The 57671-nt window shown below is 42.1% G+C and carries 57 protein-coding genes and 2 pseudogenes (1 of these 59 running past the window's edge); 16 read left to right on the forward strand and 43 right to left on the reverse strand.

From position 1 onward, the window contains the following. Positions 1–268: pseudogene (locus tag AUR67_RS18570) on the reverse strand (acetyl-CoA C-acyltransferase); the annotation flags it as partial. A gap of 336 nt (positions 269–604) precedes the next feature. On the opposite strand from AUR67_RS18570, the gene AUR67_RS18575 reads away from it, so the two are divergent. From AUR67_RS18575 to AUR67_RS18610, 8 genes and pseudogenes are all read left to right on the forward strand, one after another. Beyond that, complete coding sequence (locus AUR67_RS18575) at positions 605–1561, forward strand: AAA family ATPase (RefSeq protein WP_054553219.1); 957 nt, start codon at positions 605–607, stop codon at positions 1559–1561. A 3-nt stretch (positions 1562–1564) separates the two neighbouring features. Beyond that, positions 1565–2509, forward strand: coding sequence for a DUF58 domain-containing protein (locus tag AUR67_RS18580; RefSeq protein WP_058586362.1), 945 nt, complete (start codon positions 1565–1567; stop codon positions 2507–2509). A 2-nt stretch (positions 2510–2511) separates the two neighbouring features. Further along, positions 2512–2952, forward strand: coding sequence for a DUF4381 domain-containing protein (locus AUR67_RS18585; RefSeq protein ID WP_058586363.1), 441 nt, complete (start codon positions 2512–2514; stop codon positions 2950–2952). After that, positions 2945–3931, forward strand: coding sequence for a vWA domain-containing protein (locus AUR67_RS18590; protein ID WP_058586364.1), 987 nt, complete (start codon positions 2945–2947; stop codon positions 3929–3931). The genes AUR67_RS18585 and AUR67_RS18590 overlap by 8 nt, the downstream gene beginning before the upstream one ends. Position 3932: 1 nt before the next feature. Further along, entirely contained in the window at positions 3933–5810 is a 1878-nt protein-coding gene (locus tag AUR67_RS18595) for a vWA domain-containing protein (RefSeq protein WP_058586365.1), read from the forward strand. Then, positions 5804–7453: a BatD family protein gene (locus AUR67_RS18600; RefSeq protein WP_058586366.1), complete on the forward strand. Its 1650-nt coding sequence runs from the start codon at positions 5804–5806 to the stop codon at positions 7451–7453. The genes AUR67_RS18595 and AUR67_RS18600 overlap by 7 nt, the downstream gene beginning before the upstream one ends. Positions 7454–7531: 78 nt before the next feature. Continuing rightward, positions 7532–8080, forward strand: a pseudogene (locus AUR67_RS18605) (sigma-70 family RNA polymerase sigma factor); the annotation flags it as partial. Continuing rightward, the gene (locus AUR67_RS18610; protein WP_055197974.1) at positions 8080–8829 is read left to right on the forward strand and encodes a DUF3379 family protein; all 750 of its coding nucleotides are present in this window, start codon (positions 8080–8082) and stop codon (positions 8827–8829) included. The pseudogene AUR67_RS18605 and the gene AUR67_RS18610, both read left to right, overlap by 1 nt. Before the next feature lie 77 nt (positions 8830–8906). On the opposite strand, the gene AUR67_RS18615 is transcribed toward AUR67_RS18610, so the two are convergent. The 4 genes from AUR67_RS18615 to AUR67_RS18630 form a co-directional block, all read right to left on the reverse strand. Continuing rightward, positions 8907–10097: an amino acid aminotransferase gene (locus AUR67_RS18615; protein WP_054553227.1), complete on the reverse strand. Its 1191-nt coding sequence runs from the start codon at positions 10095–10097 to the stop codon at positions 8907–8909. A gap of 73 nt (positions 10098–10170) precedes the next feature. Then, positions 10171–10830 (reverse strand): GAF domain-containing protein, encoded by a 660-nt coding sequence (locus tag AUR67_RS18620; protein WP_058586367.1) that lies wholly within the window; start codon positions 10828–10830, stop codon positions 10171–10173. 45 nt (positions 10831–10875) lie between these two features. Then, positions 10876–12546, reverse strand: a complete 1671-nt coding sequence (locus tag AUR67_RS18625) for a fused response regulator/phosphatase (RefSeq protein WP_058586368.1) — start codon at positions 12544–12546, stop codon at positions 10876–10878. After that, the gene (locus AUR67_RS18630) at positions 12546–12851 is read right to left on the reverse strand and encodes an STAS domain-containing protein (RefSeq protein WP_054562148.1); all 306 of its coding nucleotides are present in this window, start codon (positions 12849–12851) and stop codon (positions 12546–12548) included. The genes AUR67_RS18625 and AUR67_RS18630 overlap by 1 nt, the downstream gene beginning before the upstream one ends. A gap of 133 nt (positions 12852–12984) precedes the next feature. On the opposite strand from AUR67_RS18630, the gene AUR67_RS18635 reads away from it, so the two are divergent. Next, on the forward strand, positions 12985–13314 hold the full coding sequence (locus tag AUR67_RS18635; protein WP_058586369.1) for a translation initiation factor: 330 nt from the start codon (positions 12985–12987) through the stop codon (positions 13312–13314). A gap of 26 nt (positions 13315–13340) precedes the next feature. Here AUR67_RS18635 and AUR67_RS18640 read toward each other — a convergent pair whose 3' ends face one another. Then, positions 13341–16340 carry an EAL domain-containing protein gene (locus AUR67_RS18640; protein ID WP_152996548.1) on the reverse strand — a complete coding sequence of 1000 codons (3000 nt, stop codon included), beginning with the start codon at positions 16338–16340 and terminating at the stop codon, positions 13341–13343. A 334-nt stretch (positions 16341–16674) separates the two neighbouring features. On the opposite strand from AUR67_RS18640, the gene AUR67_RS18645 reads away from it, so the two are divergent. The 3 genes from AUR67_RS18645 (at position 16675) to AUR67_RS18655 (ending at position 18776) form a co-directional block, all read left to right on the forward strand. After that, the gene (locus tag AUR67_RS18645) at positions 16675–17826 is read left to right on the forward strand and encodes a chorismate mutase (RefSeq protein ID WP_058586370.1); all 1152 of its coding nucleotides are present in this window, start codon (positions 16675–16677) and stop codon (positions 17824–17826) included. A 129-nt stretch (positions 17827–17955) separates the two neighbouring features. Continuing rightward, positions 17956–18474 carry a disulfide bond formation protein DsbB gene (gene dsbB, locus AUR67_RS18650; protein WP_054562151.1) on the forward strand — a complete coding sequence of 173 codons (519 nt, stop codon included), beginning with the start codon at positions 17956–17958 and terminating at the stop codon, positions 18472–18474. Next, the gene (locus tag AUR67_RS18655) at positions 18474–18776 is read left to right on the forward strand and encodes a DUF6170 family protein (protein WP_055197970.1); all 303 of its coding nucleotides are present in this window, start codon (positions 18474–18476) and stop codon (positions 18774–18776) included. The genes dsbB and AUR67_RS18655 overlap by 1 nt, the downstream gene beginning before the upstream one ends. Before the next feature lie 28 nt (positions 18777–18804). Here AUR67_RS18655 and AUR67_RS18660 read toward each other — a convergent pair whose 3' ends face one another. Next, a complete protein-coding gene (locus AUR67_RS18660) occupies positions 18805–19098 on the reverse strand; it encodes a ComEA family DNA-binding protein (protein WP_054562153.1) in 294 nt (97 codons plus the stop codon). A 246-nt stretch (positions 19099–19344) separates the two neighbouring features. On the opposite strand from AUR67_RS18660, the gene AUR67_RS18665 reads away from it, so the two are divergent. Further along, entirely contained in the window at positions 19345–19647 is a 303-nt protein-coding gene (locus AUR67_RS18665; protein WP_058586530.1) for a YebG family protein, read from the forward strand. Positions 19648–19709: 62 nt separating this feature from the next. Here AUR67_RS18665 and putP read toward each other — a convergent pair whose 3' ends face one another. Then, positions 19710–21221, reverse strand: coding sequence for a sodium/proline symporter PutP (gene putP, locus AUR67_RS18670; protein ID WP_054562154.1), 1512 nt, complete (start codon positions 21219–21221; stop codon positions 19710–19712). A 371-nt stretch (positions 21222–21592) separates the two neighbouring features. Here putP and AUR67_RS18675 point away from each other — a divergent pair, with 371 nt between their 5' ends. Beyond that, a complete protein-coding gene (locus tag AUR67_RS18675) occupies positions 21593–22816 on the forward strand; it encodes an EAL and HDOD domain-containing protein (protein ID WP_054562155.1) in 1224 nt (407 codons plus the stop codon). A 65-nt stretch (positions 22817–22881) separates the two neighbouring features. Here AUR67_RS18675 and AUR67_RS18680 read toward each other — a convergent pair whose 3' ends face one another. Genes AUR67_RS18680 through ccmA form a run of 10 tightly spaced genes read right to left on the reverse strand, consistent with a single transcriptional unit; the run spans position 22882 to position 30597 of the window. Then, complete coding sequence (locus tag AUR67_RS18680) at positions 22882–23613, reverse strand: VacJ family lipoprotein (RefSeq protein ID WP_058586371.1); 732 nt, start codon at positions 23611–23613, stop codon at positions 22882–22884. 9 nt (positions 23614–23622) lie between these two features. Continuing rightward, positions 23623–24885, reverse strand: coding sequence for a c-type cytochrome biogenesis protein CcmI (gene ccmI, locus AUR67_RS18685; protein ID WP_058586372.1), 1263 nt, complete (start codon positions 24883–24885; stop codon positions 23623–23625). Next, a complete protein-coding gene (locus tag AUR67_RS18690; RefSeq protein WP_054562158.1) occupies positions 24886–25347 on the reverse strand; it encodes a cytochrome c-type biogenesis protein CcmH in 462 nt (153 codons plus the stop codon). Further along, the gene (locus tag AUR67_RS18695; protein ID WP_058586373.1) at positions 25347–25916 is read right to left on the reverse strand and encodes a DsbE family thiol:disulfide interchange protein; all 570 of its coding nucleotides are present in this window, start codon (positions 25914–25916) and stop codon (positions 25347–25349) included. Before AUR67_RS18695 ends, AUR67_RS18690 begins: the two co-directional genes overlap by 1 nt. Then, positions 25913–27868 carry a heme lyase CcmF/NrfE family subunit gene (locus tag AUR67_RS18700; RefSeq protein ID WP_058586374.1) on the reverse strand — a complete coding sequence of 652 codons (1956 nt, stop codon included), beginning with the start codon at positions 27866–27868 and terminating at the stop codon, positions 25913–25915. Before AUR67_RS18700 ends, AUR67_RS18695 begins: the two co-directional genes overlap by 4 nt. A gap of 1 nt (position 27869) precedes the next feature. Beyond that, positions 27870–28349, reverse strand: coding sequence for a cytochrome c maturation protein CcmE (ccmE, locus tag AUR67_RS18705; RefSeq protein ID WP_054562161.1), 480 nt, complete (start codon positions 28347–28349; stop codon positions 27870–27872). Then, positions 28346–28549 carry a heme exporter protein CcmD gene (gene ccmD, locus AUR67_RS18710; protein ID WP_054553244.1) on the reverse strand — a complete coding sequence of 68 codons (204 nt, stop codon included), beginning with the start codon at positions 28547–28549 and terminating at the stop codon, positions 28346–28348. Before ccmD ends, ccmE begins: the two co-directional genes overlap by 4 nt. Positions 28550–28551: 2 nt before the next feature. Beyond that, complete coding sequence (locus AUR67_RS18715) at positions 28552–29289, reverse strand: heme ABC transporter permease (RefSeq protein ID WP_054553245.1); 738 nt, start codon at positions 29287–29289, stop codon at positions 28552–28554. Between the two features lies 1 nt (position 29290). Then, positions 29291–29977, reverse strand: a complete 687-nt coding sequence (gene ccmB / locus AUR67_RS18720) for a heme exporter protein CcmB (protein ID WP_058586375.1) — start codon at positions 29975–29977, stop codon at positions 29291–29293. Further along, positions 29977–30597: a cytochrome c biogenesis heme-transporting ATPase CcmA gene (gene ccmA, locus AUR67_RS18725; protein ID WP_095209716.1), complete on the reverse strand. Its 621-nt coding sequence runs from the start codon at positions 30595–30597 to the stop codon at positions 29977–29979. The genes ccmB and ccmA overlap by 1 nt, the downstream gene beginning before the upstream one ends. Positions 30598–30699: 102 nt before the next feature. Here ccmA and AUR67_RS21425 point away from each other — a divergent pair, with 102 nt between their 5' ends. After that, entirely contained in the window at positions 30700–33474 is a 2775-nt protein-coding gene (locus AUR67_RS21425) for a flagellar hook-length control protein FliK (RefSeq protein ID WP_058586376.1), read from the forward strand. Between the two features lie 5 nt (positions 33475–33479). Next, positions 33480–33788, forward strand: coding sequence for an EscU/YscU/HrcU family type III secretion system export apparatus switch protein (locus AUR67_RS18735; protein WP_058586377.1), 309 nt, complete (start codon positions 33480–33482; stop codon positions 33786–33788). Between the two features lie 30 nt (positions 33789–33818). Here the strand turns inward: AUR67_RS18735 and AUR67_RS18740 are convergent, their stop codons facing one another. From AUR67_RS18740 to fliI, 25 genes are all read right to left on the reverse strand, one after another. Then, positions 33819–34223 (reverse strand): DUF2802 domain-containing protein, encoded by a 405-nt coding sequence (locus AUR67_RS18740; protein WP_058586378.1) that lies wholly within the window; start codon positions 34221–34223, stop codon positions 33819–33821. Positions 34224–34238: 15 nt separating this feature from the next. Beyond that, positions 34239–34736, reverse strand: coding sequence for a chemotaxis protein CheW (locus AUR67_RS18745; protein WP_058586379.1), 498 nt, complete (start codon positions 34734–34736; stop codon positions 34239–34241). A gap of 21 nt (positions 34737–34757) precedes the next feature. Continuing rightward, positions 34758–35516, reverse strand: a complete 759-nt coding sequence (locus tag AUR67_RS18750) for a chemotaxis protein CheW (RefSeq protein ID WP_058586380.1) — start codon at positions 35514–35516, stop codon at positions 34758–34760. A gap of 2 nt (positions 35517–35518) precedes the next feature. Then, positions 35519–36289: a ParA family protein gene (locus AUR67_RS18755; protein ID WP_054562168.1), complete on the reverse strand. Its 771-nt coding sequence runs from the start codon at positions 36287–36289 to the stop codon at positions 35519–35521. Positions 36290–36300: 11 nt separating this feature from the next. After that, positions 36301–37260: a flagellar motor protein MotB gene (locus tag AUR67_RS18760; protein ID WP_058586381.1), complete on the reverse strand. Its 960-nt coding sequence runs from the start codon at positions 37258–37260 to the stop codon at positions 36301–36303. A gap of 6 nt (positions 37261–37266) precedes the next feature. Further along, positions 37267–38031 (reverse strand): flagellar motor protein, encoded by a 765-nt coding sequence (locus AUR67_RS18765; protein ID WP_054562170.1) that lies wholly within the window; start codon positions 38029–38031, stop codon positions 37267–37269. Beyond that, positions 38024–39187, reverse strand: a complete 1164-nt coding sequence (locus tag AUR67_RS18770) for a protein-glutamate methylesterase/protein-glutamine glutaminase (protein ID WP_058586382.1) — start codon at positions 39185–39187, stop codon at positions 38024–38026. The genes AUR67_RS18765 and AUR67_RS18770 overlap by 8 nt, the downstream gene beginning before the upstream one ends. 62 nt (positions 39188–39249) lie before the next feature. Next, positions 39250–41553: a chemotaxis protein CheA gene (locus AUR67_RS18775; protein ID WP_058586383.1), complete on the reverse strand. Its 2304-nt coding sequence runs from the start codon at positions 41551–41553 to the stop codon at positions 39250–39252. A gap of 15 nt (positions 41554–41568) precedes the next feature. Then, a complete protein-coding gene (locus AUR67_RS18780) occupies positions 41569–42336 on the reverse strand; it encodes a protein phosphatase CheZ (protein WP_058586384.1) in 768 nt (255 codons plus the stop codon). 17 nt (positions 42337–42353) lie between these two features. Further along, the gene (gene cheY / locus AUR67_RS18785) at positions 42354–42737 is read right to left on the reverse strand and encodes a chemotaxis response regulator CheY (protein WP_016708035.1); all 384 of its coding nucleotides are present in this window, start codon (positions 42735–42737) and stop codon (positions 42354–42356) included. Between the two features lie 40 nt (positions 42738–42777). After that, positions 42778–43488 carry an RNA polymerase sigma factor FliA gene (locus AUR67_RS18790; RefSeq protein ID WP_054562345.1) on the reverse strand — a complete coding sequence of 237 codons (711 nt, stop codon included), beginning with the start codon at positions 43486–43488 and terminating at the stop codon, positions 42778–42780. Between the two features lie 26 nt (positions 43489–43514). Continuing rightward, positions 43515–44375, reverse strand: a complete 861-nt coding sequence (locus tag AUR67_RS18795; protein ID WP_054553259.1) for a MinD/ParA family protein — start codon at positions 44373–44375, stop codon at positions 43515–43517. Next, on the reverse strand, positions 44368–45861 hold the full coding sequence (flhF, locus tag AUR67_RS18800) for a flagellar biosynthesis protein FlhF (RefSeq protein ID WP_058586385.1): 1494 nt from the start codon (positions 45859–45861) through the stop codon (positions 44368–44370). The genes AUR67_RS18795 and flhF overlap by 8 nt, the downstream gene beginning before the upstream one ends. Positions 45862–45881: 20 nt before the next feature. After that, on the reverse strand, positions 45882–47993 hold the full coding sequence (flhA, locus tag AUR67_RS18805) for a flagellar biosynthesis protein FlhA (protein WP_055020705.1): 2112 nt from the start codon (positions 47991–47993) through the stop codon (positions 45882–45884). Between the two features lie 71 nt (positions 47994–48064). Beyond that, positions 48065–49195 (reverse strand): flagellar biosynthesis protein FlhB, encoded by a 1131-nt coding sequence (flhB, locus tag AUR67_RS18810; protein WP_058586386.1) that lies wholly within the window; start codon positions 49193–49195, stop codon positions 48065–48067. 9 nt (positions 49196–49204) lie between these two features. Then, positions 49205–49984 carry a flagellar biosynthetic protein FliR gene (fliR, locus tag AUR67_RS18815; RefSeq protein ID WP_058586387.1) on the reverse strand — a complete coding sequence of 260 codons (780 nt, stop codon included), beginning with the start codon at positions 49982–49984 and terminating at the stop codon, positions 49205–49207. After that, positions 49985–50254, reverse strand: coding sequence for a flagellar biosynthesis protein FliQ (fliQ, locus tag AUR67_RS18820; RefSeq protein ID WP_058586388.1), 270 nt, complete (start codon positions 50252–50254; stop codon positions 49985–49987). A 40-nt stretch (positions 50255–50294) separates the two neighbouring features. After that, positions 50295–51035, reverse strand: coding sequence for a flagellar type III secretion system pore protein FliP (fliP, locus tag AUR67_RS18825; protein WP_054553265.1), 741 nt, complete (start codon positions 51033–51035; stop codon positions 50295–50297). A 4-nt stretch (positions 51036–51039) separates the two neighbouring features. Beyond that, positions 51040–51423, reverse strand: coding sequence for a flagellar biosynthetic protein FliO (gene fliO / locus AUR67_RS18830; protein WP_054553266.1), 384 nt, complete (start codon positions 51421–51423; stop codon positions 51040–51042). Then, positions 51420–51821, reverse strand: coding sequence for a flagellar motor switch protein FliN (gene fliN / locus AUR67_RS18835; RefSeq protein WP_054553267.1), 402 nt, complete (start codon positions 51819–51821; stop codon positions 51420–51422). Before fliN ends, fliO begins: the two co-directional genes overlap by 4 nt. A 22-nt stretch (positions 51822–51843) precedes the next feature. Further along, on the reverse strand, positions 51844–52935 hold the full coding sequence (gene fliM / locus AUR67_RS18840) for a flagellar motor switch protein FliM (RefSeq protein ID WP_054553268.1): 1092 nt from the start codon (positions 52933–52935) through the stop codon (positions 51844–51846). Positions 52936–52944: 9 nt separating this feature from the next. Continuing rightward, positions 52945–53469 carry a flagellar basal body-associated protein FliL gene (gene fliL, locus AUR67_RS18845; protein WP_058586389.1) on the reverse strand — a complete coding sequence of 175 codons (525 nt, stop codon included), beginning with the start codon at positions 53467–53469 and terminating at the stop codon, positions 52945–52947. A 72-nt stretch (positions 53470–53541) separates the two neighbouring features. Beyond that, positions 53542–55980 (reverse strand): flagellar hook-length control protein FliK, encoded by a 2439-nt coding sequence (locus AUR67_RS18850; protein ID WP_058586390.1) that lies wholly within the window; start codon positions 55978–55980, stop codon positions 53542–53544. A gap of 100 nt (positions 55981–56080) precedes the next feature. Then, entirely contained in the window at positions 56081–56536 is a 456-nt protein-coding gene (fliJ, locus tag AUR67_RS18855) for a flagellar export protein FliJ (RefSeq protein ID WP_055020703.1), read from the reverse strand. Continuing rightward, positions 56536–57671, reverse strand: the 3' portion of a protein-coding gene (gene fliI, locus AUR67_RS18860; RefSeq protein WP_055197963.1) for a flagellar protein export ATPase FliI. 199 nt of this gene lie beyond the right edge of the window; only the last 1136 of its 1335 coding nucleotides appear in the window; its start codon lies beyond the right edge, outside the window — the gene reads right to left on this strand; the stop codon is at positions 56536–56538. Before fliI ends, fliJ begins: the two co-directional genes overlap by 1 nt.

Raw genomic sequence — 57671 nt, forward strand, 5'->3', positions numbered from 1 at the left:
CAGAAACAGGCATACCCGTACCTAATACGATTTCACGGGCAATGTTTGGCGCTTCTGGCATTTGCACTACTTGTCCAAATACAAGTTGGTCAATTTCAGATTTATCAAAGTTAAGTCGTTCAAGCATTTCGTTGACAACTAACTTACCCATATCAAGGGCTGGTACATGATGGAATGCTGTGGCTTGCTTTGCGAATGGCGTTCGCAGGCCTCTAACGATAGCGATACGATCGCCTTTTGCTGTTTTAAGTATATTTTGCTCAGACATTTATGCTCTCCCGCTGACAGGTCTGACCTGTTTGTTTTTCCTGATTCTAAAACAACCCGTGTACGAATGCCAATAGTAAGTTTTCAACCATAGGCTTTTTTCGGCCTATTTACAAAAAAACACCGTATTTATATGGTAGGCTAAAAATCCTTAAAAAATAACGAACTATTTGAGGATTTTGTGTCTAACACTTGTGTTATAACTTTTGAATCCTTATAACTTGTTAATAGCGCCCCACCACGGTACCGCGCAAAGAATTTATCGGTACTGAATATAACGCATTGGCGCATAACAAAAACAATTTTTGACTCACGCTTTTAGGACAGTCTTTTTATTATGGCAGTTAACGCATTTTCACAATTAAAATCATATCTAGACACGCAAATTATCGGCCAACCACAATTAACTCAAGCACTGTTAATCGCAATTTTGGCAGATGGCCACTTATTAGTTGAAGGCCCTCCGGGTCTTGCGAAAACGCGTGCAGTCAATGCCTTAGCGAAAGGCGTTGAAGGCAGTTTCCAACGTGTGCAATTTACCCCAGACTTATTACCAGCAGATGTAACTGGTACCGATATTTATCGCCAGCAAACCAGTGAGTTCGTATTTGAAAAGGGCCCGTTATTTCATAACCTAATTTTGGCAGATGAAATAAACCGTGCTCCTGCTAAAGTGCAATCAGCCCTACTAGAAGCCATGGCTGAACGCCAAGTAACGGTTGGTAAAAACACCTATCCACTGTCTGATCTATTTATGGTTATGGCAACCCAAAACCCGCTAGAACAAGAAGGCACTTACCCACTACCAGAAGCTCAGCTAGACCGCTTCTTATTGCATTTGAGCATTGATTACCCGGGTGCTGAACACGAATTAGATATCCTACGCCTAACCCGTGGCGAGGCTATTTCTGACAAGCAAGCAACAACACAACAAATTAGTCAAAGTGAGCTATTTGCTGCCCGTAAAGCGATATTAGGTTTGTATTTAGCTGAGCCGCTTGAGAAATACCTAGTACAGTTAATTGTTGCCACTCGTGAAGCAGCTGAGCTTGATGAGCAACTTGGCCGCTGGATTGAATATGGCGCAAGCCCGCGTGCAACCATTGCCCTTGATAAGTGTGCCCGCGCGCATGCTTGGCTTGAAGGTCGTGACTTTGTTGCCCCAGATGATATTCAAGCAGTGCTGCATAATGTATTGCGCCACCGTATTATCTTAAGTTACGAAGCACAGGCCGATGGCATCAGTAAAGACGATGTGATCAGCCGTATTTTAGAATTGGTGGCAGTGCCATAAGCTATGTCGAGCCAATTTGATACAGCGGCGTGGTTAGCAGCGAGTCATAGTCAAGGCGTCAATTTATCACTCAAAGAGTTGATGTATTACAAAGCCAAAGCTCGCTTGCTAGAACTTGCGCCCAAAGTAAAAATCAAAAACAGCTTAGCTGGGCAATACCTTGCACCTCACAAAGGGCGTGGTATGGAGTTTGCCGAGGTACGTCATTATCAAGCCGGTGATGACATACGCTCTATCGACTGGCGTGTTACTGCACGTACTGGCGAAACCCACACTAAGTTGTTTCAAGAAGAAAAAGAACGCCCTGTTTTCGTATTTACCGACTTTTCTAACTCGATGCTGTTTGGCTCAAAATTATTATTAAAGTCAGTGCAAGCAGCGCACATTAGCGCACTGGTTGCTTGGTCGGCGTGTCAACGAGGTGATCGCATTGGTGGCTTGGTGTTTAATCAGCAAGGTCATCACGAATTAAAACCGACCTCTCGAGAAAAAGCAGTGTTAAAGCTTTGTCACAACTTATGTGATATTCACAGCCAAGCGCTGACTAATATCGATAAAACAGCCACCAGCTTATTTAGCGAAAACCTTAAACGCCTTAATCATTTAGCAAAACCAGGGAGCTTGGTTTATATCGTTTCTGATTTTAGCGCCCTTGATGAAGCAAGTTTCAAACAACTTGAAATGCTGAGCAGGCACTGTGAATTGATTGGCTGCCATATTAGTGATCCGTTCGAGCATCAATTACCAGCTTTCAAACAAACGGTGACTGTGTCGGCAAATGGCCAAGAGCTTGCTTTACCACTAATGGATAAGCAATTTCGCGAGCGCTTTGCCAAGTCAGCTGAAGAGTCGTTTTCTAACAGATTAAAACGCTTACAAAAATCTGGGCTTAGTTTAATTTCATTCAGTGCAGCCACTCCTCTTGAGCTGCAATTAGTGAGAAAGTAACAATGCAAAAAAATCCGCTAGATGGCTTACATGATGTCATTGCACCGACCGAGGTTGCATGGTGGCCACTTGCTCCAATTTGGTGGCTGATCATTGCCTTAGTTGGTTCGTTATTAATTATCGGCTTAGTGCTTTTATATAAAAACCAGCAATTTAAAAAAGCCAAAAAACAAGCGATTAAGTTAAGTAAGACCCTTAGCGATGATGACGCGCAAGAGCTACACATTATTTTAAAACGCTTAACTCGCCATTATTACAGCAGCCAGCTTGCTTCTCAGCCTTTGGCAAAGTGGTCTGAAAGTTTATCGAAACTGAGTGGCGATAACTTTAGTTACGACGAGTTGATGCCGCTTTATCAACAACAAAGTAATAATGCTGAACTTGCAGCTAAATTACGCAGTGCTATTAGCAACTTTAAACTCAAGGAGCCAATTAATGTTTGAGTTTAGTTGGCCATGGTGTTTTGTGCTTTTACCTCTGCCTTGGTTATTAAGCCGCTTTATGCCGTTAAAGCAGCAAGGGCAGTTACGTATACGTATTCCTGGCTTTGCAAAGCTTGGCTTAAATAATCAAGCAGTGCAGCAACATAGCCGAAAAGTCTCATTGCTCGAGTGGCTAGTATGGGTTTTATTGGTTGTCGCTATTGCCAACCCAACTTGGCTTGATGAACCTATCACGCTGCCTAATGAAGGCCGCGATATTATGCTGGCGGTGGATTTATCTGGCTCTATGACAGAGCAAGATATGGCCTATCAGAATCAATATGTTGATAGGCTTACCATGGTAAAAGCTGTACTAAGTGACTTTATTGAACAGCGTCAAGGCGACCGACTTGGTCTTATCTTATTTGGTGATACCGCATTTTTACAAACGCCTCTTACTCGTGATGTTAAAACCGTGAGCCAAATGCTCAGCGAAGCGCAAATTGGTCTAGTAGGTAGAGCAACAGCCATTGGTGATGCATTAGGTTTATCTGTAAAGCGTTTTGCTAATAAAGATGAAAGTAACCGTATCGTTGTACTATTAACCGATGGACAAAACACCGCAGGTAACCTTGACCCAGAAGATGCCCTGCTGTTAGCCCGCGAAGAAGGCATTAAGGTATATACCATAGGTGTTGGCTCTGATAACCCACGTGGATTTAGCCTGTTTAATATGGGTGGGATGAGTGGCGGTAACTTAGATGAAAGCCTTCTCAAGCGTATTGCCGAGCAAACCGGCGGCTTATACTTTAGAGCAAAAGATGTGGCTGGCTTACAGCAAATTTATCAAGAGCTCGATAAGCTTGAGCCAATTAGTAGCGATGAACAAACGTTCCGCCCACAAATTTCATTGTTTTATATTCCACTGCTTGTGGCGCTAGGCTTAATAAGCTTAGCAATGCTCGTCAGTTTTATTCGCCAATTTAAGCAGGAGAGCTAGTATGGATTTTGAATTTATTCGCCCTGCCCTACTTTGGTTATTAATTCCCGCGCTGATTATTTTTAGTGTGCTGTTGGTACGCAACAAAAAAAGCGCCCCTGCTGATTTAATTGCGCCCCATTTGGCGCAGTTTGTAATGAGCGACAATCATAAAAAACAAAGCCAACCGCTTTGGCTCGTTGCTGTATTTACTCTGTTAGCCATCGTTTTTGCAGCAGGTCCAAGCTTTGAGAAAAAACAAGTTCCGGTGTTTCAAGCAAAGAATGCGCGGGTCATTGTGATGGACATGTCGTACTCCATGTTCAGTACCGACATCGCACCAAATCGATTAGTGCAAGCTCGCTTTAAAGCACTTGATATGATTGAGCTTTTCAAAGAAGGTGATACGGCATTAGTGGCTTATGCAGGCTCTGCATTTACTATTTCGCCGCTAACCAATGACGCTAGCACTTTGGCTAACCTTATCCCAAGCCTAAGTCCAGATATCATGCCGAGCAAAGGTTCAAATGTTATTGAAGGCCTAGAAAAAGCCGATGATTTACTTAAACAAGCTGGCTATTTAGATGGTGATATTATTTTAGTCACCGATGGAGTTGATAGCCTAGATCAAGAAGATATTAGCCGCTTTACCGCTCAGTCTAATTATCGTTTAAATGTCTACGGAGTTGGCACAGAGCAAGGTGCGCCGATTAAGCTACCTGAAGGAGGCTTTTTAAAAGACATACAAGGGCAGATTGTGATTCCAACGCTTAATGTCAGCCGCTTAAGTGCGCTTGCGCGCAACAGCGGTGGCAAATTTGCACTGTATCAAACCAGTAATCAAGATATTCAAACATTTGCCCCAACAGCCAATGCTGAAGTACTCAAAGATGAGAAACAAAGCCAAGCGTTATGGCGAGTTGATGCAGGTATTTACGGCCTGATTATTTTATTGCCGCTAGCGCTCTTTTTAATTCGCCGTAGTAGCCTAGTACTTGGCTTTTTGTTTGTTATGCTATTACCTCAGCAACAGGTTTACGCCGCTGAATTACCTGAGGTGTTTAAGAACCAAGACCAACGGGCTCTTGATGCCTATCAGCAGAATCAATTTGAACAAGCCGCCCAAGCACAAAACACGCAATTAAAAGGCGCAGCTCTTTATCAGCAAGGTAATTACCAAGCGGCCATGGATGCGTTTAGCGAAGATAAATCTGCAACGGGTTTGTACAACTACGGTAATGCCCTTGCTAAGGCGGGTGAGCTAGAACAAGCCATAGAAGCGTATAAGCAAGCCCAACAGCTTAAAAATGACTTCACTGAGGCAAAAGAAAACCAAGCCCTCGTAGAACAGTTATTGCAGCAGCAAGAGCAACAACAGCAGCAACAAGATCAACAGCAAAACAATGATCAACAAAACTCTGATGGCCAGCAAGATAACCAGCAAAAGCAACAGGGTGAAAATTCACAGCAAGGTGAAAACTCTGAGCAGAGTGAGCAGCAAGATGGCCAACAACCGTCAGAGCAAGGTGAGCAATCAGATCAAAAAGGTGAGCAAAGCGAGTCTAATAGTGACCAGCAAAACAAACCTGAAATGGAATCACAAGCAGACAAGTCGTCACAATCTGGAGAGCAACAGCCAGAGCAAGCTCCCGAGCAACAAGAGGCCCAGCCACAGCCATCGCAAAGCGACGAACAAGCTAAACAGCAAGCAGAGCAACAGGCTATGCAGGCGCAAGCTGCTGAACTGACTAATGAAGAGAAAGAAAAAGCCCAGCAACTTAACCAGTTGCTGCGTAAAGTTCCCGATGATCCAGCGATCTTATTAAGAAATAAAATGCAATTAGAAGCACAAAAACGAAACTACCAACGTCGTCCACGAGGAGCCGAAAAATCATGGTAATGCGATTATTATGTTGTTTATTGCTAATCGCGGCAGCGCCGCTTTGGGCTGCCACCCAGCTACAGGCAAGTGTTGATAAAAACCCTGTCCTTGCCGGTGAGTTTTTTGTTTTAACCATCTCAGCAGACGACTCTATTAACAGCGAACAACCAGACACTTCGGTGTTATTAAAAGATTTTGTTGTTGGGCCAACCAGTGTCAGCTCGCGCACCAATATTATTAATGGTGAAATCAGTAAGCAAACTAACTGGTCTGTAAAGCTGATGACCCGTAAAGAAGGCACTTATACCATCCCTGCATTTACTGTAGCTGGTGTCAGTTCAAAACCGATTGAGCTAACGGTGGCTAAACGCAGCCAAACCTCAGAGCAAAATAAAGAAGCCTTTATTAACACAAGCATCAAGCCAAGTAGCTTATACGTGCAAGAAGCCGGTGTTTATACGGTTAAATTGTATTTAGACAACAACAAAGAATTACTTGATGGCAACTTAACTACGCCAGAAATGGAAAACGCTGAGCTAACCCCAATTAACAAGCAATCTGAAGACTATGAGTTAATTGATGGCAAACGCTATTTAGTGATCACCCGTGAGTACTTAGTGCAGCCACAAAAAAGTGGTGTAAATACTATTACGGCACCTGTGTTCAATGGTCGTATTCGTCAAAACTATCGCCAAATGGCTGTGTCAGCGATGGGCGAAGATGTTGATGTTGAAATCAAGCCAATTCCAGATAACTACACAGGTGCATGGCTACCAAGTGAACTGGTTAACCTTGATGAGCAATGGCAACCAAAAGACGACACCGTTGAAGTTGGCACGCCAATCACTCGAACTATCACCTTAACTGCATTAGGGGTTACTAAAGAGCAACTTCCTGATATCGATATGCCGCAGGTGCAAGGTTTTAGAAGTTACCCTGATGAAAAAGAGAGTAACCACCTGGTACGTGATGGCCGCGTTATTTCACAGCAAACGGCTTCTTATGCTTTATTACCGCAAACACCGGGCACTTACACATTGCCTGAAATCAAGCTGCCTTGGTTTAATACTAAAATCAATCGTATTAGCTACGCAACCATACCTGCACGCACACTAACGGTAGTACCAAGTACAAATCCACTCACACCAACAGCCCCTGCTATCGCAGAGCCGCAAACCGCAAGCTCTAATGAGCTGAGTGATACGCCAACTAATGTACAAACCGTTACGCAAGTTACTACCCCTGTGTGGCTTATTATCGTGGCAATTGTCGGCTATGGACTTTGGTTAATTACCTTAGTGCTTTACATTAAAAAGCGCCCTCAACAGTCGGCAGCTGAGCCATTACCTACCAGTGGTTCATCAGCATCGTTGAATGAGCTTAAGCAATTTGCAAAGCAAAACAATAGCTCAGGGTTTTATAACGCATTGAACCTTTATGCAAAACAGCAGACAGGTAAAAATGCTGCAGCAATCGAGTGTTTACTAGCATCACTGAAAAATACACAACTTAATGATGAAATTGCTAAATTACGCACTAAACTTTATAGTTCAGCAGATGAACAGGTTGATTTAAGTTTAATCGTCAGTTTGCTAAGCCAAGCGGCAAAGCAAACGAAATCGACAAGTAATGCTACTGAATTAAAAAACCTTTACGATTAACTATTAACCTAATAGGTTGAATATAAACGGCTAATCTTGAATTAGCCGTTTTTTTAAGAAAAAAATAATAATCTCAGAAAGTTTTTTTCTGATAGGCAGGTCTTAGTTACTATGACAGAAAAACAAAAGCGATATGAAGCGCTGGTTCATGTCTACCACAGTGAGCTTTTTCGCTTTGCGTATTGGTTGTGTCGTGATCAGAACATTGCTGAAGACTTAGTGCAGGAAACCTTCCTGAGGGCTTGGCGTGCCTTGGATTCACTGCAAGATCAACAAGCAGTCAAACCTTGGCTGTTAACTATTTTGCGCCGTGAGAACGCACGCCGCTTTGAACGTAAACAATTTGATTACGCCGATGTTGAAAACGACACTCTTGTAGATGAACAAAGTACAACCCTTGATGCTGAAATGGAACAAACAGTGATTCAACGACAAATAGGAAAGTTATCACAAGAGTATCGAGAGCCATTGCTATTACAAGTAGTAATGGGTTGCTCTGGCGATGAAATTGCCCAGATCCTCGATTTAAATAAAAATACTGTCATGACACGACTTTTCCGTGCCAGAAATCAGCTTAAAGAGGCTTTAAGCAGTGATGATGATCAACTTAGAGGAGCATCAAATTAATGGATGAACTCGAGTTTCGCCGCCGCATCCTCGCCGAGCCAAGCACTATTGATAAGGAACTTGAAGCGTTTGCCGAGCAGGACACAGACAAACAGGCGTTTATTGATGATGTGCGCGCTTTAGATGATGAACTAAGTAATGCGCTCAACATCCCCGTGCCTGAAAATTTAGCAAAGCGAATTATTGATAATACCTATGCCGCAGAAGAAGCGCCTTCAGAGCAGCCGCTAGACACCATTATTGAGGCTAAATCGCGCTTTGCCTTTAATCGCTTGTATTTAGCCGCTGCAGCGTCGTTTTTAGTAGCAATTAGTGTGTTCTTTGTAACTAACAAACAACATACGTTATACAGCGTGGGTGAGCATGCCTTTGCGCACCTATACCATGAGATAGGCTCGCTAGATAAACATGAAGCGATAGACCTTGCCTATGTGAACGAAAAGTTTGCCACCATTGGCGGACACTTAGATGAGCTACCAGGTAAAGTAACCTATTTAATGTTTTGTGATTTTCAAGGCAAAAAAGGTCTGCACTTGGTATTTGAGTCTGATTTTGGCCCGATGACGGTATTCATTGTGCCTTCTGACGAGCAACCATTTGGCACCGGCTCTGATGATTTCAATGATGAGCGTTTCGCTGGTCACATCAACCGTGGTGAGCGAGCGGATACTATCTTAATAGCGAGTATTGGTGCTCCACTTGATAGCTACAACAGTATGATCAATGACGCTATTCGCTGGCTGCATTAATACCTACTCGTAGTAACACATATTACAGGCATAAAAAAACCGCAGTCACTGCGGTTTTTTTATCGCTATAAAGCAGGTTACTTACAAACGTCTGCTACTGCATTTGCAAAGTAATCAATGTTTGCATCACTGATACCAGCAACGTTTACACGGCTAGAACCAACAATGTAGATTGAGTACTCTTTTTGTAAGCGCTCGATTTGCTCTTTATTAATACCTAGGAATGAGAACATACCATTTTGACGGTCAATAAATGAGAAGTCTTGCTCAATGCCTTTCGCTGCTAAGCTTTCTTTAATTAGAGTACGTAAACCATTAATACGATTACGCATTTCATCAAGCTCGTCATGCCACATTTGCGTCAGCTCAGTGCTACCTAAAATCGTACTAACAATATCAGCACCATGGGCAGGCGGCATTGAATAGATGCTACGTACAACGCTTAATAATACAGAGTTTGAGATATCAGCAGTCGCTGCATCTTTAGCAATGATTGAACATGCACCGATACGCTCGCGGTATAGACCGAAGTTTTTCGAACATGAAGAACAGATGATTAGCTCATCTACCGCTGCTGCTAATTTACGAAGACCCGCTGCGTCTTCTTCAAGGCTTGAACCAAAACCTTGGTAAGCAATATCAACCAGTGGCGTGAAACCAACTTCAACAGCAAGATCTGCAACTGTGCTCCATTGCTCAGCATTTAAATCCATACCGCTTGGATTGTGACAACATGCGTGGAATAACACAACATCACCTTTAGGCACTTGCTTAAGGGTATTAATCATGTCATCAAATAAAAGGTCTTTATTTTCGTAATCGTAGTAAGGGTATTCTTTTACTGTTAAGCCCGCCGCTTCAAATAAGCTGATGTGGTTTGCCCACGTTGGCGTAGTTACCCATACAGTCGCATCTTTGTTGCAACGCTTGATGAATTCAGCTGCAACACGTAATGCACCTGTACCACCTGGTGCTTGTGCAGTGCGAACACGGTTAGCTAAAAGTGCTGGATGCTCACCCAGTAATAAGTTTTCCATTTTTTGACAGTAATCTAGGTTACCTGCCAAGCCAATGTACGATTTACTGGTTTCGTTTTCTAAACGAAACGCTTCCGCTTTTTTAACCGCTTTTAATACAGGCGTATTGCCTTGCTCATCCTTATAAACACCTACACCCAAATCGATTTTCTTCGGGTTTGTATCTTGTTTAAAGGCCGCCATTAGGCCAAGAATAGGATCTGTTGGTAATGGTTTTAATTCTGAGAACATTGACTATCTCTTTTTATAGGGGTTAGCGTTGCCACTAGCTTAACATAAAAACCCAGCCTGATTACTAGTTAAATTAGACCAAGAGTTGAGGAATTTTAATACAACAAGCCACAAGTAATGCAAGGGTTTGCTGATCAAAGAAATCATTATTAAATGCTTCTGCATCTATAATACCTAAGCATTCATTTTTGTCTGATAATAATGGTAAACAAGTCTCAGCTTTCACCTTCGGGTCGCAAGTATAATACTCACCACCTTGTGCGAGGTAATCGGCTACGTTATTGATCACACGCCCTTGCTTAGAAAGTGCAACTTGAACATTGTTACTACCTTTAGCAAATGCTTCAGTTAGCGGGAATAATGGACGGCTCGGTGCACCATGATAAACCAGCTTTAATAACTGAGAACCTTCATTAGTCTCTGTCGCTTGATAAATACCAAACCAATCAACTTGAGTTTGGGCAACAACAAAATCGATAATTTGTTGAAGCTTAGCCAGTTTTTCAGTATTGGTAGCATCATCGGCAACATAATCATTTAATTTGAATGGTTCATCTTGTAAGTAGCCAAACAAGCTACACGCACCACCCTCGCCTAGCTCAGGAATTTGATACTCCCAACGCACTGCTGGTAAAGCTGACTCTGCAAGATAATGTTCAAGGTTTGATAATTGCTCAGCAACCAAATTTTCTGGTAATTCAAGCTGAGCTGTCGATAAGTAGTTAGAAATCATTTAGCCATCCAAACATCTATAATGCCAGAATGATAACATGCGATTTTAGTGTGAGCTAGTACTGCTTGCTGTTAATTGATAATAAATTTCGACTTGGTTGCCTGCACTATTGAAGGTCACTTTTGAAGCTACTTCCCCAAGCAAGCACAAGCCTCTACCATGCTCTCTTGCAAGGCTTTGTTGACTTGCCTGCTCTTTACTAAAACCATTTCCTGAGTCGCAAACAGTAAAATATAAAGCAAGTTCTTCTGGGCAATAGCGAATATCAATAATGATTAAGGCATCGGTTAAATTAGCGAGGGCCTCTTCACGTTGTTGATAATAAATTAAAAAGCCATCTTCTTGATTTTTTACCTCTGAGTCGAGGCCTAACACCCCGTGGTCTAAGGCATTATTGTAGGCCTCTGAGAGTATCAAAAAGATATTAGCGCGATGTGCATTTAACCCTGCTACTTTGCTTATTACATCAACGACTTCCAGCACCGGATCGGTGCTTTTGATTTGCTTTGAATTTAGGCTCAATGAAAAGTTAAAAGGTAATGCGGATAGCGGCTCAGACTTTTGCTCAGGCTCACGCATTGGTAAGCAATTTAATAATACTAGGCTCAAGTCGTCTTGTTGTTTATTACCACGGGCAAATTTATTGACTCGTTCAAGTACTTGCTCAGTAGAAATAGCAGGTTTTGAGGCTAGCACTTTTTTAAAGCGATGCTCACCAAAGTACTCGTCATGTGGACTAGTCGTTTCAATGATACCATCGGTTGCCATGACAATACGGCATGTGTCTTCTACTTCAATATGAATAAGTGCACGTTCGAATTCATCTTCTTCTAAAATACCCAGTGCCATGTGTTGAGATTCAAGGGTACGAATAACTTCACCGCTTTGGTTTATGATATAGGTATCGGGTAAGCCCCCTAGCCATGCCGAGATACTTTTCCCGGTACTGCTAAGCTCTATGATGGTTGCAGCACAAAACATGTGGCCTGGTAATAACTTACCTAATACTGAATTGACTTCTGCAGCAATATCACTCACCGACATGCCCTTACTCACCATAGTATAAAATACTCTTGAAGCAGGCAGTGCACCGACTGCAGCAGCTAAACCATGGCCCGTAAAGTCACCAAGCATGCAATATAAGCTACCTAATGGGCTTTGTGCGACCAAAAACATATCGCCATTAAACATAGCCGCAGGCGATAAATGAAAATCTAAATGCTTAGGAAAAGATTGTTGGTTCTCAAGAGCATTATTAAAAATATGTTCGACAATTTCATGTTCGCGTTCGACTTGATTTTGATGATATTCAAGTTGTAGATTTTGCTCTCTTGCCTTTTGGCTTAAATTACGGATCCGGCTATGCGCTTTAATTTTCGCGTTAAGAATCACTTCTTGAAACGGCTTATGCAAAAAGTCATCACCACCAACCGATAAGCAACGCTCAAAGCTCGCTTCGTCTTCTAATGAGGTAATAAAAATAATCGGTAAGTAAACTTGGCTAAAGCGCTCTTTGATAATCGCTGCGGTTTCAAAGCCGTCCATCACAGGCATAATGACATCGAGTAACACAATATCAATGGTGTGTTCTTCGAGCAGGTTTAAAGCAACAAGACCGTTTTCAGCGGTATAAACACGGTAGCCCTGTTGTTCTAACATCACGGTTAATAAGCGACGATTTAAGGCAAGATCGTCTACAACCAGAATATTAAGCATCAATCAATATCGAACTTTTTATCAAAACGAGAGATTTGCAGGATTTTTTTCAGTTGCGGTTGGCAGTTACTAATTTGAATTGTTTCAACTTTGCCTGTTAAGTTTTTTTTCATGTTCAGCAACATGCCTAACGCTGAGCTGTCCATGTAATCTGTTTCTCTAAGGTCTATAACCACTTTATCGATATTGTCGTTGAGATCGGCATACGCCTGACGAAAAGATTGCACCAAATTAAAATCAAATTTTCCTTTGATTTGTACGGTTAATATAGCGCCATCAGCAGAAGTGCTGCGCGTTAAACTCATAATAAACTCCTAATAAACAAATCTTTCCTGATACTTAACTAAATATAACCGCTTAAAACAAATAAGCCAAAAATTAAAACACTTAGGATGAAATTTGTTATCATTTAGCCAAGCTTCTATAACGAGATCTACCATGAGCGATAATAATCTAGTTTATTCAACTGCAACGGGTCGCATTGAGCAACCTAAAGAAAGTAAACCAAGCCAAGGTAAAGTTTTTAAAGACGGCTTTTTACGCATTGAACGTCAAACCAAAGGACGCAAAGGTAAGGGCGTGATGTTAGTTGTTGGTATCGACAGCGAGCAGCACGACTTAAAAAAATTAGCCAAAACCATTAAAAGTAAAATGGGCCAAGGTGGTGCAGTAAAAGACGGTATCATCGAAGTTCAAGGTGATGACAGAGATAAGCTAAAAGCGATTCTCGAAGGACTAAAATTTAAAGTAAAAATTGCAGGGGGCTAATCGCCCCCTTTTTTGCGTTCTGTATTTTATGAATTCAACGAGTTGAGCTGTTCATAAAGTGCAGGCAACTCATCTTCAGGGATAGGCTTACTATAGTAGTAACCTTGCACAATATAACAGTTGTTGTTTTGTAAAAACTCAATCTGCTCGATGGTTTCTACCCCTTCGGCAACAACATTAAGCTTCAGCTTTTGTGCCATAGCAATGATTGCAGCGGTAATTTCCATATCATTACTGTCTTGTGGAATATCTTTCACAAACGAGCGATCAACTTTCAAGATATCCACAGGGAAACGTTTTAGGTAACTCAGTGAAGAGTACCCAGTACCAAAGTCGTCGATTGAAATTGATACACCCAAAGCTTTTAGCTGATGTAGTTGTAAGATGGCTGCTTCAACATGCCCCATCAGCATACTTTCTGTTAGCTCAAGGTGTAAGCGTTTAGGCTCAACACCTGTTTGTTTGATGATCTTATCCAGTGTCGACACCAAGTTCGCATCTTTAAATTGACGTGCCGACAGGTTGATTGAAATATTATTCTTTAAATCTTGACTAGCTAAACGTGCCGCAAACTCACACGCTTCTTGCAAGATCCACGCACCTAGCTCAACTATTAAGCCGGTTGCTTCAGCAATAGGAATAAACTTAGTTGGTGGGATCATCCCTTCATTAGGGTGGAACCAACGAATAAGCGCTTCATAACCAACCACTTGGTTATTTCTACAATCAACTTGTGGCTGATAATAAACCCTAAACTGCCCTTCGCGAATACCTGTACGAAGCTCATTTTCAATGAATAAGCGCTCGTTTGCTGCAGCATTTAGCTCTTGGCTATAGAAGTGGAAAGTATTACGCCCTTTCGCTTTTGCTTCATACATCGCAAGATCAGCATGTTTAAGTAGCTGATCTTCTTCTTGGCTATCAAACGGTGCCATTGTGATACCAATACTGGCACTGATGATCACTTCATTATTACCTAACTTGATTGGCTCATTAAGCGTGCGCTGAATCGTATTAGCCACTTCCATTGCATGTGTTTGATGCTCAATACCACTTAATAATACCGCGAATTCATCACCGCCTAAACGCGCTATTGTATCTTCCGTACGCAAACGCTTTTTCAAACGGTTAGCCACTTCAACTAATAACTGATCCCCAGCATCATGCCCTAGAGTATCGTTGATACGTTTAAATTCATCTAAGTCAAAATAGAATAAGGCAAATGCATAATGACCGCGTTCAGCCAGTGCCATTGATTTACGCAGCTGCATTCTGAAGAAAGTACGGTTAGCAAGCCCCGTTAAGGTATCAAAGTAAGCCAATTGCTCCATCTTACGCTGGCTTTCTTTTACAAACGAAATATCTTGAGCTGATGCCACGTAACTGGTGATCTCACCACCATCTTCTCGAATTGGTGAAATACTTAACGAAACCCAAACTGATTGGCGTTCATTCCCTTGTAATAAGGTATCCCCGCGCCAATAATTACGGCTTCGCAAATCGATATCAATATCATCGACTAAAATCGCCATTTCTTGTGAAATGATATTCAACAGCGGCGAGCCAATAAAGTGACGCTCCTCAAAACCGGTCATTTCAACCATTTTCGGATTCACGTATTTGATCTCAAAGTCTTGATTGGTGATCACCACACCGGTACCAGAGAAAGCCACAGCTTTAGATAAACGATTCGCCGCTTTTTCCGCTATTTCTTTTTCACTAATGCGCTGGTTTAAGCCATCGATCAACTTACGAATTTCAATAGCCATGTCTCTAAACGAGCCATTTAGCGTGCCAATTTCATCTTTATTAGCCTTTGGAAACTCAGTTTGTAATTGCCCTTTGCCAAAACTAACTACCGCATTAACCAACGAATGAATGCGACGCAGTACTAGTTGATAAAGTGCTTGATGCAATAACAAAGCAACTAAAATAGCGTACAAGATAAACAAGCCAAAGAATTTTACTTTTAACTCTTCAAGCGCAGAAAGTGCAGACGAGCGCTTTTTATAAATACCAATATACCAGTTTAAGTTTTCCACTTTACGAATATTGATAATGTGAGTTTCGCCATCTTGTACGAATGAATTTGCCGACTCAGGTAGCTTTAAACGAATGGTTTCAGACACTAGTTTTTGCAGATCAGGGTTTACAAAATCTTCGGTGAGTAATTTTTTACCTTCACGACCATATTGCTCAAGGGTTGTTTTATCTAAATCAGGGTGAGCTAATAGCTGACCTTTTGCATCAAACACTAACAGATGCTGCTCACGGTCACCGATAGGCAACTGTGCCAATAAGGTTTCAAGCGCGATATCACTGCCCGTGACACCAAAAAATTCGTTATCAAGGTAGATTGGCACAAGCACACTCACCACCCACTTATGCCAAATAGTGTCGTAATACACTTTTGACCACACCGCTTCTCGGCTTGGGTTAGTTGCAGCCTGAGCGTAATTGAAGGTTTCGCCTTTGGTAAAATCAAAACTACCAGGTACATTGAGTGCCCAGTTAGGTGGTGCGATACGAATAAAGTTGTCTTTGGTGACAAGGTAAAAATTAAAGAAATCTTGAATTAAGGTCGGTGAAACGATTTTCCATAGCGATTCAGAATCGTTTATAAGCTGTTTATAAAATTCAGAATATTTATCTTGAGGGAGAAACGCAGCCGATAAGCCATCTTCTGAGGTACTACGGATACTGCCATCGAGGGCAAATTTGAGTTCTGCGCTGCGTTTACTTTGTAAATGCGATTCGTTGTGAAGGAGCTGGCTGCTTACGACGTTATTAGCCTGCTCAGCAATATTGATTTTGGTTTTGATCAAGCGGTTAAATTGACGACTCAAGCGTTCACTAGAGTGCTTTAAAAGTTCGTGCTCTTCAAACACAAGCTGTTTTTCTTCAGATTTAAGCATCAAAGCCGCAGCACATATACCTGCAATCAAACAAATCGCAGAGATCAGCAGCGACAATTTCATACTTAATGAATTCACACCAAAACGTGATGGCGGTCGTCGATACACCACAGGACTACCTTATTAATAATTGTTATTATTTATTGTGCAAAAACAAATATACCAGATTCATTTTTATATTTATAAATTTTTTATAAATATAAATGAATTTTCTGAGTAAACACCGATGTTTTCTAAATTAGCTGCGATAGGCAGTTGACTTTACATACAAGTGTTTTTACATTAGTTCAATGAAACAAATTATCTCTCGCACTTATTTTTCGTTTTTTAGCTTCTTTAGATAGAGGAGGCTTAACTGTTTGCGAGATAAATTCACCGAATAGCTAAAGCCTCCCACTTGGGAGGCTTTTTTGTTTGTGCACTGTTTTGGAATGAGGAAACCAACATGAGCATTGATACATTAAATGCGTTACGACACGATATTAATGAAATAGATTCCGACTTATTGGTGTTACTGGCTAAAAGACGCCGTATTAGCCACAGCGTAGTTGAATATAAAATTGCCAATAACAAACCAATTCGCGATGAAGCCCGCGAACAAGCATTACTCGAAAAGCTTATTAATTATGGTAAGTCGCTAGGTCTAGATGCGTACTACATCAATAATGTGTTCCAAACTATTCTTGAAGATTCTGTTTTGAATCAACAAGCAATGCTACAAAAGAATCTAAACCCTGAAGCAATGAGCGAAAGTCATCGTGTTGCTTACTTAGGTGGTCAAGGCTCTTATAGCCAATTAGCCTGTCATAAATATTTTAGCCGTCGCCCAGGTAAGCTGATTGAGATGGGCTGTTCGAGCTTTGATCAAATCACTGGCAAAGTTGAAAGTGGCCAAGCTGATTTCGGCTTACTGCCAATTGAAAACACCAGCTCAGGTAGTATCAATGAAGTGTTCGATTTATTACAACATGCACAAGTATCAATTGTCGGTGAGGTCACTCACAGCGTTGAGCACTGTTTATTAGCAATGCCAGGTACTGAGCTTTCTCACATTAATAAAATCTTTGCTCACCCACAGCCTTTTGCTCAATGTAGCCGCTTCATTCAGGGGTTAGGTGATATTCAACATGAAACCTGTGACTCAACCTTCCATGCATTACAATCAGCGGTTGAAACTGCAAACAGCGCCGCTATCGGCTCAGCACAAGCAGGTAAAAATGTAGGGTTAGAAGTCGTTAAATCAGGTCTTGCAAACCAAAGCGAAAACCATAGCCGCTTCATTGTCGTCGCGCGTAATCCGTTGCAAGTATCTAAGCAAATTCCAACAAAAACCAGTTTGATTATGGCGACCAAACAACAAGCGGGTTCATTGGCTGATGCCTTGATGATTTTTAAACAACATCAAATTAACCTAGTAAAATTGGAATCTCGTCCAGTACCAGGAAACCCATGGGAAGAGGTGTTTTATGTTGACCTTGAAGCAAACCTTGATGACTTACATGTTAAGCAAGCGCTTGAAGAGCTAAAAGAACACACCCAATACACCCGTGTATTAGGCTGCTATCAAAGTGAGTCTTTGCAAGCTGTTAGTGTGTAACTGCCAGCCTAGATATGATTAATAAAAAGGAGCCAGTCGGCTCCTTTTTCGTATAATTTCATCTTAGATACTTGCACCCACAGCCCTGTCTAAGCATAATCTTGAAAACAATTTGAAATTGGAACTTTCATGAATTGGTTAGCAGAATTAGCAACTAAAAGAACACCTTGGTTATTATTAGCCGTTATTTCCCTCGCATTTGAAATCACTGCGTTATTTTTTCAATACAACATGGGCCTTGAGCCATGCATCATGTGTATATATCAACGTACCGCTGTTTTAGGCTTACTTGCAGCGGGTGTGATTGGTGCAATTAACCCACAAAATATGGTTGTTCGCTTAGTCGCATTTGCCACTTGGGGTGTCTCTGCAATTTGGGGTTACTTTATTGCCAAAGAACACATTGCAATGCAAAACAATACTGACCCTTTTGCATTTAGTTGTGCATTTGAACCTAACTTCCCAAGTTTTATGCCTTTGCATGAATGGATCCCTAGCTTTTTTGCCGCTACTGGTGATTGCGGAAATATCGATTGGCAGTTTGCTTCTATGAGTATGCCAGCATGGATGGAAGTGATTTTTGCAGCATTTTCAGTGGTATTTGTGGCTGTTCTAGTTAGCCGATTAGTGAGCAAAAAGTCGCTATAATGATTTATTTTTTTACTAGCCAAATCCCTGCTTTAAAAAGCTTTAAAGTAAGGCAACGCCAGCAAATTATTGCCCTTGCTTTGGCTCATTTAAGCCCAAGCAAAAAGATCATTTTATCAGTATGTAAGCTTGCCTTTTTAGCACCATTATTTTTAGGCTTGGCCTACTTTGAAGGCTGGATGCTTATTCCTTGGTTGTTGTTAGCGGGCTTAAGTTACCCACTCATCACAACACCTATCGAAAACATGTTCGCATTAGCGCATTTAGACAAAGCTATCGATGAATTTAAACAGGGCGAATAACGCCCTGTTTAGGTGTATAGCCCGCTATTTATAATGTAATTTTCCCCTCAAGTTTAGCAAATAGCTTATCGCCAATTCCTTTTACTTCTTTTAATTGCTCTACCGACTTAAACGGACCTTGCTTTTTACGGTGCTCAACAATCGCTTTAGCTTTTGACTCCCCAATACCCGGTAATTGAGTAAGTTGATCTATGCTGGCTTTGTTTATACTGAGCTTTTGCATTTTAACTTGTGTTGCTTCGGTTGGTTTAACGGCGAATGCCGATGTAGCAGGTAGTAGCGCAATACTTGTGGCAAGTAAAATACTTGATAGTAATTTCATAATTTCCTCCATGATGTCCATCTTGGACAGGTAGTTAGCTATTACCCAACACTCACTCCATCGCTTGTGTTTAACTTTGGGTAACAATTTAAATAAAGCTAATGTCCCTATTATTGTCAAATTTGCTGAATAAAATTTATCTAAAGTTACTTGCAAAGTAAGCCCTGAAGCATTACTGTATATAAAAACAGTAATCAAGGTAGCGGTATTACGCTGCAAATGCCACGCTTAAATGCAGGAGAAATCATGGCTGTTGTTGTTAAATATGTTGTAGAAAGAAACGGAGTCGAGCGCATGACGTTTACTACTAAGAAAGAAGCTGATGCGTATGACAAAATGCTCGACATTGCTGAGTCATTAGAACTAATGCTTGAAAAAGTTGATGTACCATTAAGCGAGCAACAAATTGAGTCACTGGCGCTTGAAATGGCAAAAGAAAAAGACCAATTTATGGCGGTACTTAAAGGTGCAAAAGACGCCCCAGCTAAGCCTAAAAAAGCAAAGTCAGGCGACAACGTTGCTGATATAAAAGAAAAAGCGGCAAGCTAAACGCAAATTTAGATCATAAAAAAGGGCAACAGATGTTGCCCTTTTTTGTGTTTAATCAAAAACTACAGTGACGACTCAACTTCATCAAATAAGTCTGTAATTTCTTTTTTCGGCTCAGCAGTTGTAAGGCTAACAACAACAATAGCAATTGTTGATAAAATAAAGCCTGGGACAATCTCATAAATAATTGCACTTAATGCTTGGCCATCAATTGTAATTGGCGCGTAAATCCAAAACAGCACTGTTGCAGCACCAACAACCATACCACTGATAGCACCTTGTAAGTTCATACGCTTCCAGTAAAGGCTCAGTAATACGAGTGGACCAAATGCAGCACCAAAACCTGCCCATGCATTACTCACTAAATCTAAGATAGAGCTATCGCGGTCATAGGCTAAGTAAATAGCAAATAGAGCCACCAAAATAACACTAATACGACCAACTAAAACCAGCTCTTTTTGAGATGCACTACGGTTTAAGTAAATCTTATAAAAATCTTCGGTTAGTGAGCTTGAACAAACTAATAACTGTGATGAAATAGTACTCATAATCGCCGCTAAAATAGCTGCCAATAAGAAGCCGGCAATTAAAGGGTGGAAGATAAGCTCAGACAACACTAGGAAAATCGTTTCTTTATCATCAATTGGCATTTGGTTTTCAAGCATATATGCAGCACCAAATAGGCCTGTTAGCACAGCACCAATAGCTGAAAGCGTCATCCACGACATACCCACACGGCGCATAGTCGGCATATCTTTCACAGAGCGCACAGACATAAAACGCACAATAATATGTGGTTGACCAAAATAACCAAGGCCCCATGCCATTGCAGAAATAATCGCTATCGTTGAACCACCTGCAAACCAATCCATCATATTAAGTGCATGAATTTCTGATTCTTTTGGTGAGCTTAATAATAAGTCATAGCGTGCATTTGCAAGTGTATCCATAACTGGCTGATCAAGCATGGTAAACGTTGCAATTGGCACAGCCAGCAACGAGATAAACATGATACAGCCTTGTACAAAGTCAGTCAGGCTCACTGCTAAGAAGCCACCAAACAAGGTATATAACACTACGACACCGGTTGTGATATACAGACCCATTTCGTAGCTCATATTAAATGAGTTTTCGAACAACTTGCCGCCTGCAACAACACCTGATGAGGTATACAAGGTGAAGAAAACAATGATTACAATCGCAGATATCACACGCAGAATATTTTTATTATCATCAAAGCGGTTCGCGAAGTAATCTGGAATGGTGATTGAGTCATTCGCCTTTTCTGTGTAAACACGTAAACGAGGCGCGACTAGGAAGTAGTTAGCCCAAGCACCGAGCACTAGACCTATGGCAATCCAAACCTTGCTTAAACCAAACAAATACATTGCACCCGGTAGACCCATTAGCAGCCAACCACTCATGTCTGATGCGCCAGCTGAAAGCGCAGCAACACTTGGTGATAAATTACGACCACCTAGCATATAGCCTGATACATCGTCGGTAGATTGCTTATAAGCATACAGCCCAATCCCCAGCATGACGATGAAGTACATTGCTAACGAAATTATCATTCCTGTTTCCAAATTAGCCTCCAAAAGTTGTTTAATGTTGGCTTTTAATCCGAATAATGACTCGCAAGTTATTTAATTTTAAGACATTATTGGGGTAAAAACCGATATCACTCATGACTATAACATGCTTCCCCCCTTCAACTCCAATCAAGCAGCTCAATGACAGGGTTTACAATTTCAACCTTTTCATAACAAAAATATGATATTTAATCGCAAGTTATAGAATTCAATTGCAATTTATCCTAGTCTTAAGATCAGAATAAAATCAGTATTTATCCTCAAATACTCGCATTTAATTAATGCTATTTCAGGCACAATGACATATATTGCTGATGGATAAATGAATTAACCGAAGTGGACATGCCAGGACTATGTATTTTTACGCTGCACGCCAACCTATTTTAGATAAGGAAAAGAAACTTGTCGGCTACGAACTCCTGTTTAGGGATGGCGTAGATAACGTGTTTCCAGACATTGATGGCGATGAAGCAACATCACGACTCATTGAAGGTAGTCAGTTCAATTTTGGTTTAGAAGATTTAACGGATAACAAACCAGCTTACATTAATTTCACTTTAGAGACACTCCAAAAAGGCTACCCTTTATTACTGGGTAAAGAACAAGTCGTTGTCGAAATTCTTGAAACTATTCAACCAGGTAAACGTTTACTTGCTCTGGTTAAAGATTTAAAAGAGCGTGGTTACACACTGGCCCTTGATGATTACATTCATCAACCTGTGTGGCGTCATTTTTATCCGTATATCGATATGATCAAAATTGACTTTTTAACCACAGACAAAGAGTCGATTGAAGCGGTTATTGAAGCGATAAAACCGCACCCGCACATCAAGTTGCTTGCCGAAAAAGTCGAAACTTACGAGAAATACCAACTTGCCCTAGAAATGGGTTTTAGTTACTTTCAGGGCTTTTTCTTTTCAAAACCGGAGATGGTACAAAGTAAAACTTTGCCACCTTCTGAGATGGCTCTTGCCGAGCTCCTATACGAAACATCAAGTATTGATTTAAACCTTAGAAAAATCACTGAGGTGTTTGAACGTGACGTTAACTTATCTTATAAATTATTACGCTATTCAAACTCCGCGGCATTTAAACGCCGTGCCGAAATCAGCACAATCAAGCAAGCGCTTATCGTATTAGGAAGCGAAGAAATTAAACGTTTCTTGTCGCTGTTATTTGCAGCTCAAGTATCTGCAGATAAACCTGCTGAACTGATCCGCCTGTCGCTAACCCGAGCACGGTTTGCTGAATTACTGGCAATTAGTCATGGTAAGTTACGCGATACAGGTATGGCTTTCTTAACAGGCATGATGTCATTAATGGATGCTATCTTAGATGAAGATATGCCAAGCGTTATGAATAAGTTACCGCTGACCAACGAAATTAAAGACGCTCTACTTAAAGATGAAGGCTTACTCGCTACCTATCTAAACCTTGTAAAATTCTATGAGCAAGCAAATTGGGAAAAAGCGAAAGAAATCCAACAACAGTTGGGCCTTAAGCCAGAAGAAGTACCGGACGCTTACCACGACGCATTAAGTTGGTCTAATGACCAAATGAGTGTGTTTGGAGACTGATGAATATCAATCTATTAATGCTATAAAAAATGCCAGCAATTGCTGGCATTTTTATTTGAATAATCTTAAAGATTTTCTAAGAAGTCTTCGTCAAAATCATCAGGCTCTTTTTCTACTGGCGGATTACCATCATGTAGCTCATATAATTGACGCTGGAAGTAAATATCCTTCATGAAGATATAAGGGTCTAGCGACTCATTTAATAGGCTCTCTTGTGGCATTAATGAAGCACGGGCTTCAACCGCTTTCAGCGCAAACACCAAAATAGTCTGCGGTGTTGTTAACGTGATTTCAGGTAACACAAAGTTATCTACCACATCACCTGTTAGGTTTCGTGCTGTACTTGGCCCCATACCTGGGATCATCAAGTATGCGCCATCTCCTACACCCCATACACCTAAGGTTTGACCAAAGTCTTCATCGACAATTTCTAAACCCAGCGATGAAGCAACATCAAAAAAGCCGAGTAAACCTACCGTAGAGTTCACTAAAAAGCGCGCTAGGCTAATACCCATATTACCAGGTTTACCTTGCAGGCCAGCATTGACCATATCCGTTGGTGCGGTGATGTTATCGGTAAAATTAACAATGCTACGTCTTACCGGTGTTGGCGTTACTGTAACGTAGCCAACAGCTGCTGGGCGAAGAATATAAGCGTCAAGCACGTCCATATTAAAATCATACATAGGACGGTTAAACGACTGTAATGGGTCTCGCTCATCCGCTTTTTCTTCAGGTATTTGTGCGCATCCTGCAAGCACTACAAAAAAGATAAAAAATATACTGTGCCTAAACATCGGCTATCCTTAAGGTATTAACTCATTAATTAGCAACGAATATTCTTTCACATTTGCACGCTCTAAAACATCCGACTTGCCTTCCAACTCGCCGCTAGAAGTTACCACAGTTGCATCTTTTGATAAACGCGCAGTTAAAATAATTTTATCGACACTTGATAGGTTCAAGCCTTCTACCATGGCATTGCTATCACTCAACGTCACGGTTAGCGGAAAGCTATATTCGGTCATTTTTACCACAGCTAATGGCATTTGTGGACCACTGGCTGCTTTTGCAAAAACAAATAACGTACCGTTTTGTGGCTGCGAATCTGCAAGTGCTGAGTCTAAATCAACCGTGATGCTAATTTCACTGTTTGAAGCTTCTGCGAGTTTTGTATTTGTAACTTGCTGCTCATTATTTAAATGGGCATCAATTTCAGCAATTCGCTCTGCAATCATGCTATAACGCGGGTCGTTTTGCTCCATACTTGCAAGCAGTACTTCAAACGCCGTTTTTGCTTGCAGCCAATCTTTACGCTCATAAGCAATCAGGGCTAGCAATGAGATAGCATCAATATTGGTCGGCTCTGCTTTTAACACTCGCGATAACATAGTCGCTGCACGAGACATATTCGCATCACTGCCTTCCATTAGCAGGACTTGCGAGTAGCTGATCAGCACTTGCTTGTTATCTGGATTCATTTTTAGCACTTTATCAAAAGACTGCATTGCCATATCAAATTCATTTAATGACATAGCAACACGACCTAGCAGCATCCACGCCACTTCATCATCACCACTTTGATCAAGCTTGGTACGCAATGCTAAGGCAAATGCTTGCAGCTCATTCGGTGTTAATGGCTCACCATCTTGCATTACGGCACGTTCACCATACGACTTAAGGTTTGCCATCGCGTCATGCCAGCCTTTAATTTGCTGCTGACTACCCGTGTAACCGTAAAAGATAGCCGTTAAAACAATTAAAAAGCCTGCGCCAGTAAGTGCAAAAATACGGTTGTTACCTTTACTATTTAGCGCTTTTTCCGGAGACAATTCATTGAGCAAACGACGCTTTTGTTCGATAACTGACTCTTCGTGCATTTGTGCATCAATACGCTGGTTATCTAAGTCAGCTTTAAGCTCGTCTAAACGTTGATGATAAATTCGGATTAACTCCGAGTTTGCATTGTGATCAAGGCGTTGAATACGTTCGCGTTTAAAAAACGGAACGACAACAAATAGCAATGCAACCAGTGTGAGTAAAACAAAAGAAGCCCACATTAATGCCATCTAGCTTTGCTCCTGACGTTGATTTTGTTCAATTAACTTTGCAAGCAGTGCCTCGTCTTGCTCTGTCCATGTTTGTTTTACAGATGCCTTACGTTGGCGTAAAACAATAAAGCCAAAGCCAAGTACCACAATTAATACTGGCAATACCCATAACACTAAGGTTGCTGGTGTTACTGGTGGATCGTAATGTACGAAGTAACCGTAACGGTCAATCATATAATCGATGACTTCATCTTTGCTTTTGCCATCTTTTACCAGCGTTAACACTTTGTCACGTAAGTCTTTGGCTACAACGGCGTCTGAGTCAGCAATGTTCTGGTTTTGACATTTAGGGCAACGCAGCTCTTTGGTAAGTTCACTAAAGCGAACAGCTTGCTCTTTATCATCAAATTGATACTTGTCTTGCTCTGCAAATGCGCTAAACGTGATAAGCAAACTTGCTAAAAAAATCACGAGTCTCATTACTGTAACTCCTGCATTAACGGTGCGAATTTGGCTCGCCACACACGCGGATTAATATCGCCGGTATGGTGCAGCAAAATAGTGCCTTGTTTATCGACTAAGAAAGTCTCTGGCGCGCCAGACACACCTAAATCAAGGGCTAATGTACGTTTTAAATCTAAGATATTAAATTGATATGGGTCGCCAGCACGATTAAGCATGCTAGTGACGTCTTCGCGTAGTGCGTTAATATCAAACTGGCCATCAAAGTCAGGGTCGTAGCCTTGCTCGTAGTATAAGCCAACAATCTTAACGCCCTGCTCTCTAAGCTCGGTTAAATAGCCTAACTCAGCTAAACAGGTCGGGCACCATGTGCCCCACACATTAAGTAAGTAAACTTCACCTTTTAAATCACTATCTGTCCAACGCTTTGACTCATCCATCAAATCTGGCAGGTTAAAGGCTGGCATACCCTGCCCAATACGCCCTGTTTGCAGCTCACGTGGGTTAGCAAACAAACCTTGATATAAAAATACACACAGTAATACGAAAACCAGTAAAGGTGCTAGTGCGAGTAGTTTACGGTTCATGCTGAAGCCTCCTGCTTAGTCGATTTTTGGCGGTAGCGTTTATCACCAAGTACTAAAAAGCCTGCCAGTGAAATCAAGATACCACCGAGCCACATCCAACGAACATAAGGTTTATGGTAAATACGTAATGACCACGCTCCTTGGCTTAATTGCTCACCTAGCGCTAGGTATAAGTCACGTGTGAAGCCTGCATCAACAGCCGCTTCTGTCATAAATTGCATGCCAATGTCATAACGGCGCTTTTCAGCATGTAAAACGGTTACTTGTTTATCGTTTTTCAGCACAGTGACAACCCCAGCATGGCCACTATAGTTTGCGCCGCGGATAGACTTAACACCATCAAAGCGGTACTGGTATTCATTTAAAGCCACAGTATCACCCGGCTTCATTGATACATCACGCTCTACTGAATAAGCAGAGGTTAACGTTACACCTGCAATCACGAACGCTAAACCAACGTGACCTAAAACCATCGCCCAATAGCTTAGCCCTAAACGTTTAAAGCCTTCGCCTAAGGTTTTGTGAATAGTTACTTTTGCTGCTAAATCAACAACTGTAGTAACAACAATCCATACCGCTAGCGTAGTTGCAATAAAGGTAATTGGCGCAATTACGTCATAGCTTGAATATAACCACGCTGCCGTTGCAACTAGGCTAACTACAGCCGATAGTGCAAACTTGTTTTGCAACATCGACCACTTGTTTTGTTTCCAGCGTAACAGCGGACCCATACCCATTAAAATGGCAAACGGTATCAGTAAAATAGCAAACATCTTATTGAAGAACGGCTCACCAATCGAAATGCTACCTAAGCCAAGTTCTTTGTGGATCATTGGCAGTAATGTACCTAGCAATACAATCAGTGTTGCCACAACTAAGAAAATATTATTTAGCCAAAGCGCAACTTCACGTGAGGCAAACTTATAACGGCCTTCACTTTTCACCTGCGAAACACGTAATGCGTAGAGCGACAAACCACCACCAACTACAATGGCTAAGAAAGCTAAAATAAACATACCACGGTTAGGATCTGAGGCAAAAGCATGCACAGATACAATGATACCCGAGCGAACAATAAAGGTACCCAGTAAGCTTAACGAGAATGCTGCAATAGCCAACAATACGGTCCACGACTTAAATACACCACGCTTTTCGGTGGTTGATAATGAGTGCAGCAATGCGGTTGCCACAAGCCATGGCATTAATGATGCGTTTTCAACTGGATCCCAGAACCACCAGCCACCCCAGCCAAGTTCTGAGTATGCCCACCAACTACCAATGGTAATACCGAGTGTTAAAAAGCCCCATGCTGTCATAGTCCAAGGACGAGACCACTTAGCCCAAGTATTATCAAGCTTACCTGTAAGTAACGCTGCAATCGCAAATGAGAACGACACAGATAAACCCACATAGCCCATGTAAAGCAATGGCGGGTGAATAATCATACCAGGGTCTTGCAATAACGGATTTAAATCGCGACCTTCAACAGGGAAATAAGGCAATAAGCGCTCAAATGGGCTCGACATTAACAAGGTGTAAAGCATAAAGCCAACACCTAAAAAGCCTAGTACACCAAGTACACGAGCACGTAATACCCAAGGTAATGATTGCGAACGCATAGCAACAACGCCAGTCCAACCCGCTTGCATTACTAACCAGAGTAAAATTGCTCCTTCATGGCCACCCCATGTCGAGGTTATTTTGTAGTACCAAGGTAAGGTGCTACTTGAGTGATAAGCAACATACGAAACAGTAAAGTCGTCGGTTAAACTGGCATAAACAAGTGCAGCAAAAGACAAAAGTACAAATACGAATTGTCCAATTGCCAGTGATGGGGCTGCACGCATTAAACGTAAATTGCCGGTATGCGCGCCCCACAAAGGAAAAATACACAATAGAACACTGAGCACCATGGCCAGTGTTAAAGAAAAATAACCGAGTTCTGGGATCATATTAATTGCCGTTATCTAAGTTATACGTCGGTTTTTCGTGCTTGATACCCTTCACAGCTTCAGCAACTTCTGCAGGCATGTACTCTTCATCATGCTTTGCAAGTACTTCAAAGGCATCAATTTCATTGGCTTTAACTAGCACCCCCTGCGCCACAATCCCTTGCCCTTCACGGAATAAATCCGGCAAAATCCCTTGATAATTAATTGTCACCATAGGGCCTTTATCGATCAGTTTAAAGCTTACCTTTAAGCTTGATTCGTCACGAACAACTGAGCCAGGTACAACCATGCCACCAATACGTAGCTTCTGACCAATATGCGGTTTTTCTTTGTTTGGTCCTTTACCCTCAACAAGTTCACTTGGGGTATAAAATAAATTGATGTTTTCTTGCAGTGCGTACAGCACTAAACCAATCGTTGCACCCACACCAAAAATAATGGCTACAACAGCTAATAAACGTTTTTTACGTCTTGGATTCATTGCCCTGCCTCTTGCTTCGCTTTCTTAATGCGCTCTTCACGTTGTGCTTGCTGCTTTACTGAAGAGAAAATACGTTTTGTATCGTTTAACGAACTAAATAAAATACCGAGTAAAATTAATGCACAGCTACCAAAAGACAACCATACATAAAAGCCATAGCCACCCATGGCAATAAAATCTGCAAAAGAATCAAACTGCATGATTAACCTCGCTCAACCATATCACGCACCCAAGGGCGATGCTTTTCACGTTGGAGAATTTCGTTTTTAAGACGGATTAACGTCACCACACCAACAAAACCTGCAAACGCAACAATGTTAACCATTAATGGCCAAAACATGCTTGGATCAATAGCTTTAGTATCAAACTTTGTAATGGTTGCACCTTGATGCAAGGTATTCCACCACTCCACCGAGAAGTGAATAATCGGTAAGTTGATAACCCCAACAATGGCTAAGATACAAGCAGCACGCCCCGCTGCTTTTTTATCTTCAAAAGCATGATAAAGCGATAACACACCAAGGTATAAAAATAACAGAATTAACTCAGAGGTAAGACGTGCGTCCCACACCCACCATGCTCCCCACATAGGTTTACCCCATGCTGCACCGGTAATTAATGCTATCGCTGTCACACATGCCCCGACAGGTGCAATTGCAATCACTGCAAGTTCTGCATTACGTAATTGCCATACTAGTGCGATCACTGCTGCAATCGCCATAGAAGAGTAAGCGCCCATAGATAAAATAGCTGAAGGCACATGGATAAAAATAATTCGGTAGCTGTCTTTTTGTTGGTAATCGGCTGGGGCATAAGCAAGCCCCCAGACCCATCCAACAATCATACAAACCACCGTAACGACGGCGAAATAAGGCAGTAAGGTGTTACACAATTGGTAAGCACGATCTGCTTTTGCGTAGGGATGTAACCACTTCCACATATTAACTTACACTCACTTTCAATGCTGACGATATGGCAATTGGCGCCGCTATAATCGCTACGATTAGCATGGCACCAAGGATTGCAAGCTGTCCGCTATAGGCAAGCTCCATAGAGCTTGTATCAATAGCCGAGGTTGCAAAAATTAGTACAGGTATATACAAAGGCAAAACAAGCAAGCTCATTAAAATACCGCCTTTTTGTAGTCCCACAGTAAGTCCAGCGCCAATTGCGCCAATGAAGCTAAGCAATGGCGTACCTAACAATAAGGTCAGAACGGTTGCTAAAAGCGCTGAACTTTCTAAATTCAATAACAAAGCAAATACCGGAGTCATTAACACTAAAGGCAACCCCGTGATCACCCAATGCGCTGCCACTTTTGCAAGGACAGTTAACGGTAATGGGTATGATGAAGCAATTAATTGCTCTAATGTTCCATCGTGATAATCATCACGAAATAGCTTATCTAAGCCCAACATGGTCGAGAGTAACGCAGCGACCCAAATAACGCCTGGCGCCATACGAGCAAGTAGACCGGGTTCAGGGCCAATTGCTAACGGAAAAAGTGTAATAACAATAAGAAAAAACAAGATAGGGTTAACGATTTCAGCACGCTGACGAAACGCTAATTTAAGATCTTTAGAAAAAACCGCAGAGAATAATTGCCAATACGAATGCTGTTTTACCATCAGTGGCGATACTCCAAAGTCACTGTTTGTAGGTCACTAAAATGTGTCGTTAAATCTTGGTGGGTAGTTAAAAGAATCGCGCCACCAGCATTTAGGTGCTCAACAAAGCGTTCTTGTAAAAATGCAACGCCGCTTTTATCAAGGGCCGTAAATGGCTCATCAAGGATCCATAGTTTGGCACTATTTAACCACAGCCTTACTAAAGCGACACGGCGCTGTTGCCCTGCTGACAACATACGAACAGGCACATCTTCAAGACCCACTAAGCCAATTTTAGCTAGGATCGGATACAAGTCTTGTTTACTATCGTAGCCATTAATTTTTAGCCAAAATGCGACATTCTCAAGGGCAGTAAGTTGTGTGTTTACCCCTGTTTTATGGCCGATGAATAATAACTCTTGTGCATATTCATCATAGTATTTTGTAATCGAGCGCTCTTGGAACAAAACATCGCCTTCATCCGCCATAGCGAAACCCGCGATAATACGCAATAATGATGTTTTGCCAGCCCCATTCGGACCAGCTAACTGCATAATTTGTCCCGATTTCAAGCTGAAATTAAGATCCGCAAACAAACAACGATCTTGCTTGATGCAGGTGACGGCCTTAATGTGTAACAAGATGACGATTCTCTATACCCAAAATTAGGCGTTAGTCTACCATAATGATAGGGTAATACGAATATTGCTTTAAAACGATTAACTTATATTTGATCTAAAATAATGAATAAACAAAGCCAGTTGACTCTCAGCACTCAGCTCAATCTAGACCCAAAAGCAATCAGCAGTGCATCACAGCAATCACCTAATGATGCCTTAAAAATGCTGGCTGAGCAGAGCCTAACTGCCCGTAATATCGTGATTGGTAAGCAAAGCGTGCAAATGGACGTGCTAATCAATAACTCATGGCAAACACTGCGCTTATCAACAGAGCAAGAAAACCTCAAAACTGAGCGCTTTTTATCGGCCAATATTCAATTAAGTAGTGATGGTAAACAGCTGACTATCACACCAGCACCGCTGACCATTACACTTGGCAAAAGCCAGCAATTACAAGCACTACTGAACTTGCTAACGCAAGGGAGCGCAAATACAAATATGCCGCACCCAGCTCAGATTGCGCCAAGTAAACCTTTACTACAACTACCAGCATTAAAAGCTGAGTTTGCTCTTAACAATAGCCTGGTTGCTCTTTTAAAAGCTGAAACACCGCTTAAAGCCATTTTGCTGCCTGCTACCAACCAACAAAATAGCTTTAATTTAAACATTATTAATCGCTTTAGGGATTCACTCCATCAGCAAAGTGTTAGCCAACAAAAAGTAGCCGAGTTGGTGGCTAAGCTAACCCCTGAAATGAATTTAAAATTAGCTGGGCAACAAGTACAGTTAAGCGTTGCAAACAAGCAAAATAGTGAATTAACTTTACCGCTACCTACAATATCGCCAAAACAAGCTAAGCAAATTCAAGCCCAGTGGCAATTCCATCCTCATGCATTAAAACTAATCCCCCAGCAAGTTAAAAATACTATTGAACTTATAAATAAAGCACCTGTGCAACAAATACTGTTAAAGAACTCGCTATCAGAGACATTCAATCAAGCATTAAAAAGCCAAGCTGTTGAACCTAAGAGTACGTTGATAGCGCCATCGAGCAGCTCAAATTCCCCCATTAGCTCTTGGCTAAAAGACAGTTTTGCTGATTTAAAAACGCGTATTAGTGATGCAGTGCGCTATTTTGAAAAGCTCCCTGCTACCACCAAAGCGGCTGTTAACCAGTCAACGCATCCGCTGATTGAAAGCAAAAACACGATTAGCCAACTGGGCTTTAATGCTAATAAAATCAATATAGTAAAGTTTGCCACTATTCAACAAAGCGCGCCACAACACGCCGTCCCCCAAGCATCGCAAAAAACCAGTGGGCCAGTTACAGCTAATACGCCATTACCTGCGACTAAACAGACAGAGCCATTAACCGAAAGTCAGTCTACAAAGCAAGTTAGCTTACCCGTGAGTTATAACAAGGCTCCACCATTAATACAGTTACTGCAACGGATAAAAGTCAGTTTAGAGCCGCTTGTTAGCGCGCAGCGCCCTGCCACTCAAATTGCAATCAATAGTAAAGCGCAAACTCCTGCTTTGAATAAAGATACGGCTTTGCAACAAGCACCTGTAGACAACAAAGCAGTTAGCGGCGCGGTTACTGCCATGAAATCTGACAAACCAGCCACAGAGCAGCTCGCCCAAGCTAAAAGTAACCTTGCTAATTCAGTAGTTAAAAACCCGAGTGAGCAGGTTACACAAACTAAACAAGCGACATTAAGCACAGATCCAAATTCTACTGCGCAAAATGTAAAGCCAGATTTAAAAGGGGCGCCTGCCCCTTCTCAACAACAAGCTGTAAAAACAGTAGTTAAAAACCTTGTAGCGGCAGCGCCTAACGAGCAATTAAAACAAAATAATCTAGCAACTAGAGCACCAGCTGAGCAAACCGCAGGATTACAAAAAGTTGCTCAGCAGCAAACTCAATTACACGCCCCCTACTTAGCTTTGAAAGAACCCAACTTGAGTCAGCCATTGTTGCCGATAAGACCGATTGAGGCGGCACTGATTACTAAGCTATTACCCCTCCCTGAAAGTAAGCCTTTAGCAAGTACACCTCTACCGGTGCAATTAACAGAAAAACTTGTAGCTCTGAGTGAGCAAAACACATCGTCTTCGGTAGATTTGAATCGACTCGTAAATCAAGCATTTAATCGCATGATCTCGAGTCAAAACATGCATCCTACTACGATTGAACGAGAGCTTTTAAGTATCCTCAGGCCAACAGCATTACCTAGCCAAACTCAGCAAGCGAGCTTTAGCCAAGGGTTAGAACAATTAGCAGTGGCTTCACTTGCCGCGCCAATTATTAATCAAGCACCAACCAACCTTAGTTTTAATAATCAAACAGGTCTTGATGCCTTACTGCAAGTGTTAGTGCCCAACTTTAAAGCCGTTAACGGTAATAAATTACTCGAGCAGCTACAGCAGCCTGCGATGCAAGCCATGGCGGCTGAAGCCTCACAACTAAAAAGCACTTTGGCTCAGGTGCAAACAACGCCTATCAATCAGCAACAAGATAACAGTGCTTTAGCGCAATTTTTCTTGCCGATGAAATTACCTCCTGAAACAGGGCAAACAGAAATCAGCTTAGGACAGTATAAAAAGCCAAGTAAAAATAAACTCGAAGCGAAAAATGTCTGGTTTGTACGCTTGAACTTTGATTATGCACAGCTTGGCAAGTTACAAATTACCGCAGAGGTGATGGATAAAGCAGTTGATTGCCAGTTGCTTGCGTCTTCACAAGAAGTGACAGCGCTTGCTCATCCGCATTTAGAAACATTGCGTCATAAATTAGCAGGCCATGGCTTGAATGTAGGCGAGTTAAACTTGCAACAAGGAACGTCAAGCCACCAAGCTTTTTATAAATCCCATGCGATTATTAACATTAAGGTGTAATTTTTATGAGTGAACAAGCGATGCATAAGTCAGCAATTGGCTTACTCTACGAAGCTGGTAGCTCGCCACGAGTAACCAGTAAAGGCTTTGGTGAATTGGCTGAAGAAATCGTCAAACTTGCTGAGCAAAAGGGTATTTTGATACACCAAGATGCTGACTTAGCACAAACCTTATCGCATCTTGAGTTAGGTGAAGAAATCCCGAAAGAGCTCTATTATGTCATTGCCGAGTTAATTGCTTTTTCTTATGTGTTGCGGGGTAAATTTCCACCAGGTTGGCAAGACTTTCAAGGTAAGCTCAACATTCAAGCCTAGTGCTCAAATGCACTCAAATAAAAAAGCGCCTTATTGGGCGCCTTTTTGTTTATGAAGTGACATGAGTAGCTCAGCTTCGGCTCTGGGTAATTCGCATTCACGAATTATTTCTTCTAAATCAGCGCCTAGCTCAACCATTTTAACCGCTCGCGAATAAATTTTCGCATTCGGATCATCATATTTTTGTGCATCTTGTAGCTGTTCAAGCTCTTTACTTTTTTCTTCAACAGCAACAACACGTTTGCCAATACTCAGCATGCCAGCACGCATTTCAGCTACTTCACTGCGCAAAATACTCAACTGTTGTTGAGCTTCTTGCAGCTGCTTTTGCTTGGCTTGAATCGCCGCCGTTTGCTTATTGTTATTGACAAAAATAAGCCCCAAACACACTAATACAAGTAAGATTGAGGCACCAAACAAAGAGTATAACAGCATATAATTTCCAAACGCTTATAGTGCGCTTAGCTCGTCCCACTCTTCGTCATTTAATAATTTATTAAGATCAACCAAGATCAATAACTCACCATCACGGTTAGATACACCTTGGATAAACTTAGCACTTTCTTCTGTACCAATATTTGGCGCACTGTCAATTTCAGAGCTGCGTAGGTAAACCACTTCAGCAACACTGTCGACTAAAATACCGATCACTTGCTTTTCAGCTTCAATGATAACGATACGAGAATTATCAGTGACCTCAGCCCCCATTAAGCCAAAACGTGCACGAGTGTCGATAACAGTAACAACATTACCACGTAGGTTAATAATACCTAACACATAAGAAGGCGCACCTGGTACAGGAGCAATTTCGGTATAGCGAAGTACTTCTTGTACTTGCATTACGTTAATGCCGTACGTTTCTTCTTCAAGTTTAAAGGTTACCCACTGTAACACTTCATCGTTGCTATCAGCGTTTTTATTTGCTGACAGTAGTCTTTCTTCACTCATGCTATTACTCCGTAAAAATAGTTACTGCTCACGGCTGTCTAAGCCCTGCTCTAGCAATTGATTTAAATTTTCAACGTCAATCAAGGCGCACATTTTCTCTTTGATAACACCTGCAAGCCAAGGCCGCTTACCTGATTTTGCTCGCCATTTTACATCTTCTTTACGAAGCGTAATATTATTGACAAGCTTTTCAGCCAATAATCCCCATTGACTGTCACCTAAGGTGATTAAATACTGATAATCTAATGATTGTTCTAATTTTTCATCATACTTTTCTGGCATAACCCAACGTGCAGTATCAACAACATTTAGTTTTTCTTCACGGTTTAGCATTACACCTTTAAACCATTTAGGTTTACCAAATAATTGGTTAACCTCTGCCAGTTGATGAATTCCCCCTAATGCTTTTAACGGTACAGCAAGCGTTAACCCTGCAACCTCAAAGAATAATGCCTGAAATTCACCATCAAAATAGTCTTCTTGACGATCAGACGAGGTTTTTGCAACCAGTTCAGCTTTAGGTTCTGCGACTATATCTTTGATATTAGCTTGGTTCTCGGTTTTCTCAAGCTCTTTAGTCGGTTCAGGGGGGGGTAAAACAGGTTCTGGAGTAGGCTGAACGTCTGTCAGCTTTTCTTCTGTCTTAGTTTCAGGCTCATTAACCTGCTCCAGCAGCTTTGCGACTGGCTCAAGATTTTGGTCTGTAGGCTCATCTTCACACAACAAAGCGCCCAAATATTGGGTCATCACTTTTTCATTGGCAAATAAATGCTTACTCATCTTTAACCTTGTGCAACTAAGTAATCAAGCAGGGCACGATAGGCAAAAACGCCTCGCGAACGCGGGCAAAATTGAATCGGCACTTGCTGTGCTAAACTAGCATCTCTAAACTTTGTATCGACAGGAACCACACCTGACCATACTTTATCTTTGTAATTATCCTGCAGAGTCTTATAAGCTTCAAGTGATGCTTTAGTACGTTTATCGTACATTGTAGGAATAATTGTATATTGGTACTGTTTTGCTTGCGATGTTTGCATCAGCTCCATCGTACGCATCATACGATCAAGCCCTTTTAAGGCCAAAAATTCTGTTTGTACTGGTACTAAAATTCGCTCACTGGCTGCGAGAGCATTAACCATCAAAACACCTAAGACAGGCGGGCAATCAATAATTGCATAATCATAATGGTCGCTAATTTTGGCCAGTGCTTTTTTAAGTATTAAGCCCATGCCATTTTTATTGCCCATGCTTCTATCAAGCGTCGCGATTGCCATCGTCGCAGGTAAGATATCAAGGTTTTCAAGTGTTGATGGACATAGAGCCTGTAAAATTTCTTCACTGGCCATGTTATTGCCGCGCGCAAAGATATCGTACACGCTAACTTCTAAGTCTTCTGAATCGATACCAAAATAATAAGTCAATGATGCATGCGGATCGGTGTCAATAAGTAACACGCGTTTTCCTTGTAAAGCGAGAATACCAGCAAGGCTAACGGCTGTTGTTGTTTTCCCTACCCCACCTTTTTGATTCGCTACGGTCCAAACTTTCACATCACACCTTATTATTGTTCATTGCGCGTGGTAATCCTAATGCCACCATGTGGTAATTGAATCACTTTAATGCTGTTATCATCGCTTGGCAACTCAATTTCTGTCGTCTGTTGCGGTTGGTTTTGTGACTCTTGTTCAGTATTTTCTGGCTCTTTTGGCGGTAAACCATATTTAGACAATGCAACAACCACTTTGCGGTTTTCTGCGCGGCCTTGCTCAGTGTCATTACTTGCGAAGGGCGAATACTGCCCGTAGCCTTCAATAGCCATACGCGCAGGGGTAATGCCCAAGCTCTCAAGCTCAACCAGTACGGATGTAGCCCGCGCTACAGATAGCTCCCAGTTTGAGCGAAACATCTCATTACGAATACCTTCATTATCGGTATAACCACGCACGCGAATGTAATTATCAACCGGCGCGATAATGTCTTTCACTAAACCAACAACTTGCTTTGCACGCTGCTGTGCAACAGCACTGCCCGATGAAAACAACATACCTGAACTTAATTCGATGATAAGCCAATCTTGGTGAAGCTCTAAACTCGCTTCGCCATCACGAATTTCATCAATCAGTGCAGACTGTAATTTAGTAAGTAAGCTGTCGAGAGGCTTGCCAAGATGCTTTTTCTCAATATTGCTGGTTTCGCTTTGTCCATCGAGTAATTCAGGGCCCTGCTCATCTTTACGAATGCTCTCACCGTATAGAATGTCGTTCTCAGGACTAACTCTGTCAGTTAATATGCCTGTGCCGTTAACCCCAGTGCCAACCTGTTGTTGCTGACGAGCTGATTTTTCGAACACCTGCTCCAGTGAGTCTGAGAGAATTTGAAAGTCTTCATTTTTACTAATCGCGATAGCATACATGACCACAAAAAAAGCAAACATGATGGTCATGTAATCGGCATAAGAGACAAGCCAGCGCTCAGTATGTTGGTTTTTTGACGTGTTATGACGCAGACGACGGCGCATCATAATAAATTACTCGTCAACTAAGCTTGGGCGCTCTACACGGTACGCCTCAAGTTTTAGTTCGATATTAAGTGGGCTTTCACCTTGCGAAATAGCAATAATGCCTTCAGCAAGTAGTTCATGATACAGCATTTTTTGCTCAACTTGCTGCTTAAGTTTATTCGCCATTGGCAAGAATAATAAGTTAGCTAAACCGACACCGTAAATAGTAGCGATAAACGCAGTAGCAACACCAGCACCCAGTTTTTCAGGATCGGTGATAAATTGCATAGCCTGAATCAAACCGAGTACTGCACCTAGAATACCAATTGTAGGGCTATAACCGCCCATGGCTTCGTAAACTCGGCTTACCTCGAGTAAGCGCTCTCGTTCAAGCATTAAATCAATTTCAAGGGTATCTCTGAGCTTTTGCTCATCAATCCCATCAACAAGTAGACTCAAGCCCTTTGCCGCATAAGGGTCTGAATGTGATAGCGCTTCAGACTCAAGGGCTAAGTAACCTTCTTGGCGTGCTTTGTGTGACCAACGCTTAACTTGTTCAATGGCTGCATCAATATCGTGATATGGCGGAAAGAACACCCAATGACTGATCTTAAGTGTTTTAGTAAAAACACTTGCAGGGGTTTGAAGCATCACAGCCCCAAGCGTACCACCGAGAACGATGATAAGCGCAGGACCATTAAACAGTGCAGAAACAACACCACCCTCTAATGCATAACCAAAGGCAATGGCACTTATCGCGACAATTAAGCCAAGAAAAGATAGCTTATCCACAACCAGTCTCACGCGTTAGGCGAGTTGCAACATCCGTGAGTGCTAAGCTCTCGCTCGCCAGCCCCGCATTTGCAACAGCTTGTGGCATACCATACACCACACTGGTTTGTTCATCTTGCGCCCAAATAGTAGCACCGACTTGCTTAAGCATACGCGCACCATCACGGCCATCAGCGCCCATGCCCGTTAATACTACAGCTAGCACATCACCACCAAAGGTTTTTGCAGCACTAGCAAAGGTGACATCGACACTCGGTTTATAAGTAATACGCGGACTATCGTCTTCAAACACACGCAGTGTTCGAGAGCCGCCACGTCCTTCTATTAGCATTTGTTGACCACCAGGCGCTAAATAAGCGGTACCAGGCATTAAACGGTCACCATTTTGCGCTTCTTTCACATTGATTCGGCATAAGCCATTAAGGCGTGCTGCAAAAGCAGGTGTAAACGCAGCGGGCATATGCTGAATAAGCAAAATAGGATGCGGAAAGTTAGCTGGCAGCTGAGTTAAAATTGTTTGTAGCGCTACAGGTCCACCGGTTGATGTACCAATAGCAACTAACTGATATTGTTTGCCCGAAGCTCGAATGTTACTCGTATTCGAAGACGATGCTGCAGGCGAACTAGCAGGAGCTGGACGGCTAAAGCTGCGATCAGGCTGAACAATACCGCTACTAGTACTGGTACCTCGACTGTCTTTTGGTGTAGGAGCTGGAGTTGGTCGCGAAATGGGTGCTGGTCGCGAAAAACGAGAAAGGCGACGGCGACCAATTTCTTTTACTTTATTTTGTAAAAGCGCGATTGCATCTTCATTGTTGCGCGCAATGTCTTCGAACTTTTTCGGTAAAAAATCTAACGCCCCTGCATCAAGTGCATCTAGGGTTGCAGTTGCACCATCACGGGTGAGTGATGAGAACATTAAAATAGGAGTCGGTGTTGCTGCCATTATTTCTTTCACGGCACTAATGCCATCAAGAACCGGCATTTCAACATCCATAGTAATTACATCAGGTTTTAATTCACGGGCTTTATCTACCGCTTCACGACCGTTTACGGCAAAACCAATCACTTGAATATTGCTGTCTTGCTCTAAAATTTCGCTTACACGGCGACGAAAAAAGCTTGAATCATCAACAACTAATACTTTGACTGCCATTGGCACTCTCTTGTTTTATATCATTCAAAGTGCAGCTAAATGCTACACTTTATTATTTATTATTAGCCAACGTAGTGTTTAAGCATGCTAGGTACGTCGAGGATCAGTGCAATTCCACCATCAGAAGTAATTGTCGCACCTGCCATACCTGGTGTACCTTGCAATAAGGCATCCAAAGGCTTAATAACAACTTCCTCTTGACCAATTAACGAGTCAACAACAAAGCCCACTTGTTTAGTGCCTATTTGCACAATAACCACGTGACCTTCTGCTTTACGCTCATGGCGGTTGGCGCCTTTTACTAACCAATGCTGTAAATAGAAAAGCGGGATCGCTTTTTCACGTACAATAATTGTAAGTTGACCATCAACTACGTTAGTTTTAGTTAAATCAAGGTGGAAAATTTCGCTAACACCAGCAAGTGGTAACGCGAAAGTTTGCTCACCTACAACAACCATTAAGGTCGGTAAGATAGCAAGTGTTAATGGCACCTTGATTTCAAGTACAGTACCTACACCCAGCTCAGACTGAATATTAACTGAGCCATTTAACTGAGTGATTTTAGTTTTAACAACATCCATGCCTACACCACGGCCTGAAATGTCAGAGATTTCTTCTTTGGTTGAGAAACCTGGTGCAAAGATAAGATTGTATGCTTCGGTATCCGACAAGCGACTTGCTTGGTCGTGATCAATCACCCCTTTGCTTATTGCGATTTTTTTCAGTTTTTCAGCATCCATACCTGCACCATCATCACGAATGGTTAGTAGGATGTGATCACCTTCTTGTGAAGCAGAAAGAGTGACAGTACCTGTACGCGGTTTACCTGCGGCTTCACGCACATCTGGCATTTCAATACCATGGTCAACAGAGTTACGGACTAAGTGCACCAATGGATCAGCAAGTGCTTCTACAAGGTTTTTATCTAAATCGGTATCTTCACCAACTAGCTGTAAATTAATATCCTTTTTCAGGCTTCTCGCTAAGTCACGAACAACCCGTGGGAAACGGCCAAATACTTTCTTAATTGGCTGCATGCGGGTTTTCATAACCGCGCCTTGCAAGTCTGCGGTTACCACATCTAGATTAGAGATGGCTTTTCCCATTGACTCACTATTGCTGTTATTGGCAAGGCTCACCAAGCGGTTTCGGACCAATACCAGCTCACCCACCATGTTCATGATTTCATCCAAGCGTTTGGTATCAACACGTACCGTTGTTTCTGCCTGTGGTGGTGGCGCTTTTTTCGGTGCAGCAGAAGCTGCAGGCGATTTTTCTGGTGCTTTTGCTGGTGCTGGAGCCGGTTTAGGCGCTGCGGCAGCAGGCTTAGGCGCAGGTGCCGGTTTTGATGCTGCAGGTTGTGCCGGTTTTGCAGGTTCTGCTTTTGGTGGTTCAGGCGCTTTTTCTGACGGAGCCGTTTCTAAAGACTGAGGTGCAGTACCTTTACCATGTAATTCATCAAGCAATGCTTCAAATTCGTCATCGCTAATTTCATCGTCTGAGTCACTGCTTGCAGGTTCTGCTGCAGGCACTTGAGGAGCCGGCTGTGCAGGTTTTGCTGCTTCAGGCTGAGCAGGAGTATCTTGTTTTACTTCACCGAAGTTACCAACGCCATGCAGTTCATCTAATAAGCTGTCAAATTCATCATCGGTAATATCGTCACTGTCATTGCTTACAGTATCTGCAGCAGGTGCTGCTGGGCCTTGGCCTTTACCATGCAATTCATCTAATAGGCTTTCAAATTCGTCTTCGGTGATTTCGTCAATATTTTGAGACTCAGCACTGCTATCTGCAAGACCGCCGCCATCAAATAACATATCAAATGCAAATGGGTCATCTTCATCGATATTGTCTGTTGCTGTATCTGCTGTGACTTCAGGCGTATCAACAACTGGCTCTTCAACTGCGGGTTCTTCAGGTGCAACTGCAACATCCTCTGCTACAGATAAATCTTCACCTGCAAGTTCTTCTGCAGTCGGTGGCTGACTTAATTTATGAAGGACTTCTAGTAGGGCTGGGTCTGCAGGCTCTGGCTGTTCGCGATTTTGAATCGTTGCGAACATTTCATTGATAGTATCAAGTGCTTGTAAAATTACGTCCATCAGCTCAGGTGTAACACTGCGCAGACCTTGGCGTAATAAATCGAAAACATTCTCAGCACCATGACAAGCGTCAACAAGCTCTGTCATGCTTAAGAAGCCTGCACCACCTTTAACGGTATGGAAGCCTCTAAAAATGGCGTTTAATAGATCTTTGTCTTCTGGATTGTTTTCAAGCTCAACTAATTGCTCTGACAAAAGCTCTAAGATTTCTCCTGCTTCAACAAGGAAATCCTGTAATATATCTTCATCGACTTCAAAGCTCATGCAGCTACTCTCCTCTTAGAAGCCCAGACTTGATAATAGATCATCGACTTCATCTTGTCCTGAGACAACATCATCGCGAGACTCTTTATCAATAATTGGCCCTTCAGGACCTGCTACTGTGTCACTTGTTGCAGGTTCGTTTTCTATGGCCTGTTTTTCTTGTTGTTGATGACCATCTTCTTGACTGCCAAACACAGTTAAGAGATTAATTAAACTGTCTTCTACCTCTCGCACTAACTCAATAACACGGCGAATAACTTGTCCGGTTAAATCCTGATAATCCTGCGCCATCAGTACATTAGTCATCAAACCTTGAAGCTCATCGGTTTTGGTATGCGAGTTATTCATGAACTTATCTAAGCTATGGCATAACGCTTTAAATTCACCGAGTTCAATTTCTCGGTTCATTAAACGATCCCACGTAGGTTTGATTGCGGCAATTTCATCAGCAAGTTGTTGAGCTATTGGTAAACTTGCTTCAACCGCATCCATGGTTTTATTTGCGGCGCTTTCTGTCATTTCCATAACATAATTTAAGCGCTGCTTAGCGTCTGGGATCGCGTCGGTAGTTAAATCAGTGAGACGAGTATCTAGGTCAAAGTTTTTTAACGCTTCATGAAGCTGACGCGTCAATTTGCCAACTTCAGCAAACAACTCTGATTGTTCTTTTGATGCAGCGTCAAGAATTAGCTTATCCGCTTTTTCTTGTTCACCATTTTCAAGATACTCAACAAGTTGACGAGCTTGCTCTAAACTTATTTGAGGCGCAGCAAGTGCTGACATAAGCCTCTCCCCTTAGATTAACCTAAACGTTCAAACACTTTTTCCAATTTGGTTTTAAGTGTCGCAGCAGTGAATGGTTTAACGATATAGCCATTAACACCTGCTTGAGCAGCAGCAACAATTTGTTCTTTTTTCGCTTCAGCTGTCACCATTAATACAGGAATATGCTTAAGGCTATCATCAGCACGAATTGCACGTAACAAATCAATACCTTGCATACCAGGCATGTTCCAATCAGTTACAACAAAATCAAACTCTTGATTTTGTAGCATTGGCAATGCTGTTGAACCGTCGTCAGCTTCCTGCACATTGGTAAAACCTAAATCCCTTAATAGATTTTTAATGATACGTCTCATTGTAGAAAAATCATCAACAACAAGAATTTTCATGTTTTTATCCAAAACATCCTCCGGTGAGGTTTGAACCTTTATTTACTTACTACTAATTAATCCAGTCATTGATTTTTGCTTTGAGCTTAATCATCGCCTGACCATGTATTTGACTCACACGCGACTCGCTAACATCGAGTATGTGTCCTATTTCTTTTAAGTTCATTTCGTCGTTGTAGTACAAAGACAAAACGAGGGCATCTCTTTCTGGTAACGATTGGATAGCCGTTAATAGAGACTGGTTAAACCGCTCATTTTTAACGTTATTAAACGGTTTGTCTAGTCCTAAATCCTGACCTACTGGTGTGATGACGTCTTCATCTACACCTAAATCTTCAATACCTAATACTTTACTCGAATTCACATCATGTAGAATATGATGGTACTCATCTAGCGTAATATCAAGTTTTTCAGCGACTTCAGTATCTTTGGGCTCACGATTTAAGGTGCTTTCTAATTCGGAAATGGTTTCAGCCACAAGGCGGGCATTTCGGTGAACTGAGCGTGGCGCCCAGTCACCTCTACGAATTTCGTCTAACATCGCACCACGAATACGAATTCCAGCGAAGGTTTCGAAACTAGCACCTTTGCTAGCATCAAAGTTTTTTGACGCTTCAATTAAGCCTATCATGCCTGATTGAATTAAATCATCGAGTTGCACACTGGCAGGTAAACGAGCAATTAGATGGCACGCCACTTTTTTGACTAAAGAGGCATGTTTTTCGACAATCGCATTTAAATTCTGTGCTGATTGATATCCCATCGCTTTATTCACCGATGTTGTCATAGTTAGCCGTTTACTAGTTTTTCAATAAAAAATTCTAAATGGCCAGACGGTTGATTAGGGATCGGCCACTTAACTGCTTTTGTTGCTAATGTTTTAAACGCCACCGCTGCCGGTGAGTTCGGGAATAATTCAACAATCACCTTTTGACGTCGCGTAGATTTACGCATGTTCTCGTCATAAGGAATGGTTGCTACCAACTCCATTGAAACATCTAAAAAACGATCCGTTACTTTTGAAAGTTTAGCAAATAATTCTTGCCCTTCACGCAAACTGCGCACCATATTGGCAACAATTTTAAATTTATATACGCCATGCTCACGGCTAAGCACTTTAATAAGTGCGTAAGCATCGGTAATTGAGGTAGGTTCATCACATACAACCACAACAACGTCTTGGGCTGCACGAGAAAAGCTTAATACCATGTCAGAAATACCTGCGGCGGTATCGACAATTAAAATATCAAACTCGGTGTTTAACTCGCTAAAAGCGCGAATAAGGCCTGCATGCTCAGATGGGGTTAATTCAACCATGCTTTGTGAACCAGACGTTGCTGGTACAATTTTGATGCCCGCAGGGCCTTCAACAAGAATTTCGTCAAGCTCACACTCGCCTGACAAAACATGAGATAAATTACGTTCAACACGAAGGCCAAGCATTACGTCACAGTTTGCCAAACCTAAATCGGCATCTAATACTAATACACGATTTCCTTGCTGACCTAATGCGATTGCGGTATTGAGTGAAACGTTGGTTTTACCCACTCCACCTTTACCGCCAGTAACAGCGATAACTTTAACGCCACTATTATTATTTTGATTCATTTTGCGCAGGCCGCTTGCTTGATCTAATACTGTGTTAATCATACATCCCTACTGTGTTCGACGCTACTGCTTGACGTCTTGAATGTTGTGCTTTTGCTCGTTTTAAATACAATTGTTCAGCTTTTTTCACTAGTTTTTCAGCATTCGCTACGCGAATATCCTCAGGAACGCGCTGACCGTTAGTAAGATACCCTATTGGCAGGCGATTTTGAATCGCTATGCTAATAATCTCACCTAAACTTAAAGATTCATCCAATTTAGTGAAGATACAGCCACTTAGGTGAACCTTTTTAAAGTGTCTTACGGTTTCTTGCAACACATTTATCTGTGCTGTAGCACTTAATACTAAATAACTACGAATATCAACACGCTGATTACGCATTAGGGTATTTAACTGCTCAGTTAAACGTAAGTCACGCTGGCTCATACCCGCTGTGTCTATTAATACTAGACGCTTATTACGTAAATGGTATAACACTTCAGCTAATTCATTCGCATCTTTTACCTGCTTAACACCACAGCCAATAATACGACCATAAGTAGCTAATTGTTCGTAGGCACCAATTCTGTATGTATCAGTGGTGATCAACGCCACTTTATCAGCACCATATTTTTGAGCACCCAGTGCAGCTAATTTTGCAACTGTGGTTGTTTTACCAACGCCTGTTGGACCCACTAATGCGAATACACCACCTTGACGCAGGATTTCGTTATTCGTTGTATGCATTTGGTTTTCAACCATTTGCAGCAGTGCTTGCCACGCTTGTTGACGTGATACGTCGTCAGGAATAAAACAAGCCATTTGCTCTGCAACATCACGTTCAATGCCCATACCTGCTAAGCGGTCAATCATACATGCACGAGTAGGATCTCGGCGCGCCATATCTTGTTGCATTAAGCCAGATACTTGGTGTTCAAGTAATTGACGAATGGCATTCATTTCTTCGCGCATGGTTGTCATTTCTGATTGATTCGCAGGTGCTGAGTTTTTATGCTCAGCTGGTGAATCTAAATCATCAAAACCAGAATCTAAGTCGTCATCAAAACCTAGGCTATGTGCTTGAGTTTGTACACGAGGTTCTGCTTGCTGTTGATAACGAGGAGCTTGCTTGTATTGTGGCTGTTGCTGTTGCTGTTGCTGCTCAATGCTTGGCTCTTTTGGTTGATAGTGTTCACTCGTATCAATACCAGATTGACTAAACATTGACGCAAGCTCTGGCGAACGAGGGCGTGGGGCTTGACGCTCAAGTAACGCTTGTAGGCTATCAGCAACTTTCGCTTGCGGCTCAGGTTTAGCACGCATTGGCTCAGGCTTAACAAAGTTATGCTCTGGTGCAGGTGCTGACTGTGCCACTGCAGGTTTAGCTTCGGCTTTCGGGGCTGCTTTGTCGTAATCAACAGCTGCAACGATTTCAACCCCGTTAGCAAGCTTTTTGTTCGACATAATAACCGCATCAACACCTAACTCATCTTTCACTTCTTTCAGTGCTGTGCGCATATCTTTAGCAAAAAAACGTTTAATTTTCATGGTTCAACCCCTTTACTATCCTATTGTTGGCCTACTGAGCTGACAATCTTAATCTGTCTTTCGTCTGGTACCTCTTGGTAAGACATCACCCTTAAACCTGGGATGGTGTACTTAACGAAGCGAGATAACACAGTTCTTAACATTCCTGACGTTAAAAGTATCGAAGGTTCACCGGCCATTTCTTGGTTTTGATGAGCTTCATTCAATGATTGTTGAAGTCGCTCTGCAAGGCTTGGCTCTATTCCGGCACCTTCGTCACCTGCATTCTGAAGTGACTGATGCAACATCTGTTCCAACTCAGGCGCCAAGGTTATGACAGGGATCTCAGAAGACATACCAACAGCATCTTGAACGATCAATCTGCGCAGTGAAATTCGCACAGCAGCCGTTAGTACATCAGGGTCTTGGCTACGTGGGCCATACTCAACAAGGGTTTGAACAATCGAGCGCATATCGCGAATTGCCACCCCTTCATTGAGTAAGTTTTGTAGCACTTTTACGATAGTAGTAAGTGGTAATACGTCAGGAACCAGTCCTTCAACAAGACGTGGATGACTCTTCGCTAACATATCTAGTAAGTTTTGAACTTCTTCATGTCCAAGTAGTAAAGCAGCACTGTTAGTAAGTAACTGGCTGATATGAGTTGCAACCACAGTTGCAGAATCAACCACGGTATAGCCAAGTGATTGTGCTTCATCTTTTTGATCAGGTTTGATCCAAACCGCATCTAATCCAAATGCAGGGTCTGTAGTGGCAACCCCTTTGATTGGACCAAATACTTGGCCTGGATTAATCGCTAACTCATCACCATGCTTAAGCTCACCCTCACCGCTTGAAACACCCATCATAGTAATTCTGTAAGCGTTAGGGTCGAGCTCTAAGTTATCGCGAATGTGCACAGGAGGTACTAAGAAGCCAAGCTCCTGAGACAGTTTTTTACGCACACCTTTAATACGATTTAACAGTTCACCACCTTGAGATTGGTCAACAAGTGGAATCAATCGATACCCCACTTCTAAGCCAATAACATCAACTTGCTGAACGTCATCCCAACCCAGTTCTTTTTGTTCTTGTTTATTGGCAACACCTGTACCTGGTGCACCACCATTTGCCTCTTGCTCTGCTTTTTCGGCTTCTGCTTTGGCTTTTTGTTGCTGTGTGAAATAAGCAAGGTAACCGAGTAATGCACCTAAGCTTAAAAATGCGATGTGCGGCATCCCCGGCACAATACCCATGATGATCAAAATACCTGATGCGATATAAAGTGATTTTTCGTTACCCAGCTGAGTCTTAACTTGGTCGCCCATATTGTGCGATTCATTTTGACGGGTAACAACGATTGCGGTACCGATAGACAGTAATAGTGAAGGTAGCTGTGCAACTAGACCATCACCAATGGTTAGTAAAGTATACACTTCCATCGCACGGCTAAACGATAAATCATGTTGGATCATACCAACAAATAAACCACCAACGATGTTAATCACTAGAATAACGATACCCGCTATCGCATCGCCTTTTACGAACTTACTCGCACCATCCATTGAACCATAGAAATCAGCTTCGCGGGTGACTTCTTCACGACGTTCACGGGCTTGCTCTGCACTGATGAAACCGGCGTTTAAATCAGCATCAATCGCCATTTGTTTACCTGGCATTGCATCAAGAGTAAAGCGAGCTGATACTTCAGAAATACGGCCAGCACCTTTGGTGATAACCACAAAGTTAATAATGATTAAAATCAGGAAGACCACTAAACCAACTGCATAGTTACCGCCGATAACTACCGAACCAAAGGCCTCGATAACTTTACCGGCCGCATCTCCACCGTTATGACCTTCTAGCAATACCACACGGGTACTGGCGACATTCAGTGCTAAGCGCATGATGGTTGCAATTAGTAGAACCGCAGGGAACATACCAAATTCAAGTGGTTTCATGGTGTAAACAGTAACTAGTAACACCACAAGTGCTAACGCGATATTAAACGAAAATAGAATATCTAAAAGAAATGGCGGCAGGGGTAAAATCACCATGCCCAGCGCAGCAAGTACCATTAACGGCGTGCCGATACCCTTCGCATACTCTTTTTTATCTCTGTTAAGTTGTTGTAATACCGCTTTAAATTCCATAATTCAACAATTTCAAAAAATTGACACTACACGGAATTTGCAATAACTATTCCAAGTTATATAGCTACTTACTAATATTTGTAAGCATCGGGTATTGGTAGTTTTTTGTTAAGTGGTACAGGGCGTTTACCGCGCCCTTTTTGGAAGCGTTTTAACTGGAAGACATAAGCCAGAACTTGCGCAACGGCAGTGAATAGCTGATCGGGTATTTGATTACCCACATCGGTAGTGTGATACAGCGCACGTGTAAGCATTGGTGATTCAACAATTGGCACGTCATTACCCTTGCCCACTTTACGAATTTGCATAGCAAGCTCGTCCACGCCTTTGGCAAGAACAATAGGCGCACCCGCTTTAGCTGTATCGTATTTTAGTGCTACAGAATAATGGGTCGGGTTGGTTACGATCACATCGGCATCAGGCACGTCTTGCATCATACGCCTTTGCGACATTTCACGCTGTGTACGGCGAATACGCGCTTTTATTTGCGGATCACCCTCAGAGTTTTTGTATTCGTCTTTCACCTCTTGTAGGGTCATTTTTAACTGTTTATGGTGCTTATGACTCTGATAAGGGGCATCAATTGCAGCAATGAGTATTAAAGTACAGGTTAAACCTAAGAACATCCAAGAGAGGATTTCGAGTGCATGGATAAAATTTCCGGGCGCGCTTTCAATGCTTAGATGCAGTATTTCATCAAAGAAAGTATTAATTAAGAACACCGCAAAACCTGCAACCACTACAAATTTTAAAATAGACTTAACTAGCTCTACTCCTGCTTGAGGGCCAAGCATACGCTTAATACCTTTAGCCGGCGACATCTTACTAGCCTTTGGAGCTGCCGCTTGCCAACTAAAGTTATAGCCCCCCAGTAAAGTGTTTCCAACAAAAGCGGCTATCACGATGATCAACACAAACATAGCCATAGGGAATAACAACGCATCCGCAACAATTCCCCACACTGAAAACATTTTAGTGGTGTCGTAGGTTTCATTACGATTAAGGCTTAATAAGCGCCCCATCACATTATAAAGACCTTTGCCAATTTCAGGTCCATAAAGTAATAGTGACACTGCCGAGAAGATAAGTACAAACATGGTGCCTAGCTCTTTCGAGCGAGCTACCTGGCCCTTTTTCTTGGCGTCGTCTATTTTCTTCCCGGTGGGTTCTTCGGTTTTTTCTTGACCAGAATCTTCAGCCATGGCGTGCTCCTAAGGTGTACAACCAACAAGGCTGCACATTAACTCAACCATTTTTAACCACTGAAACTCAAATTGAGTCATGAAGTTACCTAGCGTTGCCCAAATAATCACGAGCCCAGCTACTAAGGTAAACGGAAAACCAATCGAAAAAATATTTAACTGTGGTGCCGCACGAGTCATTACACCAAACGACATGTTAATAACCAGCATAGCTGTCAGGGGTGCTAAAGCAAGCACCAAGGCTGTAGTAAACATCCAGCCGCCCCAAGTAACGATATCCCAGTAATGATCAACCGCCCACCAATTGCCATCAATTGGTAGCACTTCAAAGCTATGAATGACCATTTGAATCATCATTAAATGACCATTGAAAACAAAAAATAGTAAGGTAGCCAAAATCAAATAAAACTGACCAACTGCGGGAACGTTTAAGCCATTTGAGGGGTCAACAACGGACGCAAAACCAAGACCTGTTTGCATCGCGAGTATTTGCCCTGCAAGGACAAATGTATTAAGTAGTAAGGTTGAAGCAAAGCCTATAGCCACACCAATAAGCATTTGTTGAATGACCACGAGAATCATTTCAAAGGAGAATAGGTTATTAAAAGTCGCAGGAGGCAGCATAGGCACAGCAACAAAGGTTACCACAATCGCTAAACCTAGCTTGATTCGGGTTGGTACGTTTCTCGCGCCAAGGCCTGCCATGATCATAATCATTGAGCTAATACGCACCAGTGGCAGCAAAAAGTCGCTGAGCCATTGAATAATGACCGCAAATGGAAATTCCATTTAGCCTGCTATCTCCGGTATAGACATCACTAAACGGGTAAAATAGTCCATAAGCTCTTGCGTGAACCAATGGCCACCGACAATAAGTGCGCTTATGGTAATTAGCAAACGAGGTAAAAAGCTTAAGGTTTGCTCATTGATTGATGTTGCCGCTTGGAAAACAGCCACTACAAGACCGACTAATAAGCCAGGTACTACGATTGCAGACACTAACTTTATAACTAAAAATAGCGCGTCACTGAGTATATCGACAAAAATTTCTGGTTCCATTTTGTCTCTCCTACCTAATTATGTGTCTTGAATTGCATTGTTACACCCCGAGCCCAAAGCTCTTCGCCAGCGTGCCCATCACAAGGCTCCAACCATCTACTAATACAAACAGCATAATCTTAAACGGCAAAGATACAATCATCGGCGAAAGCATCATCATACCCATGGCCATTAATACGGAGGCCACTACTAAATCAACTATCAAAAAAGGAATAAAAAACATAAAACCAATGATAAAGGCCGTTTGCAATTCGCTGGTAACAAACGCTGGGATCAATACAATCAACGGCGTGTCTTCTGGCGAATCTAATTGCTCATAACCAGCTATTTTCGCAAAGGTCTCTAAATCTTTTATACGAACTTGCGAGAGCATAAACGCTTTCATTGGCTCTTTGGCAAGTTCTAATGCTTGCACTGAGGTAACTTGTTCATTCAAGTACGGCTCAATGGCACGCTCATTCACCTGTTGATAAATTGGCGCCATAATAAAAATACTTAAAAACAGCGACATGCCTAACAAAATTTGATTCGATGGTGTTTGTTGTAAGCCTATTGCTTGGCGTAATATCGCCAGAACCACAATAATCCGTGTAAATGAAGTCATCATAATGACCGCTGCTGGAATAAAACTCAGCGCCGTCATAATCGCTAACACTTGTAGCGTCACGGAGTAATCTTGAGAGCCATCAGGGTTGGTGGTAATGGTCAGTGCTTCTATGCCTTCAGCGTTAACCGACGGCAAAAACAACACACTTGCTAAAATAAGTATCCACTTGATCATAGCGTTAATTCTTTTTATTTGAAGGTGATTGTGGGTTCAGTAACTTACCAAATTTTTTGGCAAGTTCTGGCAGTTCTTTTTCTTGTAATGGTGTTTCTAGTTTATGCAGGTAGTTAATACTATGCGGGGTCACACCAATTAAGTGCTGAGCGTTATCGATTTCAATGACCATCAAGCGCTCACGAGAGCCCAAAGGCAAACTGCGCACTACTTTAAATTCATCGCTATTAGCAAGATTTGGATTTAGTTTTTTAACCAAAAAAGCCAAAGCAATAATAACCACCAGCACTAAAAGCAAAGACATCACCATAGACAGTAAATCTGCCGTCGGTGATGCCGTAGGAAATGCAGTGCTCGACGCACTTGTTAAAGCAACTAAAGCATTCATCGTAACTTTTTAATACGCTCAACTTGGCTGATAACGTCTGTTAAACGAATACCGAACTTATCGTTGACGACAACCACCTCACCATGCGCAATCAGGGTGCCATTAACCAATACATCAAGTGGCTCACCAGCGACTCGGTCTAGTTCTACCACTGAACCTTGGTTAAGCTGTAATAAGTTACGAATGTTGATTTTTGAACGACCCACTTCCATCGAAATAGTAACTGGAATGTCCAAGATAGTATCAAGTTTACGTTTTTCGTCGCCAGACAGCTCATGTCTTTCATCTTTTAACTCATCAAGCTCCGCTACAGCAGCATCGCCTGAGCCACCCTCAGCTTCTTCAGCTTCGGCTAGTGCCGCAGCCCATTCGTCCATTGTATCTTGATCATCACTCATTATGTTTAACCTTATAAATCGACTACCAGTCTAAATCTACACCTTCAGATAGATGTAGATCTTCTTCTAGTTCTGCTAATTCTGCATCTGAATCCAGTTTTTTGCCACCTTTTGTGAACACATGTAGTTCTGACTTAACTGATTCAGGGCGTTTAATTTTTTCGCTAATTTGTAGTGCCACATTGTCACGAGAGCGGCCCATTTTCGCTCTGAAGGTCGGCAATTCTTCTACAAATACGGTGATATGTTCTGGCATTTCAACAGGGATAATATCGCCAGCTTTAAGCTCCATAATCTGTTGTAGCGTTAAATCAACCTCAAGCAATTGAGTCGATAAATCGACCTCAACATCCATGATCTCATCACGTAATGCTTTACTCCAACGTAAGTCAGTGTCTTCGGTGTCAGATTGCACACCCGCATCGAGTAATTCACGGATTGGCTCAAGCATTGAATACGGTAATGCGATATGGAAATCACCACCACCACCATCTAGCTCAATATGGAAAGAGCTAATAACAACCACTTCAGTTGGACTTACGATGTTAGCCATCGCTGGGTTAACTTCTGAGTCAAGATACTCAAAAGACACATCCATTACCGGCGCCCATGCTTCTTTATAATCTTCGAAGATAATTTTAAGCAGCATTTGAACAATACGGCGTTCTGTTGGGGTAAATTCACGGCCTTCTATTTTTGCATGATAGCGGCCATCACCACCAAAAAAGTTATCCACTAAAATGAATACTAATCGGGCTTCCATGGTAATTAGGCCAGTGCCCTTCAACGGACGAAAACGCACCATGTTCAAACTAGTTGGCACGAATAAGGTATGAATATATTCGCCAAATTTAATCATTTGCACGCCATTAATCGACACCTCGGCGGTGCGGCGCATCATGTTAAATAGGCTAATTCGCATATGACGGGCAAAACGTTCATTCACGATCTCCAAGGTCGGCATACGACCCCGGACAATACGATCTTGTGATGAGAAGTCATACTGTAAGGTATTACTGTCTAAGTCATCACCTTCGTGAATATCTTCCTCTTCGACTTCATCAACGCCATGTAAGAGCGCATCAATTTCGTCTTGAGATAATAAATCGCTCACGCTGACCCCTTATTGCATCACAAAGCCGGTAAATAATACCCGCTCTATCACTTTGCTACCTTCAACATCACTTAATGCTGATTGTACTTTTTCAAGTGCAGCAACACGTACTGACTCTTTACCTTCACTGGTACCTAATTCATCTGCGGTCGTTGTTGAAAGAACGCCAAGTAAGGTACTTTCGATAAGTGGAATATGCTTTTTGGCAGTTTCTTCGTTCACTTCACCGCGAACAAGTAGCTGAACTTTTATTTGTACAATACGGTCGCGACTAGCACCGGGTACATTAAATACAAATGGGCGTGGCATTGCGACATACAGAGCCGAACCAATCTGTGCGGAGCTCGATGGTGCAGCAGCAGCCTCTGTCACTGTGGTTTCATCTGCTAGGCTTTCTTCAGGGGCATCATCGCCCATAAATAAAAAGTAACCCGCAGCAGCACCAGCAATCAACACTACAGCTGCAATGATGATAATCAGCTTCTTTTTGCCTTTACCCGTGTCTTCTATTTCTAAATTTGCTTCTTCGGCCATTGTCACTTCCCTCAAAGTTACAGCAAGCTGTTCATCGCGCTGTAACTATTTTATTTCTTATAATAGCAGGACTTATGCATAGTAATCTATTGATGATGAAGATTGTTGTCGAGAAGTTTCTGCGCTTTGTGCTGTTACTTCTGGCTGCTGCTCCTCAGCTTGTTGATTTCCAGCAAGCTGCCCTTGCCCAGACTGCTCTTGTTGTTGCTCAGGGTTACCCTGCTGAATACTACTTTCACCAAGCTCAATACCTTGCTGTGCAAGCATTTCTCGTAAGCGTGGCATTGATTGCTCTAAAGCTTCTTTAGCCTGCTGATTTTGAACAACAAAATTAATTTGTGCTTGTTCAGCATCACTACGTATACGAATTTGCATACTGCCCATTTCTGGCGGATCTAAGCGAATTTCAGCTTCTTTATTATTAATATTTAGTAACGCGCTAACTCGCTCTTGAAGCATTTTTGCAGCATCACTTTTTATGATATTAATCGCTTGCATTACACTTGGGTCAACATTCACCGATTTAGATTGAGTCTGAGTTTGCGCAGTTGTTTGTGTATGCATTGTTTGTACGTCTAGTGCTTGCTCATATTGCTGATGAGCCATTTCATAGGCACCTGGTTGTGTTGTTGCATTTGCTTGAGTCGTTAGCTGAGTAAATAATTGAGCTACACGCACAGTAACAGTTTCCTGTGTACGTTCAGTATTAATTTTTGTATCAAGCTCTGTGGTTACTTCTTCACTAGCAACTACTTTTGTCACATCGGCTGTAATTTGCGTGGTATTATTTTGTTTCGCTTTATTATTTTCAACATTAACTGTTGCTGCGGTTACTGGCATCGCAGTACTGGCTGTTGCAGGGGCATTAATAGCCTCTGTCAGCACAGTTTGAGCTGCAGCTAATTTTTCGTACTGAGCAGTGCCCGGCGTTAACGTTTGCAGCTGAGTGTTCACTTTGTTTAACAGTGCTTGCTGCTCATCCTTAGTCAGCGCCGTGATTTGCTTTTCTACGCCTGTAGGTAATTTGTTATCGAGAGCCTTATTGTCAGCTAATTTAGCATCTTGTTTAGCCTGGCTTTCTTCAGCAATGTCTTGCTCTACAGCAAGTTGTGATACAGGACTCTGTGCAGTTTGCGTTGTAGGCTTACTACTGTTCACATCAGTCAATAGCGACTTGATAGTTGCCACCTCATCAGCACCGAGCTTATTATCAGCTTTAAGTTGATTTATTTGTTGCTCAAGTTGCTTTTGTTGCTCAGAGGTTAGCGATAAACCTTTAGCGAACTCACTTACAGCCTGCCCGTCGCCACTTTGTACTTTGGCCAGCAAGCTAACGATTGACTTATCTGTTACTGGTTTATCTGACTCTGGCTTTTCTGTTACGGCTAGATCAACTTTGGTTGCTGCGTCAGTTGGTTTATCTGCCACTTTTGCCGTGCCAGCTTCAATGTTTTTAGCAATGCTTTGCTCAGCACTGAAATTTGCTGCCGTTTTGTCAGTGTAGCTTTGTGTTTGTTTTGAATTAACTTCAGCTGTTTTTGTATCTACTTGAGCATCGCTATTTAAATCTGCAACCACCTTATTTAAAACAGTTTTACTTGCCTCATTTACGCCAAGTTCTTTGCCATCAGGTGTTTTTGTAGCGTCTGAATTCACAGCCTGTTTCTGAGCGCTATTTAACAGAGCGTCTACATCAACGGTGGTTTCTTTGTTGTCAGTTGCTTGTGTCGCACTGGCAAAGTTAGATACTTGAGGCTTTGTATCAGGTGTATTAACAGCTGAAACACCCTGCTTTTCTTTGTCTGTTAATGGACCATCAACAATCGGAGTCACACTATCTTTTGGTGGTAAATCGCCAATCGCTTTTAGCTGGCTATCTACCGCTGTCGCAACTTTAGACTTATGTAATAAGCTTGCTATTGAACTGTCGCCTTCCGCGTCGGCTTTTGAATCATCGGTTTGTGCAACGTCTGTCATCGGTGAAGGTATAACAGGTGTAATGGTATCGATTGGGGCTGGTTTTTTATCAACAACTACAGGGCTAAAATCATTATTTTCAATCAATTTATTAACACGCGTACTCATAGCTTGAGCCGCATTAATTTGCGAAAGCAGTGAGTTTTCTTCATCTTCTACTAGAGCAAGTTCTTCGCTTTGCTCTTTAGTTACAGCTTCATTACGAATATCTGGACTTGTTTTAGATTTCTGTTCTGTAGACGTGGTAGCAGTTGCAACTTTAGCATCAGCAGTTGTGTTTTCATCACCTAATTTGGTATCTGATTTAGGCTCTTCAGAAATACTGATAGCTTTAGTTTCATCAACAGAATGAGTATCTCCATCACTTTTTGTTTGAGGGGTGGTATTTGCTTGCGCGTTTGCCGCTTCACTTGCTTCTGTAAGTGAAGTTAAAAAACTTAAGCCCGATGCTTTGTCGCTAGGCTCTGAGTCTTTGCCTGAAAAACCAGTACCTTGCTCAGTTTTAACCTGCAAATTGATATCACTGATCGCCATAATTCACCTAAAACTAAAGAGGCAATTTGCCGCCGCAAGTGCCAAAATTAATGCTACTGGTTAGGTAAATGCAATTAACATGCCTAAAAAAGATAGTATTTTAGAGAAGTGCGTTTTTAAGTTGACGTTGATAAAACTGATTTGAAGCAAATTCATCCAGCATTTTTTGCTCCGCTTTAGCTACTTTCATCGCTTGTTTTTCAGCTTGCTTTTCGATTAACTTCGCTACTGCTTTTGCTTTCACTTGTTGTTTTAACCACAATGCTTTGCGCTGCGTAACAACTTGTTTTGCAGTATTCACTGTGCTTGCTTGCTGGCGTATCGCTTCTTCAATTTTTGCGATAAAGGCATGATATTGACTAAACCCAGCACTAGACAAACCAGAGCGACCTTTCAAATGCAACTGCTGAGAATACTCCATGCGAAAGTTATTCAGTCCTTGCAGTTTTTGTTGATTGCTTTGTAAGTGCTGCTGGGCTTTTAAATAATCCATGCGTAAAGATTCTTCCTTATCGCTCTCAAGCTTTAACAATAAATCAAGTTTACTTTGAGCCATTAACCTTGTCCTAATAACTGTGCAAGACCTTGTAGACCATCATCATAACTGATCACATCTTTCATGCCTTGCTGAAGGAATTGATTCACACGTGGCATCATATTAATTGCTTGGTCAAGCATAGGGTCGGTGCCTTTTTGGTACGCACCTAGTGTGATCATATCTTTGTTCTGTTGATACATTGAATACACTTGTTTTAGCACTCGAGCTTGTTGCATATGCGCTTCAGATACAACTTGTGGCATAACACGAGAAATCGATTTTTCGATATCAATAGCCGGATAATGACCACTGTCAGCTAAATCTCGAGATAAAACAATGTGGCCGTCTAATATAGCGCGAGCAGAGTCAGCAATTGGATCTTGCATATCATCCCCTTCACTAAGCACAGTGAAAAACGCGGTGATCGAACCTTGCCCTTCACCACCATTACCGGCACGCTCCACCAGCGCAGGTAGTTTGGCGAATACTGAAGGCGGATACCCCTTAGTTGCTGGAGGCTCACCAACGGCTAAGGCGATTTCACGTTGCGCCATGGCATAACGGGTAACGGAGTCAAGTAATAACAATACGTTAAGACCTTGATCGCGAAAGTATTCCGCAATGGTCACTGCACTTTCACAGCCTTTTAAACGCATTAATGGTGAAGCATCCGCAGGAGCTGCAACCACCACTGAGCGCTTACGCCCTTCAACACCTAAAATTTCTTCAATGAACTCTTTTACCTCACGACCACGTTCACCCACAAGACCTACCACAATTACATCTGCTTCAGAGCCGCGAGTCATCATACCCAGTAATACTGATTTACCGACACCAGAGCCTGCAAACAGACCCATACGCTGGCCTTGACCTACGGTAATAACGGAGTTGATGGCTCGTACACCTACGTCCATAGGTTGACTGATTGGTCGTCTTGCAAGAGGGTTAATTGAGTTTTGCGCAAACTTTAAGTGATGCTCAGCATTAATGGCACCTAAGCCATCAAGTGGCCGACCAAGGCCATCCACTACACGGCCAAGTAAACTCATGCCAACAGGCAGTCCTGTTTCATTTAGCTTTGGGATAACTCGTGCACCAGGCAGTACGCCAGAGATGTGATCATTTGGCATCAAGTAAAGTGTTTGGTCATTAA

The sequence above is a fragment of the Pseudoalteromonas sp. XI10 genome (assembly GCF_001469895.1).
In the GTDB taxonomy this organism is placed as follows: domain Bacteria; phylum Pseudomonadota; class Gammaproteobacteria; order Enterobacterales; family Alteromonadaceae; genus Pseudoalteromonas.

Coding starts and splice junctions, on each gene's coding strand:
- AUR67_RS18575 (WP_054553219.1), top strand. CDS start 605: ATGGCAGTTAACGCATTTTCACAATTAAAATCATATCTAGACACGCAA.
- AUR67_RS18580 (WP_058586362.1), top strand. CDS start 1,565: ATGTCGAGCCAATTTGATACAGCGGCGTGGTTAGCAGCGAGTCATAGT.
- AUR67_RS18585 (WP_058586363.1), top strand. CDS start 2,512: ATGCAAAAAAATCCGCTAGATGGCTTACATGATGTCATTGCACCGACC.
- AUR67_RS18590 (WP_058586364.1), top strand. CDS start 2,945: ATGTTTGAGTTTAGTTGGCCATGGTGTTTTGTGCTTTTACCTCTGCCT.
- AUR67_RS18595 (WP_058586365.1), top strand. CDS start 3,933: ATGGATTTTGAATTTATTCGCCCTGCCCTACTTTGGTTATTAATTCCC.
- AUR67_RS18600 (WP_058586366.1), top strand. CDS start 5,804: ATGGTAATGCGATTATTATGTTGTTTATTGCTAATCGCGGCAGCGCCG.
- AUR67_RS18610 (WP_055197974.1), top strand. CDS start 8,080: ATGGATGAACTCGAGTTTCGCCGCCGCATCCTCGCCGAGCCAAGCACT.
- AUR67_RS18615 (WP_054553227.1), bottom strand. CDS start 10,097: ATGTTCTCAGAATTAAAACCATTACCAACAGATCCTATTCTTGGCCTA.
- AUR67_RS18620 (WP_058586367.1), bottom strand. CDS start 10,830: ATGATTTCTAACTACTTATCGACAGCTCAGCTTGAATTACCAGAAAAT.
- AUR67_RS18625 (WP_058586368.1), bottom strand. CDS start 12,546: ATGCTTAATATTCTGGTTGTAGACGATCTTGCCTTAAATCGTCGCTTA.
- AUR67_RS18630 (WP_054562148.1), bottom strand. CDS start 12,851: ATGAGTTTAACGCGCAGCACTTCTGCTGATGGCGCTATATTAACCGTA.
- AUR67_RS18635 (WP_058586369.1), top strand. CDS start 12,985: ATGAGCGATAATAATCTAGTTTATTCAACTGCAACGGGTCGCATTGAG.
- AUR67_RS18645 (WP_058586370.1), top strand. CDS start 16,675: ATGAGCATTGATACATTAAATGCGTTACGACACGATATTAATGAAATA.
- dsbB (WP_054562151.1), top strand. CDS start 17,956: ATGAATTGGTTAGCAGAATTAGCAACTAAAAGAACACCTTGGTTATTA.
- AUR67_RS18655 (WP_055197970.1), top strand. CDS start 18,474: ATGATTTATTTTTTTACTAGCCAAATCCCTGCTTTAAAAAGCTTTAAA.
- AUR67_RS18660 (WP_054562153.1), bottom strand. CDS start 19,098: ATGAAATTACTATCAAGTATTTTACTTGCCACAAGTATTGCGCTACTA.
- AUR67_RS18665 (WP_058586530.1), top strand. CDS start 19,345: ATGGCTGTTGTTGTTAAATATGTTGTAGAAAGAAACGGAGTCGAGCGC.
- putP (WP_054562154.1), bottom strand. CDS start 21,221: ATGATAATTTCGTTAGCAATGTACTTCATCGTCATGCTGGGGATTGGG.
- AUR67_RS18675 (WP_054562155.1), top strand. CDS start 21,593: ATGTATTTTTACGCTGCACGCCAACCTATTTTAGATAAGGAAAAGAAA.
- AUR67_RS18680 (WP_058586371.1), bottom strand. CDS start 23,613: ATGTTTAGGCACAGTATATTTTTTATCTTTTTTGTAGTGCTTGCAGGA.
- ccmI (WP_058586372.1), bottom strand. CDS start 24,885: ATGGCATTAATGTGGGCTTCTTTTGTTTTACTCACACTGGTTGCATTG.
- AUR67_RS18690 (WP_054562158.1), bottom strand. CDS start 25,347: ATGAGACTCGTGATTTTTTTAGCAAGTTTGCTTATCACGTTTAGCGCA.
- AUR67_RS18695 (WP_058586373.1), bottom strand. CDS start 25,916: ATGAACCGTAAACTACTCGCACTAGCACCTTTACTGGTTTTCGTATTA.
- AUR67_RS18700 (WP_058586374.1), bottom strand. CDS start 27,868: ATGATCCCAGAACTCGGTTATTTTTCTTTAACACTGGCCATGGTGCTC.
- ccmE (WP_054562161.1), bottom strand. CDS start 28,349: ATGAATCCAAGACGTAAAAAACGTTTATTAGCTGTTGTAGCCATTATT.
- ccmD (WP_054553244.1), bottom strand. CDS start 28,549: ATGCAGTTTGATTCTTTTGCAGATTTTATTGCCATGGGTGGCTATGGC.
- AUR67_RS18715 (WP_054553245.1), bottom strand. CDS start 29,289: ATGTGGAAGTGGTTACATCCCTACGCAAAAGCAGATCGTGCTTACCAA.
- ccmB (WP_058586375.1), bottom strand. CDS start 29,977: ATGGTAAAACAGCATTCGTATTGGCAATTATTCTCTGCGGTTTTTTCT.
- AUR67_RS21425 (WP_058586376.1), top strand. CDS start 30,700: ATGAATAAACAAAGCCAGTTGACTCTCAGCACTCAGCTCAATCTAGAC.
- AUR67_RS18735 (WP_058586377.1), top strand. CDS start 33,480: ATGAGTGAACAAGCGATGCATAAGTCAGCAATTGGCTTACTCTACGAA.
- AUR67_RS18740 (WP_058586378.1), bottom strand. CDS start 34,223: ATGCTGTTATACTCTTTGTTTGGTGCCTCAATCTTACTTGTATTAGTG.
- AUR67_RS18745 (WP_058586379.1), bottom strand. CDS start 34,736: ATGAGTGAAGAAAGACTACTGTCAGCAAATAAAAACGCTGATAGCAAC.
- AUR67_RS18750 (WP_058586380.1), bottom strand. CDS start 35,516: ATGAGTAAGCATTTATTTGCCAATGAAAAAGTGATGACCCAATATTTG.
- AUR67_RS18760 (WP_058586381.1), bottom strand. CDS start 37,260: ATGATGCGCCGTCGTCTGCGTCATAACACGTCAAAAAACCAACATACT.
- AUR67_RS18770 (WP_058586382.1), bottom strand. CDS start 39,187: ATGGCAGTCAAAGTATTAGTTGTTGATGATTCAAGCTTTTTTCGTCGC.
- AUR67_RS18775 (WP_058586383.1), bottom strand. CDS start 41,553: ATGAGCTTTGAAGTCGATGAAGATATATTACAGGATTTCCTTGTTGAA.
- AUR67_RS18780 (WP_058586384.1), bottom strand. CDS start 42,336: ATGTCAGCACTTGCTGCGCCTCAAATAAGTTTAGAGCAAGCTCGTCAA.
- AUR67_RS18790 (WP_054562345.1), bottom strand. CDS start 43,488: ATGGGATATCAATCAGCACAGAATTTAAATGCGATTGTCGAAAAACAT.
- AUR67_RS18795 (WP_054553259.1), bottom strand. CDS start 44,375: ATGATTAACACAGTATTAGATCAAGCAAGCGGCCTGCGCAAAATGAAT.
- flhF (WP_058586385.1), bottom strand. CDS start 45,861: ATGAAAATTAAACGTTTTTTTGCTAAAGATATGCGCACAGCACTGAAA.
- flhA (WP_055020705.1), bottom strand. CDS start 47,993: ATGGAATTTAAAGCGGTATTACAACAACTTAACAGAGATAAAAAAGAG.
- flhB (WP_058586386.1), bottom strand. CDS start 49,195: ATGGCTGAAGATTCTGGTCAAGAAAAAACCGAAGAACCCACCGGGAAG.
- fliR (WP_058586387.1), bottom strand. CDS start 49,984: ATGGAATTTCCATTTGCGGTCATTATTCAATGGCTCAGCGACTTTTTG.
- fliQ (WP_058586388.1), bottom strand. CDS start 50,254: ATGGAACCAGAAATTTTTGTCGATATACTCAGTGACGCGCTATTTTTA.
- fliP (WP_054553265.1), bottom strand. CDS start 51,035: ATGATCAAGTGGATACTTATTTTAGCAAGTGTGTTGTTTTTGCCGTCG.
- fliO (WP_054553266.1), bottom strand. CDS start 51,423: ATGAATGCTTTAGTTGCTTTAACAAGTGCGTCGAGCACTGCATTTCCT.
- fliN (WP_054553267.1), bottom strand. CDS start 51,821: ATGAGTGATGATCAAGATACAATGGACGAATGGGCTGCGGCACTAGCC.
- fliL (WP_058586389.1), bottom strand. CDS start 53,469: ATGGCCGAAGAAGCAAATTTAGAAATAGAAGACACGGGTAAAGGCAAA.
- AUR67_RS18850 (WP_058586390.1), bottom strand. CDS start 55,980: ATGGCGATCAGTGATATCAATTTGCAGGTTAAAACTGAGCAAGGTACT.
- fliJ (WP_055020703.1), bottom strand. CDS start 56,536: ATGGCTCAAAGTAAACTTGATTTATTGTTAAAGCTTGAGAGCGATAAG.